This is a genomic window from Mycobacterium tuberculosis complex sp. N0072, assembly GCF_030323725.1.
In the GTDB taxonomy this organism is placed as follows: domain Bacteria; phylum Actinomycetota; class Actinomycetes; order Mycobacteriales; family Mycobacteriaceae; genus Mycobacterium; species Mycobacterium tuberculosis.
The window spans coordinates 1898250-1955673 of record NZ_CP040689.1 but is presented as its reverse complement, the minus strand read 5'-3'; the positions used below and the strand labels follow the sequence as shown (position 1 = coordinate 1955673).

The window sequence follows — 57424 nt, the reverse complement described above, 5'->3', positions numbered from 1 at the left end:
GCGGGTCCGGGGTCCCAGGCCGTCGAGGTACTGCTCGGCCACCAGCGCACCGCGATGCGCGACCGCCCACCCGTCGGTAGCGGTGGCGGCCATCACCGCGCCCACGGTGGTGGCGATCCCGTCCGTGCTGGTCAAGCCGATGTCGGCGATCGGCGCATTGTCCGCGGGCAACGTCACGACCGGCTCGGTGCCGCGCGCGATGACCGTGGTCGGCATGAAGTCTTCGACGTGCTGGAATGCCCAATGCGAATACGGCGACGACAGCCAGTTGTCCAGTGCGAGACCGGCCGGGACGCCGCCGCTCACGCCCGTGCGACGAGCCGCGAGACGATCGGGGCGGCGGGCGTCAGCGGCGTCGAGGCGAACTGCGCCTTGAGGCCGTCGATCCAGCGCCGGCCGCGCTCGGTGAGCTGGTAGTCGTCGGTCTGCAGGTGCCCGCGGGTGACCAACACACCGAGTTGGGCGCCCTCGCAGCGTAGGTCGCCCGGTGCGGCGACCCGCATGTAGAAGGCCTCGGACTCGTCGAGCATCGTGGCCCAGTCGTTGCCCTGGCGGGCAAAGGAGACGCGCCCGTCGTGGTTCAGGCGCCACATCCCGGTGCGTGGGGTCGCGGTGAAGAGCTCGAGGTCCGGCGAGGTCTCCGACATGATCAGCTGACCCCAGACCTCGTCCTCGCCGTAGCCCCGCTCCCAGCGCGAGTTGATCGCCTCGATGTCCAGCTCGTAGTCCACGTCCATGTACTCGAGCAGGTGGAAGAGGAACAGTGGCATGTCGGCGTAGGCCTCGGTGGTCAGGTTCGTCATCGGGCTTGCACCGGAGAGGCGCGGGTTCACCTCGCCGAGGTAGAGCTCGTCGGCGTCCAGGTCGTGCAACAGGTCCACCTCGAAGTAGCCGCGGTAGCCCTCGCGGCTCAAGACGTCGCCCAGCTTTGCCACCATCTCTCGCGCGGCGCGGGTCTGTGCGGGTGGTAGCGCCCCACGCCAAACATCGTTGCCGCACCAGGTGCCCCGGTACGGAGTCAGCTCCGGGTAACCGACCAGGCTCGTCATCGCCGGGCCGATCACGGTGCCGTGGCGGGTCACGGTGGCCTCGATGCACACCTCGACATTGCGGATGCGCTTCATGACCTTGATTTCCGGCTGCCCCACTATGCCACCGGCGCACTGGTCCCAGTCGCGCAATCCGCGCACAAAGAACGTTGCGCTGCCGGCGTTGCCATAGGCGGCCTCGACGACGAGGTCGTCTCCCAGCCCTGCGCCGTGCGCGAGCGCCGACAATTCGTCGTAGGAGCTCACCCGCCCGATCACGTGCGGCACGCTGGGTACGCCCGCCTCGTCGGCCAGGCGCGTCATGACGATCTTGGATTCCAGGCGATGACGCAGCTCCGCCGGGGGGTGCATGACCTCGAGCCCCGCCTGGCGCGCAAGCGCCTGGGTCTCTTCGTCCAGCATCACAAAACAGGCCTTGCCACCGGGACCCCTGTTCTTGATGAACTCGAGTGTCTCGGGATCACGCAGCAGGTGGTTGCACACATCCCCCATGCCGTCGAAATCCCTGCGGTCGCGCCGCCGGGGCACGAACACGCGCGAATGTTCGCCCTCGAAAGAGTCGTAGTAGGTCAGGTAGAAGAAGTTTCGGATCCAGCGATAGATGCCCAGCAGGTTGAACGGCGTCGGCGAGATGAAGTACAGCGGCACGGTGTTGTTGTGAAAGAACGCGCGTACGTCCGAAAGGCCGTTCAGCACGCGGCGCGGCTGGGGCTCAGGCTCGCGGGCGGGCACGATCACGCCAGCCGCGGTGACGTCGACGCCGGTGCCCGGCGCAGGGACGGAGGCGCGGGCGGGGGCGTTGCGGTCAGCGCGACGGCGGTGAGCTCACATGGTTGCATGGCAAAAGTCTGCACCCGCCCATGGCCGCGTGCACGGCGTGGGTTGACGCCTACACGCCCCAGCCGGTCACACCGGCAACCGGACATGTGTTTCACATGTCCGATATGCTTACAACATGTCCGCCATGGTTCAGATCCGCAACGTTCCCGACGAGCTTCTCCACGAGCTGAAGGCCCGCGCAGCGGCGCAACGGATGAGCCTGAGCGATTTCCTCCTAGCACGGCTTGCCGAGATCGCGGAAGAACCGGCCCTCGACGACGTTCTCGACCGTCTAGCGGCACTGCCGCGCCGGGATCTCGGCGCGAGCGCAGCCGAGCTTGTTGACGAGGCTCGATCTGAGTGATCGTGTTGGACGCCTCGGCGGCCGTCGAGCTCATGCTCACGACGCCGGCGGGTGCGGCGGTCGCCCGGCGCTTGCGGGGCGAAACCGTGCACGCCCCTGCACATTTCGATGTCGAGGTGATCGGGGCGATACGTCAAGCGGTCGTGCGTCAGCTGATCAGCGATCATGAAGGACTCGTCGTGGTTGTCAACTTCCTTAGCCTGCCCGTTCGGCGTTGGCCGTTAAAGCCATTCACCCAGCGTGCCTACCAACTTCGGTCCACTCATACCGTGGCCGATGGAGCCTACGTCGCCCTCGCCGAGGGCCTCGGCGTACCGCTTATCACTTGCGACGGGCGACTTGCCCAATCCCATGGCCATAATGCGGAGATCGAGCTTGTCGCCTGATCTACCGCGGAACCTGTCAACATTTCTGAGACACGATTTTCGGGGATTCATTGAGTCGGCTGGTCCTCCTTTGGTGGTGGGTTGATCGCGCTGAAGGCCGGTAGCGCGGGTGGCTCGGGTGGTTTGCGAACGAACCGCTCGAGGTGGTCTCGGTAGGCGGTGTCCAGCACGGTGGCGCGGTCATACCAGCGACGAAGCGGCGCGAGCCGCAGTGGAAGGTCTCAGCGGTGCTCTGGGGATTTGACCGGGTTGCTGTACCGGTTGCTGTACATACCCCTTGGCGGTACTGCCTCAGCGGCAGCCGAGGACCGCCAGCAGGGCGGTCTACCTGCGGAAACGTAAGTCGGGCTGACAGGATTTGAACCTGCGACCACTTGACCCCCAGTCAAGTGCGCTACCAAACTGCGCCACAGCCCGGTGCCACCGGCGACACCACCGGCGGCAGGTCGAAAGCCTACCGCAGCCGGCCTGCAAACCCGGCCACGCCCTACGCCTTGTCGACGAACTACCGTCCGCCGTAGGCCAGGTATCCCAACGCCAAAGCCGCGGCCCGCTCCACGTAGGACACCAGGTCCCAGGCCCCAACGAGCTTGTCGCACAACGCTTCTGTCATTTGCGATCCTCAGTGCCGTTGAACCACGCGTCTACCTTCGAAACCCAGGCCAGCAGAGCACCGGCCAACTCGGCTTCACGGCCGTAGAACCGCTGCGCGGGCACCGGCACACTCACCGCCACCAACTCAACCGACACCCCCCGTAGCACCGCGCCCACCGCGCAGATGCCTTCGGTCTGCTCCTCACGGTCGTAGGCGACACCGTCCACCCGGATGCGATTGAGCTCGTCCCGCAACGCCGCGCGGTCGGTGATGGTGTTCGCCGTCAGCGGCGCCAGTCGACTCGGCAGCGCGCGGGCTTGCCGCTCAGGCGGCAACGCGGCCAGCAGCGCCTTGCCGTTGGCGCAGCAGTACAGCGGAAACGACTCCCCCACCGCGCTCACGGCCCGCAGCCGCTGCGGCGGCACGACCTGGTCCACGACGTCCGCCCGATCCCCGTCCAGGATCGACAAGTCCACCGTCTCGTCCAGCTCGCGCGACAACTCCGTCAAGAACGGGTGCATCTCCGTGACGACACCCAGCCGTACCGTGGTGGCCATCCGCGTGATCTCCGGGCCCAGCCGATAGGGTCCCCGGGCCCCGCGCGAGGCCACCAGCCCCTCGTCCTCCAGCGCGTTGAGGATCCGGCTCACGGTCGAGCGGGCCATGCCCACCCGCTCGCCGATCTCGGCCTGGCTGAGACCGCCGGGGTGCGCCTGCAGCACCCGCAGCAGTTCGGCCGCCCGCGCGATCACCTGGATGCCACCACTGCGGGTGTCCTGCTCTTCGGCGGACACAAGCGAGCTCCTCTCAGGACGTGCCGGGCAGCTGCAGCGCCGCCTCGGCTTCTTCGACCGAGGCGATCGGCAGGTCCAAGGCTTCGGCGAGACGTATCGTGCGCGATACCAGCGCCAGATTGCTCGGCGCCAGCTCGCCCTTGCGCAGGTACAAGGTGTCCTCCAAGCCGACTCGGGCGTTGCCGCCCAGCGCCAGGCCCATGGCGGTCAGTTCCATGTTGGCCTTACCGATCGCGATGACTTGCCAGATCGCCCCGGGGGGCAGCCGGCGCACCATCGTGAGCAGATTATCGGCGGTGGCGGCCATTCCGCCCCGAACCCCGAGCACGATGCTGAACTGCAAGGGTTCGGCCAGCAGGTCTTCCGCCCACAGTCGCAGGCACGCCTCCAAATGCCCGGTGTCATAGATTTCCAGTTCCGGTTTGATGTCCAGTTCCCGCATGCGTGCCGCCAACCGACGAACCGCTTGCGGCGGGTTGCGGAATTCGCCCGCGCCGAAGCTCATCGAGCACGGATTCAGCGTGGCCATCCGCGGGCGCAACTCGACCAGTTGCTCGCGCTGCTCGAAGGGCACCGTCAAGCCGACCCCGGTGGACAGCTGGATCAGGATCGGACACCGCTCGCCGATGAGGTCCATGGCCCGGCGCGCGATGTTCGGATCCGCTGTGGGCCTTTCGTTTTCGTCGCGCAGGTGGATGTGGGCCACCGCGGCACCGGCATGGTAGGCCTGCTCGACGGCTGTCGCGATTTCCTCGGGGCTCGTCGGCAACGCCGGGTTGTCGGCCTTGGTGGCGATGGGGCCGGTGGGTGCGACGGTGATGACGATGCTCATTCGCACCGCTCCTCAGCATCGCTTCGCTCTGCATCGTCGCCGGTGCAGCTCATCACGCCACCTCGGCAACCGGGTGCGCGACGGTCACCAGCAGCAGCGCCTGACGATCCGTGCGGTTGTGTATCGATCGCAGTTCGCCTTTGGCGAGGTGCACGCTGTCGAGCCAGCCCAACACGGTTTCGGCGCCGTCGACGGTGACCACCAGCTCGCCGTCGAGCACGACGTAGACGGTCTCCTCCCGGGTCGGCGCCGGCTCGGCCGTCCCGCCGGGCCGATAGACCGACAGCCCCACCCAGAATCGCTCGGTGCGCCCCGCCTCGCGGCCCTGCAACCGCATGGTGGACACCTCGTGATGCGCCGGCGCCACATACCTGGGGGCCTGCGACGCTCGTGTCAGTTTCATCAGGCCGCCTTTCCGGTCTCGATGCGATAGCTCCCGGTGGGGTCGACGATCGCCACCAGCCGCACGATGCAGCCGTCGCCACCCACCCAGCGCCACGGGAACGCCGCGAAAGTGACGCGCTTGCCGGTGACCTTGTCCAGGTCACCGCCGACGTTTTCAAAGCCGTAGATGCCCTGCGACAGGATCGCCCGATGGCACGGTTCCCAGTCCGGGAAGTCGTCGAGCACCTTGCGGCCGGTCTGCGCCTCGTATTCGCGTACCGCCCACGGCAATAGGCCGCCCTGTGCCTCCGCGGGACCGTGCGGGGCGATGGCCGTGGCCAGCGGATGGTCCAGGGCCTGGGTGTCGGTGCCGACCGCCTTGACGCCTTTGGCCGCAAACCACTCGCCCGCTTTCTTGTCGAAGCCCGGGGAATAGGCGTAGTACTCGGCGCTGTCGGCGTATTTGTGGTGCCAGCCGGTGTTGACGACGACGATGTCACCGGGCCGGATGTCGGGGGTAGCGTTTTGCAGATCCTCGGCGGTGACCATCCCCCATTTGCCCTTCGGGATCGAGACGACGACGCCGGTGCCGAAGAAGGCGCTCAGCGGGATCTCGTCCAGAAACGGTGTTCCTTCCACCACGTGCGCCGGCGCGTCGATGTGGGTGCCGGAATGCATGACGGTGGTGATCTTTTGGGTCAACACACGACTCTTGGCCATGCCGTGGAGTCGTTCGATCTGCACGTCCTCGAAGTACGGCCAGGCCGGCGCGCCGTGTCCCCAGGGGTGGGACAGGTCGTAGAACTCCAACGTCGATTCGGCGGCACCGAGGGGCCAGGCGAACGTCATGGCTATGTCCCCCTTCCTTTTTCGTTGGCTTGGAGTTGCGCGGCGATGTGCTGGGCAAGTCGGGCGGTGGTGGCCTCGCGGGCTCCTGCGGGCCAGTCCAGAAAGCCGTGACCGGTACGCGCCCCGAGTTGCCCGGCGGCGACCAGTTCCCGCAGCAGCGGGCTGGGGTGCGGGTCGTGGTTGAGGCTCGGGATCACCGCGTCGTGGATGGCCAGGGTGAGGTCCAACCCGATGTAGTCGGCGTTTTCCAGCGGCCCCAAGGTGGCCAGTCGCAGCCCAATGGTGTTGCGTACCACGAGATCTACCGTCTTCGGGTCGCAGACACCCTCGGCGACCAGCGCGATCGCCTCGCGCCACAGCGCGTGCTGCAGCCGGTTGCCGATGAAACCCGGCACGTCGCGCCCGACCCGCACCGGCAGCTTGCCGACTTGGGTCAGCAGCGCCACGACGCGATCCGCCGTATCTGGGGCGGTGCGCGCGCTGGGCACCACCTCGACCACCGGGATAAGATCCGGCGGGTTCCAAAAGTGTGTCCCGATCACTCGGCTGCCGTCCTCGACCCGTTCGGTGACAGCGCCGATCGGCAGCACCGAGGTGTTGGTGGCCAGCACCGCGTCGGGCGCGAGTGTCGCCAGCCGTTCGAAGAGTTCCTGCTTGACGGCCAGGTTTTCGACGACGGCCTCAATCACCAGGTCGGCGTCTGGTATCGCCGCGGCTAGGTCGGCTGCCGCGGCCACCGAGCCACGGCCAGCACCGGCTACCCGGGCGGCCTCCACCGCTGCGGCGTGGAGAATCTCAGCGTTGGTGTCGGTGATGGCGACATCCAGGCCCGCCGAGGCCAGCACGCCGGCGATGCGCCGGCCCATCAGCCCGGCACCCACGACGGCGGCACGGGAGAACCCGTGCGAGGTCAGCATGCGGTGTACCCGCCGTCCAGATACATCACCTGGCCGGTGTAGAAGCTCGAGGCGTCGCTGAGCAGATAGATCAGGGCGCCGACGAAGTCTTCCGGTTCGGCGAAGCGGCGCAACGGGATCCGGGCGAGCATCGCCTCCCGGGTGGCCCGGCCCTTCGGATCGTCGGTGAACATCCACTCGGTCACCGCGGACCGAAACACCGTCGGCGCCAGCGCGTTCACCCGAATGCCGTGACCGCCCCATTCGGCCGCCAATGTCTTGGCCAACAGATCGGTGCCCGCCTTCGACGGGCAGTACGCGCTGTAACCGGCGGCATTGCCCAACCCGCCGCGAACGGACGACACCAGCACCACGCTGCCGCCCTGACCCTGCTCGAGCAGCACCCGTCCGGCCGCCCGACACACCAGCCAGGCACCCCGCACGTTCGCGTCCATCACAGCGTCGAAGTCCTCGACGGCCATCTCGGTAATGGGCGCCACATGGTTGCTGCCCGAGGCCACCAACACTCCGTCCAAACGGCCATATCGGCCCAGTGCCGCCTCGACCATCTGCTGGGCATCGGCCAGGCTGTCCGGCCGGCAGGTCACGACGGCGGCGTCGTCGATGCCGGCGCCGTTGACCAGCTCGGCCAGACCGGCCGAGTTGCCGCCGGCCAGTGTCAGCCGCGCTCCCGCGTCGGCCAGCGCCCGGGCGGCAACTCGGCCCAACGAACCGGTCGCGCCGGTGATCAGGATCGACTTGTCCTGCACGCTGAAGCGCGCCAGACCCAGGTTCGGCACCTGCTGAGCCAGCGCCATTTCCTCCACCTACTCCCGCAATACGGTACTTATCACCCGTTATACGAGAAAGCGTAAGCGCCGAGCGCTCGGGTGTCAACACCTAAATCCCGTAATGCAGCTGAACATAGCCGCATTATGGGACAGCAGAACCGGCCTCGCTGTCCATCCCCGGTTACCCGGGTCACACGTTCGAGGTGCGCTCAGCGGCGCTTGCCGGCCCGCTTCTCTCGCACCCGCACGTTGACCCGGATCGGGCTGCCGTCAAACCCGAACGTCTCACGCAGCCGCCGCTCCAAGAACCGCCGATAGCCGGCCTCCAAAAAACCCGTGGTGAACAACACGAACGTCGGTGGCCGCGCGGTGGCCTGGGTCGCGAACAAGATGCGTGGCTGCTTGCCGCCGCGCACCGGCGGCGGTGTGGCCGCCGTCACCTCTGTGAGCCAGGTGTTCAGCGGGCCGGTCGCGATCCTGGTGTCCCATGACGCCAGCGCATCCTCCATGGCCGGCACCAGCTTGTGCACCGCCCGGCCCGTCTTGGCGGAGATGTTGACCCGTTGCGCCCAGCGCACCTGCACCAGCTCTCGGTCGATCTCGCGCTGAAGCAGCTCGCGCCGGTCCTCGTCGACCAGGTCCCACTTGTTGTAGGCCAGGACTAGCGCCCGTCCGGCCTCGATGACCATCGATATCACTCGCAAGTCCTGTTCGGTGAGCGGCTGCGACGCGTCGATCAGGACGATGGCCACTTCGGCGGAGTCGATGGCGGCGTGCGTGCGCACCGAGGCGTAGAACTCATGCCCACTGGCCTGGCCGACCTTGCGCCGCAATCCCGCGGTGTCGACGAACCGCCAGACGTCACCGCCCAACTCGATCAGCGAATCCACCGGGTCGACGGTGGTGCCCGCCGCCTCATGGACCACCGATCGCTGATCACCCGCGAGTTTGTTCAGCAGGGAGCTCTTGCCGACGTTCGGCTTACCGACCAGCGCCACCCGGCGAGGACCGCCGCTCGCCGACGCGGACTCCCCCACCTCGGGCAGCGCGGCGAGCACCCCGTCGAGCAGGTCGGCCACCCCCCGACCGTGCATCGCGCTGATCGCATGCGGCTCACCCAGGCCCAGCGACCACAACGCCGCGGCGTCGGATTCGCCTTTTTCGCTGTCGACCTTGTTGGCGGCCAAGAACACCGGCTTGCCGGATCGCAACAGGATACGGGCCGCGGCCTCGTCGGCGGCGGTGGCACCGACACCGGCGTCGACCACCAGGATCACCGCATCCGCGGTGCGCATGGCCACCGAGGCCTGCTCGGCCACCAACCGCTGCAGGCCCTTGGCATTGGGCTCCCATCCGCCGGTGTCCTGTACGACGAACCGGCGTCCGGTCCACAGCGCGTCGTAGCAGACCCGGTCACGCGTCACGCCGGGAATATCCTGCACCACCGCCTCGCGGCGGCCCAGGATCCGGTTGACCAGGGTGGACTTGCCGACATTGGGCCGGCCGACTACCGCCACCACAGGCGCCGCTCCGGACTCCGCGATCTCCGAATCGTCTAGTTGCCAATCGCTTTCGTCCACCAACGTGCCGTCCTGGGTCACCGCACTGCCTCACTTCGCCGCGTGACCAGCTCCAACAGATGGGCGACCACCTCGGCCTCGGTCATATCGCTGGTGTCCACGATGACGGCATCACCGGCGGCTTGCAGCGGTGACACCGCCCGGGTGGAATCGAGGTGGTCGCGCCGGCGCACATCGGCCAATACCCCGTCATAGTCGTCGGCCAAACCCGCCGCGACGTTTTGGGCGTTGCGCCGCCGGGCCCGCGTTTCGGCCGAGGCGGTCAAGAAGATTTTCACCGGCGCATCCGGAAACACCACGGTTCCGATGTCGCGGCCCTCCACGACGATGCTGCCCGGGCCCTCAGCCATTGTTCGCTGCAGCTCGACCAGCCGGGTGCGTACGGCCGGCACCGACGACACCGCGGAGACCGCACGGGTGACCGCGTCACCGCGTATCTCAACCGAAACGTCTTCTCCGGCAAGGTAACAGCTGTCTCCGTCGGGATCGTAGCCTAACGACATCTGCACCGTCGACGCAATCGTCTCGACGGCAGCGATATCGGACGGATCAGCACCGGCACGCAGCACCGCCAACGTCACGATCCGATACATTGCCCCGGTGTCCAGAAAGCGTGCGCCCAGCTCGCGCGCTAATCGCCTTGACACCGAGGATTTTCCGGTGCCGGCCGGCCCGTCGATCGCGACTACCGCTGCGCTTAGGCGACTCACAGGCCCACCGCTTGGTACAGTTGCCCGATCTCGTTCGACCGCAAGGCCCGAACGCTGCCCGGGCGTTGCTTTCCCAGTGACACCGCGCCGATATCGGTACGCACCAATGCCTCCACCGGGAAGCCGGCGGCCGCCAGCAGTCGGCGCACAATGCGATTGCGTCCCTCATGCAGCGTTACCCGCACCAACGTCTTGCCGGGGATCGCATCCACTACCGCGAAATCGTCGACGAACGCCGGTCCGTCGTCCAATTCGATTCCCGCTCGCAGCGTTCGGCCCAGCCCACGCGGCACCGACCCCGTCACCGTCGCCAGATACGTCTTGGGCACCTCATGGGAGGGATGCATCAACCGGTGCGCCAACTCGCCGTCATTGGTCAGCAGCATCAGTCCCTCGGTGTCCGCGTCTAGGCGTCCGACATGAAAAAGCTTCTTGGTGCCCCGGACCTTTCGTTCGATCAAGTCGCCGATGCACGGGCGGCCGCGATCGTCGGACATGGTCGAGTGCATGCCGCGCGGCTTATTCAGCGCCAAGTACACCAGCGAGTCGTCGAGCACCACCCTGGCCCCGTCGACACGGACCACCGCGACCTGAGGGTCGACCCGAGTACCCAACTCGGTCACCACGTGCCCGTCCACTTCGACGCGGCCGTCGACGATCATCTTCTCGGCGGCTCGCCTCGACGCGATTCCAGCCTGAGACAACACTTTCTGCAGGCGGATGCCCCGGGGCTCCCGGGACTCTTCCGGCTCGGCCATCAATCACGGTCCACGTCGAACGACAGCGTCTGCTCGGACGCCAGCTCACCGGTGAGTTTGATGAAACGTGGCTCACTGTCCAGGGATTCGCTCAGGTCGTCAATTGTGTCGACGTCGGGAAGCAGCGGTGCGATATCGGGCAGCTCCGACAGCGACGTCAATCCCAAGCGCTCCAGGAAGAGCTCGGTGGTGGCGAACGTCACCGCGCCGGTATCGGCGTCGGTACCAACCTCGGTGATCAGGCCGCGGGCCAACAGCGTACGCATCACGGCGTCCACGTTGACCCCGCGCACCGCACTAACCCGCGCTCGTGTGACCGGCTGGCGGTAGGCCACCACGGCCAGGGTCTCCAGCGCGGCCCGGGTGAGCTTGGTTCGCGCGCCGTCCAGCAACAGCTTCTCGACATAGGGCGCGAATCGGGCGCGGGTGTACATCCGCCAACCCTCGCTCGTGTGGCGCAGGTCGATGCCGCTGTCACGCCCGGTGAGCTCGTCGGCCATCAACTGTAGCTTTGCCGCAACCCGGTAGACCGGCTGTTCGGTGGCCGCGGCCAACGCGTCGGCTGTCACTGGGGTGTCGATCACCAACAGCAGCGCCTCTAGCACACGCTTAAGCTCGTCGGCATCCAGCTCCGCGGGCTCAGCGATATCCGGGATGCCATAGCTCGGATCGTGTTCGGGCATATGTTCGGTCACAAGCGCCGCTCCTTCTCATCGCTGCGCTCTGCATCGTCACCGGTCCACGAAACCTGGAGCGCGCCAAGCGGCTCTGACTGCTCGAATGCTACCGCCCGGGTCCGATACAGTTCGAGCAGCGCCAGGAAGCGCCCCACGATCTCGATGGGCGCCGTGCAGTCGGCGACCAGCTCCGAAAATGACGCCCACTGGCCGCTGCCCCGCGCTTTCAGCATCGCCAGCAAGTGTTCGGCCTGCTCGGGAACCGAGACCATCAACTCGTGCAGGTGCTCGGTGGCCACCGTCGGGGCTGGCCGCGGGGTTAATGCGATCGCAGCGATTTCGGCGAACCGGTGAGCGTCAACGCCGAGCATTACCTCGGGAAGCAGACCGACGAACCCGTCCTCCAACGACACCGCCCGTGGATAGCTGCGCAGCGCGGTGGCCTCCAGTTCGGCGAACATCTCTGCGACGTGCTTAAACGCCCGGTATTGCAGCAGCCGGGCAAACAGCAGGTCGCGTACCTCCAGAAGCGCGAGGTCTTCCTCGTCGTCGACCTGTCCGGCTGGCAGGAGCCGGGCTGCTTTGAGATCGAGCAAGGTTGCGGCGATCACCAGGAACGCTGTGGTCTCCTCTAGTTCCAGCCGAGCGCCGATCGCTTTGGTGTAGGCGATGAAGTCGTCGGTGACCTGGTGCAACGCCACTTCGGTGACGTCGAGTTGGTGCGCAAAGATCAGCTGCAGCAGCAGGTCGAACGGGCCCTCGAAGTTGGTCAGCCGGACCCGAAAACCAGCCGAGTAGCCGTTCTCGGGTGCCGTCCCACCGTTCGCCAGGCTGTTCTGAAGGCCGTTCACATGCCAAATCGGTCGATCAACTCGCGAGCCAGCGCACGGTAGGCCAGGGCACCCGCCGACTTCGGCGCCCAGGTGGTAATGGGTTCGCCTGCGACGCTGGTCTCCGGGAAACGAACCGTGCGGGTGATCACGGTGTCAAACACTAAGTCACCGAACCGTTCCACGACACGGGCCATGACCTCTCGCGAGTTGACGGTCCGCGGATCGTAGCGGGTGATCAGGATTCCGCTGATATCCAGCTTCGGATTAAGCCGGTCGCGCACCTTATCGACGGTGTCGGTGAGCAATGCCAGGCCGCGCAGCGAGAAGAACTCGCACTCGGTCGGAATTATCACGCCGTCCGTGCAGGCCAGCCCGTTGACGGTGAGCAGGCCCAGCGACGGCTGGCAGTCGATCAGCACATAGTCGTAGCGGTCCAGCACCGGGTACAGCGCCCGGGCCAACGTCTGCTCGCGACCCACCTCGTTGACCAGTTGGATCTCCGCCGCGGACAGATCGATATTGCTGGGGACCAGATCCATGTTTTTCACCCGGGAGTGGATCAGCACGTCGTCGATCGACACCCGGGGCTCCACCAGCACGTTGTGGATGGTCTTGTCCAGCTCGTAGTGCGGCACGCCCAGGCCCGCGGACAGCGCTCCTTGCGGATCCATATCCACCAGCAGCACCCGCCGGCCATACTCACCGAGCGCGGCACCCAGGTTAATCGTCGACGTCGTCTTCCCGACGCCACCCTTCTGGTTGCACATCGCGATGACCTTGGCCGGGCCGTGCGAGCTGCGCGGCGTGGGGTCAGGGATTGCCCGTGGTGGCCGTCCGGTGAGGCCGATCCCGTTGCCGGTGTCGGGGTGGTCGGTCATACCCGGTCGTGGCTCGTGGTGACGGGCGTCAGGGGGGACATCGCAGGAAAGTCTAACGGCTACCGACGCCTGGCCCGGGAGACCCGCAGGCAAATCAACCAGCCAATGCGTCAGGCGGATTCGAGGACGGTTCTCAGCTTGTCACGTTGCTCGTTGTCGGCGAGTGCGGTGAGTTGGCTTTCGAGGCGTGGGGGGATCCGCTTGATGCTTACCGCGACGCCGTCCTTCTCGGAGTGGTCGATGAAATACAGCAGGGCCCGGGCACCAGAGGTGTCGAGGTAGGTGACGTGCTGGAGGTCCAGCGACACGTCCTCACGACCGTCGCGCAGGGAGCCAAATACACCGTCGACGGACAGGAACGACAACGGACCGTCGATGCGATAGGTGCCGGTGTCGTCCTGGGTGACCTTGGCTTTGCGTTGCCGGGATCGGAGCCTATGGACCAGCAGCGAGAGGGCGATTCCGACCATCACCGCGATGGTGAGGTCGACGACGACGGTGATGATCATCGTCGTGAACATGACGATGACGTCGCCCCTGGGTGACACATGCGCTTTGCGCATGGCGTGCCAGTCGAACATGCCGACGGCAACCAATATCAGTATCCCCGACAGCACGGCGAGCGGGATGTACTGCACCACGGCACCAAGCCCGGCAACGAAAACGAACAAAACGACACTGTGAGTGGCCGCCGACAGGGCGGTCTGACCACCATTTCTGACGTTCACCACCGATCGGACGGTCGCGCCGGCACCGGCCAGCCCGCCGAAGAGCCCGGCGGCGATATTTCCAATCCCCTGGCCGATCAGTTCTTTGTTGCTCCGGTGCCGGGTGCCCCTGATGTTGTCCATGACCAGCGACGTCAGCAGTGAATCGAGGGATCCCAACAGCGCGATGGCCACCGCCGACAGCAGCACCTGCAGCATCGTCGAATTGGCGACTTGCGGGAAGTCGAAAGACGGCATGGCCTGTGGGATCTCGCCGATGTAGTCGACCGTCCTGTTGATCGAGACCGGCCCAGCGCGCAGGTCGCGCAGCCATGGCGCCGCGAGCGGCAGCACCGAGCTGACCAGAACCAGGACGAGCAGGCTCGGTGGAATCGCTTTGATAAACCGGCCGCTAGCCAGCAGCAGGACGACCGTTACCAACACGAGCAGGGAGCTGCTGCGCACCTGATCCAGCTGGGTCATGATGATGAGGATCGCGATTCCCCCCATGAATCCAGAGATCACGGGGTGGGGCACGTAGCGGATGAGTGAACCGAGCCGGCACGCCCCGAACAGGATCTGAAAGACGCCGGCGAGGATAAACGCGAAGAAGGCACCCTCGAGTCCGTGTTCGGCGATGGTTGCGGTAGCGACGACGGTGATGGGGCCGGTGGGGCCCGTCACCTGTCCGGGTGTCCCACCGAACACGGCCGCGAAGAATCCGGCGAAGATGGCGCCGTAGAGCCCGATGAGCGCACCTTGGGACGTTCCGGTGGCGGTAATGCCGAACGCGATCGCCAGCGGCAGCGCAACGATCGCGACGGCCACTCCCGATAAGAGCTCTCTAGCGATTCGTTGTAACACCAGGCGAGCACCTTACTAGCCGAGCGAATCCGAACCCAACCCGCAGCGGGCCAGGTTGCCGACCAGACTTACCGGCACTCCCTGCGGCAACCATGCCGCAAGAGGATGAATAAGGCAACCCCTGCCGCTCAGGCCACCGTCGCCTGGACGATGATCGGCTACACGCTCGCGATAGCCGCTGTGAGCCCATGGCAAGTTGGCCCACCGATCGGTTTGGTACCAAACGCTCTACATGGGCTCGCTCGCAGCGTTCAAGCTTGGCTGGCTGCTATCCGCGATGGCACCAAACGTCGTTCTGCTCACCGCATTTCGGGTGCCGCAGGGCCTCACCATGTTGACCGTGTTCGCCACCGGCCAGGCTGGGCAGCACCGCTGCCGAACCTTTCACGTAACGCCCTGAGCGCCACAGCGATCCGGCAATCGAGAAAAACGCCGCGCACTAGCTTGTAGCTCAGAATCTCCGGACCGAGTAGAGCCATGGCGATCGGTCCGTGCGGTGGGCTTGCCGGATATGCCGGTGTGCTCCTTCCGGGCTTTCAGCGTCCACATGCGCGAGCTGCGGCAGGTCGGCGTTATCGGTAGTGCCCAGGCATTGAGAATTGCGTCACATCCGGGTGGCGGGCAGCCGTCGTCTGCAACGAGGCCGACGGTAGGCGATGGGTGAGGCCATGGAGGGCAAATGTCCCCATGGTGTATCGATTACGTACCCTCTTACTTCGTCGGGGTCGCATCGGCATTCGCCTTGCCCGCCTGTGCATTCACCACGATCGACCCGGTTGCTGACATGTATCGGGACGGTGTGTCGCCCGAGCCAGGACGCCAGACGTTGCCAACAGTAACGATTATACCCCTATGGGGTATTAACACGCGCGTCACACGGCCGAAACCTTTTTTGCAGAAGATCTCTTATGGAGATTAACGTGCTAGGTCACTGTTGCCCTAGTCATAGCTATCGTATCGACGACGGTGTCGAGCCAGCCCACCCATAACGAGGCGGTTTTCGATGACCCTCGATGTCCCGGTCAACCAGGGGCATGTCCCCCCGGGCAGCGTCGCCTGCTGCCTTGTTGGGGTCACCGCCGTTGCTGACGGCATCGCCGGGCATTCCCTGTCCAACTTTGGGGCGTTACCTCCCGAGATCAATTCGGGTCGTATGTATAGCGGTCCGGGATCCGGGCCACTGATGGCTGCCGCGGCGGCCTGGGACGGGCTGGCCGCAGAGTTGTCGTCGGCAGCGACTGGCTACGGTGCGGCGATCTCGGAGCTGACAAACATGCGGTGGTGGTCGGGGCCGGCATCGGATTCGATGGTGGCCGCCGTCCTGCCCTTTGTCGGCTGGCTGAGTACCACCGCGACGCTAGCCGAACAGGCCGCGATGCAGGCTAGGGCGGCCGCAGCGGCCTTTGAAGCCGCCTTCGCCATGACGGTGCCCCCGCCGGCGATCGCGGCCAACCGGACCTTGTTGATGACGCTCGTCGATACCAACTGGTTCGGGCAAAACACGCCGGCGATCGCCACCACCGAGTCCCAATACGCCGAGATGTGGGCCCAAGACGCCGCCGCGATGTACGGCTATGCCAGCGCCGCGGCACCCGCCACGGTTTTGACTCCGTTCGCACCACCGCCGCAAACCACCAACGCGACCGGCCTCGTCGGCCACGCAACAGCGGTGGCCGCGCTGCGGGGGCAGCACAGCTGGGCCGCGGCGATTCCATGGAGCGACATACAGAAATACTGGATGATGTTCCTGGGCGCCCTCGCCACTGCCGAAGGGTTCATTTACGACAGCGGTGGGTTAACGCTGAATGCTCTGCAGTTCGTCGGCGGGATGTTGTGGAGCACCGCATTGGCAGAAGCCGGTGCGGCCGAGGCAGCGGCCGGCGCGGGTGGAGCCGCTGGATGGTCGGCGTGGTCGCAGCTGGGAGCTGGACCGGTGGCGGCGAGCGCGACTCTGGCCGCCAAGATCGGACCGATGTCGGTGCCGCCGGGCTGGTCCGCACCGCCCGCCACGCCCCAGGCGCAAACCGTCGCGCGATCGATTCCCGGTATTCGCAGCGCCGCCGAGGCGGCTGAAACATCGGTCCTACTCCGGGGGGCACCGACTCCGGGCAGGAGTCGCGCCGCCCATATGGGACGCCGATATGGAAGACGACTCACCGTGATGGCTGACCGGCCGAACGTCGGATAGCCCACCGAAAACCCGTGACGAGGTAAGGAGTTCATAGCGATGGATTTTGGGGCGTTGCCACCGGAGGTGAACTCCGGGCGCATGTATTGCGGCCCGGGCTCGGCACCGATGGTTGCCGCAGCGTCCGCGTGGAACGGGCTGGCCGCCGAGCTCAGTGTGGCCGCCGTCGGCTACGAGCGGGTGATCACGACGCTGCAAACCGAAGAATGGCTGGGTCCGGCGTCGACGTTGATGGTCGAAGCGGTCGCCCCGTATGTGGCGTGGATGCGAGCCACCGCCATCCAAGCTGAGCAGGCAGCCAGTCAGGCGCGTGCGGCGGCGGCCGCTTACGAAACCGCGTTTGCCGCCATTGTGCCCCCGCCGCTGATCGCGGCCAATCGCGCGCGGCTCACGTCGCTGGTCACGCATAACGTGTTCGGTCAAAACACCGCATCAATCGCGGCCACCGAAGCTCAATACGCTGAAATGTGGGCCCAAGACGCCATGGCCATGTACGGTTACGCGGGCTCCTCGGCGACCGCGACCAAAGTGACGCCGTTTGCCCCGCCGCCGAACACCACCAGCCCATCCGCCGCGGCGACGCAGTTGTCCGCAGTCGCCAAAGCCGCCGGCACCTCAGCCGGCGCGGCGCAGAGCGCAATAGCGGAGCTGATCGCCCACTTGCCCAACACGCTGCTGGGCCTCACCTCGCCCCTGTCGTCCGCGTTGACCGCCGCCGCGACCCCGGGGTGGCTGGAATGGTTCATCAACTGGTATCTGCCGATATCACAGCTGTTTTACAACACCGTGGGTTTGCCATATTTCGCCATTGGTATTGGCAACAGCCTTATTACATCGTGGCGGGCGCTGGGATGGATCGGTCCCGAGGCCGCCGAAGCTGCCGCCGCGGCGCCGGCGGCCGTCGGCGCCGCGGTTGGCGGTACCGGACCCGTATCCGCGGGTCTAGGCAACGCGGCCACCATCGGCAAGTTATCGGTGCCGCCCAACTGGGCAGGGGCCAGTCCGAGCCTAGCCCCGACCGTGGGTTCGGCCTCCGCACCCCTGGTCAGCGATATCGTCGAGCAACCGGAGGCCGGTGCGGCGGGAAACCTGTTGGGCGGCATGCCGCTAGCCGGTTCGGGCACCGGTACGGGGGGTGCGGGTCCCCGCTACGGGTTCCGGGTTACGGTGATGTCCCGGCCGCCGTTTGCCGGATAACGCGAGGCCTTCCCTACCCCAGAACTTGAGGACGCCATATATGCCGGACGATATCGCGGCTGCCGACCCGACAGACACCCAGCCGCACCTGCGTCGGGACCTTGCCAACCGCCATATTCAGTTGATCGCGATTGGAGGCGCGATCGGCACCGGCCTATTCATGGGATCTGGGCGAACGATCTCGCTCGCCGGTCCGGCGGTCATGGTGGTCTACGGGATCATTGGGTTTTTTGTGTTTTTTGTGTTGCGCGCGATGGGCGAGCTGCTGCTGTCGAACCTGAACTACAAGTCGTTCGTTGACTTCGCCGCCGACCTCCTGGGCCCGGCGGCGGGCTTTTTCGTGGGGTGGTCGTACTGGTTCGCATGGGTGGTCACCGGGATCGCAGACCTCGTCGCGATCACCGGCTATGCCAGGTTTTGGTGGCCCGGCTTGCCAATCTGGGTCCCGGCCCTGGTCACGGTCGCCCTGATTCTCGCTGTCAATTTGTTCAGCGTCCGCCACTTCGGGGAGCTGGAGTTTTGGTTCGCATTGATCAAGGTCGCTGCCATCGTGTGCCTCATCGCCGTCGGCGCGATCCTGGTGGCAACCAACTTCGTCTCCCCTCATGGTGTGCACGCGACCATCGAGAACCTGTGGAACGACAACGGGTTCTTCCCAACGGGTTTCCTGGGCGTGGTCAGTGGCTTTCAGATCGCGTTTTTCGCATACATCGGTGTGGAGCTCGTTGGCACCGCCGCGGCTGAGACAGCGGACCCGCGCCGCACCCTTCCCCGCGCGATCAATGCCGTGCCGTTGCGGGTCGCGGTGTTCTACATCGGTGCCCTGCTGGCGATCCTGGCCGTCGTGCCGTGGCGGCAGTTCGCCAGTGGCGAGTCCCCGTTTGTGACGATGTTCTCCCTAGCCGGACTTGCCGCTGCGGCGTCGGTCGTCAACTTCGTCGTGGTCACCGCAGCGGCCTCGTCAGCGAACTCCGGCTTCTTCTCCACCGGGCGAATGCTTTTCGGCCTCGCCGACGAAGGCCACGCTCCGGCCGCTTTCCACCAACTCAATCGCGGCGGCGTGCCCGCACCCGCCCTGCTGCTGACGGCTCCGCTACTGCTGACCTCCATCCCGCTGCTCTATGCCGGTCGGTCGGTGATTGGGGCGTTCACACTCGTCACGACGGTCTCATCCCTGCTGTTCATGTTTGTGTGGGCAATGATCATCATCAGCTACCTCGTCTACCGTCGCCGACACCCACAGCGTCACACCGACTCGGTGTACAAGATGCCCGGTGGCGTGGTGATGTGCTGGGCCGTGCTGGTGTTTTTCGCGTTCGTGATCTGGACACTTACCACCGAAACCGAAACCGCAACCGCGTTGGCGTGGTTCCCGCTATGGTTCGTGCTGCTCGCCGTGGGTTGGCTCGTCACCCAGCGCCGGCAGAGCCGCCGCAGCTTTGGTTTTCACTGCCAGGTCGTCGGGGTTCGTCAGCAGCTCGGCCGCGGTATGGCCAGGCTTGCAATGAAAATCCACGCGCGGCCCAAACTCCGAAGTGCGGTCGTCGTCGAGCCAGTGTCAGCAGGTGAACCAGGTGCCCGCAGGTCCGCGAAATCTGTGCGTAAGCTAGCGAGCGATGATTCGCAAAGCGCGCATTGCCCCGTTGCGGTGGTCGGTCTGGCGGATGGCGGCCGGGATCCGCAATATCACCACGACGGGCCAGATCGGTGATGGACGCGAAGCGGCGGCCGTCGACTATGTCCTCGCCCACGCCGGGGCCGGCAACATCGACGACGTGCTGGCCACCATCGACAAGTTCGCCTATGAGAAGTCGATGCTCATCAACGTCGGTGACGAGAAAGGGACGCTGCTCGACGCGGCGGTTCGGCGCGCCGACCCGGCATTGGCGCTGGAGTTGGGCACCTACCTCGGCTACGGCGCGCTGCGGATCGCCCGGGCCGCTCCGGAGGCCAGGGTGTACTCCGTCGAACTCGCCGAAGCCAACGCCAGCAACGCCCGGCGAATATGGGCGCATGCCGGCGTCGATGACAGGGTGGTGTGCGTGGTCGGCACCATCGGCGACGGTGGGCGCACCCTGGACGCGCTAACCGAGCACGGATTCGCAACTGGCACACTCGATTTTGTGTTCCTCGACCATGACAAGAAGGCTTACCTGCCCGATCTGCAGAGCATCCTAGACCGGGGCTGGTTGCACCCGGGCTCGATCGTGGTTGCCGACAATGTCAGGGTGCCCGGCGCGCCGAAGTACCGTGCATATATGCGCCGGCAACAAGGCATGTCATGGAACACCATTGAGCACAAGACGCACCTCGAATACCAGACCCTGGTGCCCGACTTGGTATTGGAGTCCGAATACCTGGGTTAGTCGACGGTTAGTCGTCGATTGGTCATCGCGTGCGGTTGCGGTGTGGCTGCGGATGGCTGTCAGACCGAGTCGATACGGTGCGGCCATGCATTCCCTGATGTATCCGTCGATCGACCTCGATGACGCCCCAATGTGATCCAGCAGTTCAACGAGCGCAACGCGCCGGTTTTCCTCATCAGCCTCAAGCCCGCGGCTTCGGGCTGGACCTCAAACCTATTCGCCAGCGTCGTCGACGACGGCAACGCCTTCGGCTCCGTACCCACCGTCGACGACATCCGCGGACTACTCGCTTGAGCGGGCCGGAACGTGTCAAGGCCGGGGCTACCTGCACGCCGTCGACTACGCGAAACAGCGCGTCAGAGCTGCCCACCGTGACCACCCATCGCACGTGATGTCTTCATCGCCTCATGTTGCTGGATGTCTCCGAGCCGACCATTATGCTCGCCGAATAGGCGTGGCCTCGCGGCTGGCGATGCTCCTGAATTCAACTGCACCACATTGGATTAACCCACAATCAGCATGGCATCGGCCGGCTAACCGTGATAGTATTCGAACATGTATTCGAGTAGCCGGGAGGAGGCCGTCGCCGCGTTCGACAACCTCGACACCGCCCTTAACCGGGTCCTGAAGGTCTCCCCTGACGACCTGACCATCCCGGAATGCCTGGCAATGCTGCAGCGCTGCGAAAAGATCCGTCGGCGCCTACCCGCCGCCGAACACCCCTTCATCAACAAACTCGCCGACCAAACCGACCAAACCGAACTGGGCGGCAAACTACCCTTCGCCCTGGCCGAACGGCTACACATCAGCCGCGGCGAAGCATCCCGACGCATCCATGAAGCCGCCGACCTGGGCCCACGCCGCACGCTAACCGGCCAACCCCTGCCCCCGTTGCTGACCGCCACCGCCGCCGCCCAACGCGCCGGCCACCTCGGCCCCGCCCACGTGCAGGTCATCCGCTGCTTCCTGCACCAGCTACCCCACCATGTGGACCTACCCACCCGGGAGAAAGCCGAAGCCGAGCTGGCCACCCTAGGCGGCCGGTTTCGCCCCGACCAACTACACAAACTAGCCACCAAACTCGCCGACTGTTTGAACCCCGACGGCAACTACAACGACACCGACCGCGCCCGCCGCCGCAGCATCATCCTGGGCAACCAAGGCCCCGACGGCATGTCGGCGATCAGCGGCTACCTGACCCCCGAAGCCCGCGCCACCGTCGACGCCGTGTTGGCCAAGCTGGCCGCCCCCGGCATGGCCAACCCCGCCGATGACACCCCCTGCCTGGCCGGCACCCCGTCACAGGCCGCGATCGAGGCCGACACCCGCAGCGCCGGCCAACGCCACCACGACGGCCTGCTGGCCGCGCTGCGGGCCCTGCTGTGCTCGGGGGAGCTGGGCCAACACAACGGGCTACCCGCGGCCATCATCGTGTCCACCAGCCTGACCGAACTGCAATCACGCGCCGGCCACGCGCTGACCGGCGGCGGCACCCTGCTGCCCATGAGCGACGTGATCCGGCTGGCCAGCCACGCCAACCACTACCTACGTATCTTCGACCACGGCCGCGAGCTGGCCCTCTATCACACCAAGCGGCTAGCCTCACCCGGACAGCGAATCGTCCTCTACGCCAAGGACCGCGGCTGCTCGTTCCCCAACTGCGACGTACCGGGCTATCTCACCGAGGTGCATCATGTGACGGACTTCGCCCAATGCCAAGAAACCGACATCAACGAACTCACCCAGGGCTGCGGCCCCCACCACCAACTGGCCACCACCGGGGGCTGGATCACCCGCAAACGCAAAGACGGCACCACCGAATGGCTTCCCCCAGCCCACCTCGACCATGGACAACCCCGCACCAACAGTTACTTTCACCCCGAAAAACTCCTGCACGACAGCGACGAAGACGATCCATGAGCGAGAGGCGCAACCTCTGTGTCGCGGGCGAGCCAAGTGACCAGCAACCGCTACCGCTAGTGACGGTCATCGCTTAGCGTGCCCGCGGGTGAGCTCCCGCCCACACCTCGCGCAGTGCATGGACGGTGACCAGGGTATAGATCTGCGTCGTGGTCACCGAGGCGTGCCCCAGCAATTCCTGCACCACCCGGACATCGGCGCCACCCTCCAGCAGATGCGTGGCGAACGAATGCCTCAACATATGCGGCGAAACACCGGCGGTGATGCCGGCACGCTCGGCCGCGTCCTGCAGAACCTGCCACGCGCTTTGCCGTGACAACCGGCCGCCGCGCGCGTTGAGAAAGATCGCCGCCGTTCCGCGGCCCCGCCGCGCTAAGTCGGGCCGTCCCCGCACCAGATAGGCGTCCAGCGCGTGCACTGCCGGGCGTCCCACCGGAACCAGCCGCTGCTTACCACCCTTGCCGCGCAACAACACCGATCTGGCGTGGGTGTCGATGTCGTCGAGGTCAAGGCCGACGGCCTCGGAGATCCGCGCCCCGGTCGAGTACAGCAGTTCCAGCACCGCACGGTTTCGCAGCGTCAGCGGGCCGTCGGACGGTTTATCGCCGCCCGCACCTTCGAGCAGCGATAGCACCTCGTCGATTGTCAGGCTCTTAGGCAATCGCCGGCTCGGCGTCGGTGGCCGGACGGCGCGCGCCACGTCCAGTTCGGCCAGCCCTTCTGCGGCAGCGAAGCGATGCAGCCCGCGCACCGCGATCAGCGCCCGTGCCGCCGACACCGCGGACAACGCCGCCGTGCCGGAATCAGGATCCCCGCGCCGCAATGCCACCAGGAACTCGCTGACGTCGTGCTCGCCGACCTTGGCCAGATCGGTAATCCCTCGTTCTTCCAGGTGCTTGGAGTAGCGGCGCAGATCACGTCGGTAGGAGCTCAATGTGTTTGCCGCGACACCTCGTTCGATCGTCAGATGGTCGAGGTAGCCCTGCAATTGCAGTGCCAGCGTCTTCATCGCTCGGCTCTCCGCGCGGCGAACGCCGTTGGCCTGTCGATCCATTCGGTATCGAGTGGGCGTGGCTGGGCGAACCCGGTCGTCACCGCGTGCACGGCCAAAACACCGGCAATGGCAATGGAATTGACGATTTCGCCACGCAGCACCCGGCGAGCCGCTTCGGCAATGGGATACCACCCCATCGTCATGTCGGCTTCTTCGTGATGGGCTTCGGGCCGGCCCACCTCGCGCAGTCCGGTGGCCAGATAGACCCGCACCGATTCGTCGCTGAAGCCCGGCGCGGTGTCCAGATCGACCAGCACCTGCCAGGTGCTGGCTTGCAGCCCGACCTCCTCCCGCAGCTCCCGGGCGGCCGTGAGATGAGGTGGCTCCCCAGCGACGTCGAGCAACCCCGCGGGCAGTTCCCAAAGCCGCCGACCATAGGTGTGGCGGTACTGATAAACCATCGGGATGTTGCCGTTGTCGTCCATCGCCACAATGGCTACGGCACCGAAGTGCTCGACGACCTCACGCGTCACAATACCCCCACCAGGCATCCGCACCTGGTCCCGACGTAATGCGAAAATGGCTCCCGTATGCAAGGTTTCCGACGATATCGTCTCGAAATCATGCTCAGCCACGAGACGCAGGTTCCGGTAGCGGCTGGCCCACGCCGTCCCGATGGGAGCTACCGTTGGGTGTGTGCTCGGGGATCTCGGGGATCTCGACAGGCAGCAACTCACCCGCCTTGTAATCGATGGCTGCCCCGACGAATGCGACAAACAGTGGGTGCGGCCGGGTGGGTCGGCTCTTCAACTCGGGGTGGGCCTGGGTGCCGACAACGAACGGATGCCGATCCGGCGGATACTCGACGAACTCTACCAAGTGTCCGTCAGGTGACGTCCCGGAAAACCTCAGGCCGCTTTCGGCGATCTTGTCTCGGTACGCGTTGTTGACCTCGTACCGGTGGCGATGCCGCTCGGACACCTGGGTAGTTTGGTATGCCTGGGCAACAACCGAATCCGGCTCCAACACGGCGGGGTAGGACCCGAGACGCATGGTACCGCCCAGATCCGCCTCGCCGGCCACGATTTCTTCTTGATCGGGCATCGTGGCGATAACGGGATCTGGTGTGTCGGGATCAAATTCGGCCGAATTGGCGTTGGTGAGACCGACCGATCGCGCGGCCTCGATCACAATGCACTGCAAACCGAGGCACAGCCCCAACACCGGCAACCCGCGCGCCCGCGCGTATGCAATGGCGCCGATCTTGCCCTCGATGCCCCTGATGCCGAATCCGCCCGGAATGAGCACCCCATGCACATCGCCGAGCGCCGCCGCGGCACCACTGGTCGTTTCACAACCGTCGGATGCCACCCAACAGATCTCGACCTTGGCCCGGTGCTTGAATCCGCCGGCACGCAATGCCTCGGCAACCGAGAGGTAAGCGTCGGATAATTCGACGTACTTGCCCACCAAAGCAATTCGCACTGTCTCATGTGGTTCGTGAACCCGGCGCAGCAGGTCGTCCCATTCGGTCCAATCGACGTCGCGGAACGGCAGATTGAGTCGGCGCACCACGAACGCATCGAGCTCCTCGCGGTGCAATACCTTGGGTATGTCGTAGATGGAGGGCGCGTCCGGGGTGGAGATAACGCCGTCGATATCGACGTCACACATCAACGCAATCTTGTTTTTCAGCGCTTCGGGAACGTCGCGGTCGCAGCGCAGGATCAACGCGTCCGGGGTAATCCCAATGCTGCGCAGTGCGGCCACCGAGTGCTGTGTTGGCTTGGTTTTGAGCTCACCCGACGGCGCCAGGTAGGGCACCAGCGACACGTGCAGAAAAAACACGTCCTCCCGGCCGAGATAGTGCCGGACTTGCCGCGCTGCCTCCAGGAAGGGCTGTGACTCGATATCGCCGACAGTGCCCCCGATTTCGGTGATGACCACGTCCGGGCGGTTACCGTCGGCGTCCGGTTGGGCCATCGCCAGGATGCGCCGTTTTATCTCGTCGGTGATATGGGGGATCACCTGCACGGTGTCGCCCAGGTATTCGCCGCGGCGCTCCTTCGCGATCACCGTTGAATACACCTGCCCGGTAGTCACATTCGCTGAGCCGGGCAAATTGCGATCGAGGAACCGTTCGTAGTGGCCGACGTCGAGATCGGTTTCGGCACCGTCCTCGGTCACGAAGACCTCGCCGTGCTGGAACGGGTTCATGGTACCCGGGTCGATGTTGAGGTACGGGTCGAGCTTTTGCATCGTGACGTGTAACCCACGAGCCGTCAACAATTGTCCTAGGCTGCTGGCGGTCAGTCCCTTGCCGAGCGAGGAAGCAACGCCGCCGCTGACGAAGAGGTGCTTGGTAGCGGTTTGCGGGTGCTTTCGCACTGAGCGACCTCCGTGAAGACGGGCAGGGCTGTTCTTGACGCTGCCAAGATTTCTCTGGCCTTGCTGGGCCTGCCGACCCACGGAAACCCACCCTAACATCCACGGCGCCTCACCGCGGGGAACACGCCCTAACGCGGGCCTACTGGGAAACCGTGACTGACATCGCCCCGTGACCGGTGCCGTAGTGCCCCACGTGGCCTCCGTTGATCAGGTCATGCAGGGCAAGGATCACGGTGATTCGTCCGGGCTCGGCGTCGATGTCGTCAACGGTGCTGATTTCGGCCGCCATGTCGGCATCGGCGCGGGTCACGGCGACGGCGGCGGGTCGGTTCGCCGAACCGTCCCGGCCGGCAAGCAGCGTGCCAGACCCGCGCGGCGCCAGCGCCGCGGCGAACCGAGCCACGCTGACCCCCTGGTTGCCGGCGTCTGTAGAGAGCGCTCCGCCGGTGACCACCACCGTGGCGTTTGCCGTCCCAATGCGGTCGCGGGGCTGATAGGTGATGAAGCCGGTTTCGCGCAGTGCCGCCAGCACAGTGTCCCGCTGCGCCTGCTCGACAGTCGGCGCCGCCGGGTCGGCGTTGCTCAGCAAGGCGATGCCGAGCAGGTCGCCGGCTTGGGAACCTTGGTCAACGAGTTTGGTGCTCAACTGGCTACCGGCCGGCAGAATGGACGAGTTCACCACTGAGCGCAGTTTCTCGGCGGAGTTGGCTTCGACGAACTCCTGGGTCAATGAGACCGTTGCGGTGACCGCACCGCCGGCCTGTCCCACGATCTTCGACACCGCAGCGATATCGTCGTCGTGGGCATCCGGGGTGCGGAAGATGACCACCGACTTGCCGACTAGCGCGTCGTGCACTATTCGGCTGCCTACTTGGATATCGAAATTGTCTGCCGCGCTGAGCTTTTCGCGAAGTGCATCCCGCTGATCGGTGAGTCGGTCGATCTGCGTGTAGAGGTCCCGCTTCTCGCTACGCAAGCTGGACAGCAAAGTATCGGAGAAAAAGCCGGAACCCAACACTACGCCCATGGCCAGCGCCAGGAAGACCGCAGCCAGTGAGACCGCATGTTGACGCAACGAGATCATGAACCCACCGTCCAAGAAAACCTAGGAGACCAAGTGCTGCACCCAAAGTGAGAATCGGTTCCAGTAGTCGATGATCCAATGCAGGACCACGCCGTCGGTGCGGGATACCCACAGTGCCACGATGATGGCGATCAGCATGGTCAGTGCCAGCAATGCGATGGCGCCGCCCGAGATGTGGTTGCGGTAGAGCGTGGCCACCGCCTTGGCGTCCACCAACTTCTCCCCTACCCGGAGTCTGGTGAGGAAGGTCGAAGGGTTGCTTTGCACACGCGTGCGGTCGAAGAACGTCTCGATGTTGGCAGCGTGGCCGGCGGTGACGAGTAGCGCCGCGCCATGATGGTCGGCCAGCAACAAGGCCAGATCCGTCGCCGAGCCCGCGGCCGGGAATGTCATGGCGCCGACACCGAGATCCTGGATTCGCTCCAGGCCCGGCGCGTGTCCATCGGCGTCGGCGGGCAACACCACCTGGGCACCGCACTTGAGCACCTCGGTGCTGATTTGGTCAGGGTCGCCGACGATGAGCTGCGGGCGATACCCCGCCTTGCGCAACACGTCCGCGCCGGTGCCCACACCAACCAGCACCGGTTGGTACTCCTTGATGAACGGCTTGAGGGACTTCAGGTCATCGGGTCCGCTGGGTTCGTCGGCGACGATCACCACGTGCCGACGCCGCAGATCGACGTCGACATCGGGAATCCCGATGCCGTCGATCAATAGCGGGCTTTCACTGCGGATGAACTCAATTGTGTTGCCGGCGAACGCCTCCAAGTGGGCGACCAACCCGCTCTTGGCCTCCCGCATCAGGTCGGCGATGTCATGATCCGTACGCTCGGTACCGCGGATCAGCCGGCGGTCGCCGGCGTACACCCCGCCTTCATACAAGCGAACCTTGGCACCGTCTTTGACCTTTTTGAAAATCTCCGGTCCGGTCTCGTCGATCAGCGTGACACCGTTGGTGACCAACACCTCTGGACCGAGGTTCGGATAGCGGCCCGAGACAGACGACGATGCGTTTACCACGGCGGCGATCTCCGCTTCCACCAGTGCATCGGCGGTGATGCGGTCCAGATCCAGGACGTCGAGAACCACAATGTCGCCGGGACAGACCCTACGCAGCAATCGGTCGATATTCCGGTCGACCCGGGCGATGCCGATCAGGCCCGGCCGGGAGGTGTTACGGGACAGAAGCGCTGACATCCTCATGGGGGGATTCTGGCGGTGAAGCTGGGCAGGTGCGTGGAGGCGCGCCGTAACATTAGCCTCACAAGTTATATGACATCACTTCAGTCACAGCCTTGCTAGGTGAGCTCGTCGTTCTGCGCGGTCTCGAGTAACTCCCGCGCGTGCGCGCGACCACTGTCGGAATCACCAAGCCCGGCCAGCATCCGTGCCAGCTCGGCCACCCGATCCTCGCTGGTCAGGCGCCGCACACCGCTGGCACCGTCGCGCCCGGTGCGCTGCACCATCAAGTGCACATCGGCATAGGCGGCGACCTGCGGCAGATGGGTGACCACGATGACCTGGTGGGTGCGAGCCAACCGCGCCAGCCGCCGCCCGATCTGTACCGCAGCCCAGCCGCCGACGCCGGCGTCGATCTCGTCGAACACCATCGTGGTGCCAGCCGCTTGTTTTCGCGAAGTAGCCAGCACCACCTCCAGGGACAACATCACCCGGGACAGTTCGCCGCCGGATGCGCTCTTGGCCAGCGGCAGCACTGTCATCCCCCGGTGTGCGACGAAACCGAACTCGACCGCATCGACGCCATCGGCACCGGCCCGGGCCAATTCGCCCGACGCCAGGGCCAAGGCGACGGGATCGCCGTGGTCGGCCAGCTCTGTGGTCACACCGATGGTGAATTCGGCATCGGCCATCGCCAGGGCGGACAGCTCCGCGCTGACCTCCTTGGCCAGCCGCTTGGCCGCCTTCCGCCGGATCGTGCTGAGATCAACTGCGGCTTGGCCTAATTCGTGGGCGAGCTCACCGGTACGGCGTTCCAGCGCTGCCAGCCCTTCTTCGGAGACGTCGAGTTGAGCCAGCCTTGCCCTCGCCTCATCCGCCCACCGGAGCACGCCATCGATGTCGGCGGCGTACTTGCGGGTTAACGTTCGCAGCTGGGCTTGGCGCGCCAGCTTGGCGTCCAGCGCGCTGGCGTCGGCGGGCAGCTCGTCCAGGTAGGCGCCGAGCTCGGCGACCGCATCGACGACCACCGTCAACGCCTCACCGACCTGTTCGGCCAACCCCCGCAACGCGGCATCATCGCTCGATTGCAGTGCCGCACGTGCCCGCCCGAGGCTGTCGACGGCGCCGCGGTCGAATGCGTCCGCGTCTGGTGTCCCGCACAACGTCGCGCGTGCAGTAGTCGCGGCCTCCCGCAGGGTGTCCAGTTCGGAAAGCCGGGCGATGTCGGCGACCAACGCCACGTCCTCCCCCGGCTGCGGGTCGACGGTGTCGATCTCGTTGAGCGCGAATTTCAGCCGATCGGCCTCTTGCGCTAGTTCCCGGGCCCGGTTGCGACGGTCGACGAGGTCGCGTCGGGCCGTTAGCCAGGCATCCCGCAGCTTGCGGTAACGCTGGACGGCTTCGCCAGCGGCCGCAAAGCGGTCCAGTGCACCACGTTGTTCGTCAGGGCGCATCAACCGCAGCTGGTCGTTCTGCCCGTGCAGAGTAAGCAGCTCGTTCGTGAAACCGCTCAACGATTTGGCGGGTACACCGCGGCCGCCGAGGTAGGCGCGCGACGGTCCATCGCGACTGATCGAGCGCAACGCGATCACGCTGCCGTCCTCGTCGCGCTCGGCCCCCGACGAGTCGAGAACCGCCTGCAGCCCCGCGACGGTCGCGTCGTCGAGATCGGTTGTAGTAAAACGCCCTTCGACAACGGCACGGTCAGCACCGGACCGAACGCGAGTTGCATCGGCCCGGGCACCACCAAGTAGGTGCAGCCCGGTCACCACCATGGTCTTGCCGGTGCCGGTCTCCCCGGTCAGCACGGTAAAGCCGCGATCGAACTCAGCGGTGGCAACGCTGATGGCGCCCAGCGACTCGATCCGTAATTCAGTCAACACCTTCGGCGCGCCGCTACTTTCCGCGCCAACCGGTCACCGGCAACCGGAACTTGCGCACCAGCCGGTCGGTGAATGGCGCACTGTCCAGCCGTGCCCATTTGACGGACGTGACACAGCGGGTGACCTCGAGTCTGCTGCCGGCCGGTATCAGCATTTCGCGGCGACCGTCGCAGAACACCAAGGCGTCATGCCCGTCGGCCTCTATTTCGATGGCGATGGTGGCTTCGGGGCTGGTGACCATCGGCCGGCCAAACAGCGCGTGAGCGTTGTTGGGGACCACCAGGATCGCTTCGAGGTCGGGCCACAGCACCGGGCCTCCCGCCGAGAATGCATAGGCGGTTGATCCGGTCGGCGTGGACACCAACACCCCGTCGCAGCCAAACGCCGACACCGGCCGACCGTCAATTTCCACGACCACCCCAAGCACGCCGAGCCTCGGGCCCTTTTCCAGACTGACTTCGTTGAGCGCCCAACCCCGGTTGACGATGCGCCCGCCCTGGCGCACCACGACATCCAGAGTCAAGCGGTCTTCCACCCGGTAATCCTGTGCGACAACATGCTCGAGCACCGCGTCGATTGCCTCCGCCTCGGCCTCGGCCAAAAAGCCGATGCGGCCCAGATTGACGCCCAACACCGGAATGCTGGCGTTGCGGGCCAGCTCGGCTGCCCGCAAAAAGGTGCCATCGCCGCCCAAAACCAGCACCAGTTCGCAGCCGTCGGCTGCGTGCTGGTCCGCGTCAACCACCTCGATCTCGACGCCCATGGCCCGCATGTCGTCGGGAGCCAGATGCAACGACCCTCGGTCGACTGCTTCGGCCGAGAGCACGCGAAGCGCAATTTTATTGTCGCCCAATACTTTTTCTACGCGCCGTGCGGTCTCGGTGGCTTCGTCGCGCCCGGTGTGGACGACCAGCAGAACACTGCGATGAGCGGTCACTACGGGCCCTCGCTAATCGCACGGTGCACCGCATCCTCCAATCCCTTGGCCGACAATGCCCGGTCGGTCTGCGTGCGCAACCACAGGAAGTACTCGACATTGCCCGATGGGCCCGGCAGCGGGCTGGCCTTGACGCCGACGCTGTGCCAGCCCAGCTCCTGTGCCCGCCGCGCGACCGCGAGCACCGACCGCGCACGCAACTGCGGGTCATGGACCACCCCACCGGGGCCGACCTGACCTTTCCCCACCTCAAACTGCGGCTTCACCAGTGGAACGATATCGGCGTCGCGCGAAGCGCATCCAACCAGCGCGGGCAACACGGTAGCCAACGAGATGAACGACAGGTCGGCCACTACCAGGTCGACGCGACCGCCGATCGCCTCCGGTGTGAGGCCACGTGCGTTGGTCCGCTCGAGGACCACCACCCGAGGATCGTTGCGCAGCGACCACGCCAGCTGGCCGTATCCGACATCGGCGGCCACCACGTGGGCGGCACCACGGTCCAGCAGTACTTCGGTGAACCCACCGGTCGATGCGCCCGCGTCCAGACAGCGCCGGCCCGCCACCGCGATCGCGAACGCCTCCAGCGCACCGACTAGTTTGTGCGCTCCGCGCGATACCCAGGCGCGTTCACTGTCGGTCACCACGGTCAGCGCGGTGGTGTCGGACACGGCGGTGGCCGGCTTGACCGCCGGCAGCCCGTCGATGCGCACCTTGCCGGCGCCGATCAACTCCGCGGCCTGTTGACGTGATCGCGCCAGGCCCCGCCGGACCAGCTCGGCGTCAACGCGGGCACGTCGTGCCACGCCGCACTCAACCCTTCTCCGCCGACTCCAGGGCGGCCAACAACACCTCGTGCGCCTCGGAAAGACGACGTGCGATGCCTTCGAGTTCGGCCAGAGACGGTCCGTTCTCGGCGTCGGCGGGGTCGGGCAGCGAAGCAAGTAGGGCGTCGATTTCGGCACGGATCTGGTCAGGATCGATGGTCATTGCGTTCCTACGCTAGTCACCGGATGATCGCTGCGCATCAACGACCAGCGTTGCAAGGCCGCACGGGCCCGCTCGTCGCCGGCCTCGATGCGCAGTGGCCGCTGGTGAAGATCGGCGGCCCGCGCCTCCCATACCGCGCTGGCCACAGCCCGAACGATGGATAGCCCGTCGTCGATAAATTCCAGATCGTCGACGTCGCCGTTCGCGCAGACCGTTACCGCACCACCACCGACGTCGATCTGCCAGCCCGGCTGCGGTGCCACCGCCAGCAGCTTGCTGTCCTGGTGTAACGAGCGCAGGTCGTGGCCAATGTAGGTGGGCCGGCGCACGGGTTCGGCGTACACCGCATCCCAGGCGCTGTTGACCCCGGTGAGCACCATCAGGCTGGGCAACCCCGCGGCGTTGGCACCCTCGATGTCGGTGTCCAGCCGGTCACCGACCACCAGTGCCGCCCGGAAGTCGCCCCGGGCCACCGCCTCGGTCATCAAGGCGGGCGCGGGCTTGCCCGCCACTCGGGGGTCCATGCCGGTGGCCGTGCGCAGCGCAGCCACCATGGACCCGTTGCCGGGCAGCAGGCCCCGTTCGGTGGGCAAGGTGGGGTCGACGTTGGCCGCCACCCACAGGGCGCCCGCCCGGATGGCCAGCGCGGCTTCGGCAAGGTCGGACCATCCGGTGGTCATTGAAAGGCCCTGTACGACGGCGTCGGGTCGATCCTCAAAGCGTCGTACCGGACGCAATCCGACCGCGGCGACTTCGTAGGCCAACGCCTCGGTGCCGACGATGAGCACCCGCGCACCCGGCGCCAGCTGGCCGGCCAGCAGGTGGGCAGCGCTCTGAGCGCTGGTGACGACGTCCTCACCGGTTGCGGTGAAGCCGAGCTCGCACAAGTGCGCCGCCACCTCGTCGGCGCTACGCGACGCGTTGTTGGTGACAAACAGCTTGCGGCTGCGCACCTGACTCAACGACTGCACCGCGCCGCCGGTGGGCTGACGGCCACAAAACACCGTCCCGTCCAGGTCAATCAGCAGACAGTCATGTTCCTGCGCAATGCTTTTCATTTCTGTTCTCGTGCGCCTAGCTCGTCTACCCGATCTTCGGCGTCGGTGACGCCGTCGATGTCCGCCGCCGCGGACCGTAGGAACCATTGCAGGGCCTCGTCGCCACGGCCCAACGCCAGCAGTATTTCAGCGTAGGCGTAGAACAGGCGCGCCGCGGTCGAACCCGTACGGCCCGGGTCGAGCTGCGGCGTGGACAACACCGTCAACGCCTGCTCCAGTTGCCCGAGATCGGCGCGCGCGCCGGCGGCGACGATGCGCAACTCGTCGGCGGCGTCACCGCTGAGCTCGACCGCCTCGGACCCGCGCGCCAATTCGATGGCCCGCTGCGGCCGGCCCAGACCGCGTTCGCAATCCGCGATCAGCGCAAGCAGGGGGGACTTGCTCCCCATTCTTCGGGCTGCCCGCAATTCGGCCAACGCCTGCGCCCAATCGCCGCAGCGGTAGGCGGCGATTCCGACAGCTTCGCGCACAGCGGCGATCCTGCTGGCCCGAACCCGCGCCGCCCGCGCGTGGCGCAGAGCGGCTTCTGGGTCGTCGTCGATCAACTCGCCGGCAGCTACCAGGTGACATGCCACCGCGTCGGCCGTGGCACGGTCCAAGGTGCTCAGTTCGCGCCGGATCTCGGGCGCCAGTTGCCTGGCGTGGATACCCGGCGGAATCGCGGGCCCATCCCGGAACGCAGGTCGGTTGTCGGCGGCAGCCGAGCGCGGTCGTCGCCCGCCCCTGCGCCCTTGCCTGTCGTCGACCACTCGGTAGAGGTTACGGGGGTTGCTGCGCCCCGTAACTATCAGGCCTGTAACCGGTTAGGCATCAGCGGCGCAATCACCGCCGGGCAATACGTCCCAATCGCGACAATGGTGAACGTACTCGCCATATCACGCGACATGCCATTGATCTCAGCCATTCTGGACGTGATCGATTCGAACGTCCCGCCCGGCGCAACCACCATCGGACAAACCGATCTGCCTAGCGCCACCGTGGTCGCCGGTTGGTCATAGGCAATGCCGGCGTTGGTCAACGCTGTCAGGAATGCGTTACCCATCATGTCGGCCTGGATCGGCGCCGCGCAGCTCGCGGCACCACCAAACACCCCGGCCAGCAACGCGAGCAACGTCGTCGCCTGCCGGCCCGTTCGCCAGGTCCGTGTCCCGTCGTGTGTGTGTGCCGTCATCTCCCGCTTCTCGTTGTTGTCGCACTTGCGTCATTTAAGGCACCTCGACAACAGTGGCCAACAAGAGTCACGTTCACAGCACAGTGGGATAAAGGTTTGCACACTAACGCGTTTCGTGTGGAATGTGTGCGCGTTAACCGGGTAGGGGGGCACCGCGGGCCGATCGTCCCCCGATTGGTGGACTTCACGATCCACCGGATGCGGGATTCGGCATTTCCCCCGGCCACCGACTAGTCGTGGGATACCAGCGGAGTCCAAACCCGCCAAAGATAAGTCAGGAAGTGGAAATCGACTACAACGCAACGCCGCTCGCCTGTCACATGAAAGGATGATGACCCGTTGTCACACGCACAGCTGTTTAGTGAGAGCGAGACCACGTACTCGATCCCGTTGTTCCACGCCGGCGACACCGCCGAGTGAGGTCAACGCACTAGACTTCGACGGGGGTCTCATCACCTCCCAATCCCCCCAAGTCTGAGATCCCCGTCGAACCCCAGGCTTCAGCGGGGGGCTTATCGATGCATCCCCACCCCATCCCTCGAGATAAGATCCCCCGCTGGCCCTCCCCTACCGCCCAGCGATATTCCATGGGCCGCTCACGTCGCATATCACCTTGGGACCCGAGGACGTCGAGGACGTGGTGGCTCGGCTCAGCCAATCCGTTCCACCCCGGCGATACTCCGCTTTCCACGACGTAGCACTAACCAGCGGCCGTGCAAGAAGTCCGAACTTTGCGGCACCCATTCCTCGTTATCAACCCGAATGTTGTTGACCGACACCCCACCCTCGTGGATCGTGCGCCGCGCCGCGCCCTTGCTGGCCGACAGGCCGCTGGCCACCAATAAGTCGACGATTCCGTCGGGACTGCCCGGTTTGAGTTCGGCGACCGTGGTTTCCCGCAACGCAGCAGCCAGTGTCGCCTCGTCCAGACGGGCCAACTCGCCCCGACCGAAGAGTGCCCGGCTGGCATGCTCGACGGCTGCGGTCGCCGCCTCGCCATGCACCAAGACGGTGAGCTCGCTGGCGAGCCGGCGCTGGGCGGCCCGTTGTTGCGGGCGTTGCGCTGTCGCCTGTTCCAGCTCGGCCAACTCGTCGGCCGACAAGAAGGTGAACCACCGTAGGTAGCGGATCACATCCGCGTCCGCGGTGTTCACGAAGTACTGGTACCAGGCATAGGGGCTGGTCATTTGGGGATCCAACCACAGGCTCCCGCCGCCGGTTGATTTGCCGAACTTGGTGCCGTCGGCAGCGGTCACCAAGGGGACGGTAAGCGCATGCACGGTGGCACCGAGCTTCTGGCGCACCAACCGGACGCCGGCAATGATGTTGCCCCACTGATCTGCACCACCGATCTGCAGCGTGCAGCCGTGGCGCCGGTGCAATTCGACGTAGTCGTTGGCCTGCAGCAACAGGTAGCTGAATTCGGTGTAAGAGATCCCCTCCCCCGCCAGACGCCGCCGGATGGTGTCGCGGGCCAGCATCACGTTGACCGAGAAGTGCTTGCCGATATCACGTAGAAACTCGATAGCCGATAGTGAGCCGGTCCATTCCAGGTTGTTCTCGACGATCGCGCCCATTGGTGAGTCGTCGAAGTCGACGAAGCGCTCCAGCTGCCCACGGATCCGTTCGGTCCATTCGGCGACGGTGTCGGCCTCGTTGAGACTGCGCTCGCCGACGTCACGTGGATCACCGATCATGCCGGTGGCCCCGCCGGCCAGCACGATGGGGCGATGACCGGCGCGCTGAAAGCGCCGCAACGTCAGCAGCGGCACCAAATGTCCGGCATGCAGGCTAGGCGCGGTGGGATCGAAGCCGGCGTACACCGTCATCGGCCCGCGCTGTGCTTCGGCGGCCAACGTGTCGAGGTCGGTCGACTGCGCGATCAACCCGCGCCAGCTGAGCTCATCGAGGATCATGCCAGACATCCCGCAAGACTCTAGTCGCTGGCTCCCCGGGCCGGTGCCCGCGAGCTTCGCCGGTAGGCCGACACCTCCGGTCGACCCGTGAGCCACAATCGCCACGGCCGGTCAGCGGCTTGACTGACCCCAACGCGCGGCCCCGACCTGGCACGGTGCGTGTCGTTGAGCCTCAGCCGCACCGGACTGGACGGATCAAACAAGTCAATCCCGTTGTCGGCCATGGTGATTCCGAGGGCAGCGCAGAGGTTTCCCGGGCCGCGCGCCAGTGCGACAGCGCGCACCGTCTGCCCGCGCCGAGACGTGGCGAGCTCGGCGCCGTCCTCGATGGCGGCGGCCCTAAGTAGCACAGCGGCAGCCGTGCCATCGGGCCCGCACGCGACGTTGGCACAGACATGGATCCCATGGCTGCGGTAGGTGTAAAGCCGCCCCGGGGGCCCGAACATGACGTCGTTGCGGCCATTGCGGCCGCGGTAAGAGTGCGCCGCGGCGTCCGGCCAGGGACCGTCGGGCACCCCGCCATACGCCTCGACCTCGACCACCATCGCACGCACACCCCGTCCGGCAATAGTTGCGCCGAGCAGCCGATGCGCGGCCGCGACCGGGTCGATCGCCAGTTCCTCAGCGTTCATCAGAGACGATTGTGCACCGGCCCTTGACAAACCCGCACGACTGGCGGATATTCATCACATGATGATTTCATCAAGTGATGAATTACTTCGCGACGGTGCCGACCCCGCGGTCATCATCGACCAGCTGCGCGTCATCCGTGGTAAACGCCTTGCCCTGCAGGATGTTTCGGTCCGGGTCGCCTGCGGCACGATCACCGGCCTGCTCGGTCCGTCCGGGTCGGGCAAGACAACACTGATTCGCTGCATCGTTGGCTCCCAAATCATTGCCTCGGGTTCGGTGAGCGTGCTGGGCCAACCGGCTGGGTCAGCCGAACTACGCCATCGGGTTGGATACATGCCTCAGGACCCGACCATTTACAACGACCTGCGGGTGATCGACAACATCCGCTACTTCGCCGAACTCTGCGGCGTCGACAGGCAAGCCGCCGATGAGGTGATCGAAGCGGTGGACCTGCGCGATCACCGCACCGCCCGTTGTGCCAACCTGTCCGGCGGCCAGCGGGCCCGGGTCTCGCTGGCGTGTGCGCTGGTCGGCCGGCCTGATCTGCTAGTGCTCGACGAGCCGACCATCGGCCTGGATCCGGTATTGCGCGTCGAATTATGGGATCGGTTCACGGCGCTGGCGCGGCGTGGCACCACGCTGTTGGTGTCCAGCCACGTAATGGACGAGGCCGACCGCTGCGGCGATCTGTTGCTTCTGCGCCAGGGGCAGCTGCTGGCCCACACAACGCCGCACCGTCTACGAAAGGAAACCGGATGCACATCACTGGAGGAAGCGTTTCTGTCCATCGTCCGACGCACCACCACCGTGCCCGCGGCCGGCTAACGCTGCAGAACTACACGGCCACTACGGCGCGGATTCTCCGGCAGCTTGCCGCTGATCACCGCAGTGTCGCGATGATCTTGCTGGTACCCATCCTGATCATCACGCTGATGTATTTCATGTTCGAGAACGTCCCGCATCGCCCCGGTACCCCATCCGGGTTCAACACCGCTTGCCTGGTGCTACTGGGCCTGTTCCCACTCTTTGTGATGTTTGTGATCACGGCGATCACCATGCAACGCGAAAGGGCTTCGGGAACGCTGGAGCGCATCCTGACCACCCCGCTACGCCGGCTTGATCTGCTCGCCGGCTACGGGACCGCGTTCTCGATCGCCGCGGCGGCGCAGGCCACGCTGGCCTGCATTGTGGCGTTCTGGTTCCTTGGCTTTGACACGGCGGGCAGCCCGGTGTGGGTGTTCGCGATCGCGATCGTCAACGCCGTCTTGGGTGTCGGGCTCGGTCTATTGTGTAGTGCCTTCGCCCGCACCGAATTTCAGGCCGTACAGTTCATCCCGCTGGTGATGGTGCCGCAGCTGCTGCTCGCCGGCATCATCGTCCCGCGGGCACTGATGCCGACGTGGCTGGAGTGGATCAGTAACGTGATGCCGGCCAGCTACGCGCTCGAGGCGCTACAACAGGTGGGTGCGCATCCGGAGCTGACCGGTATCGCGGTGCGCGACGTCGTCGTCGTGCTGAGTTTCGCGGTCGCGTCGCTGTGTCTGGCGGCGGTGACACTGCGGCGACGGACGTCATAGCGTGGCGGCGCCGGACAACAGCCGCAGACGGCCCGGGCGACCCGCCGGCAGCTCTGACACTAGGGAGCGAATCCTGTCCAGTGCCCGAGAACTCTTTGCGCACAACGGCATTGACAGAACATCGATCCGAGCCGTGGCCGCCAAGGCCGGTGTTGATGCCGCACTAGTGCATCACTACTTCGGCACCAAACAGCAGCTTTTCGCCGCCGCGATCCACATTCCGATCGACCCGATGGTCATCATCGGTCCGATTCGCGAGGCGCCTGTCGAGGAACTCGGTTACAAGCTGCCGTCCTTGTTGCTGCCGATTTGGGATTCCGAACTGGGTGCCGGGTTGATCGCGACGCTGAGATCCTTGATCTCAGGCTCCGACGTGGGCCTGGCGCGCTCCTTCCTTGAGGAAGTGGTCACCGTGGAGCTTGGGTCCCGCGTCGACAACCCGCCGGGAACCGGCAAGATCCGTACCCAGTTCGTCGCGTCGCAACTGATGGGTGTGGTCATGGCGCGCTACATCGTCAGAATCGAACCGTTTGCTTCGTTGCCGGCCGAACAGATCGTGCAAACCATCGCGCCCAACCTGCAGCGCTACCTCACTGGGGAGCTGCCGGACGACCTCGCGCCATGAGGCGGGCGTGCTCGTCCTCGTCGACCTCGCGGGCCTCGTCGACCAGCAGAACCGGGATACCGTCCTCGATGCGGTAGGCGCGCCGCAGCCGCGGGTTATAGAGCACCTGGATGTCGCCGTCCTCGACCAAGACGAGCGGACCTCGATCCGCCGGGCACACCAGGATGGCGAGCAGCGCCTCGTCAAGCATTGCCGCGCCGATGCTGGCCGGTCAACTCGGTGCGGACCGCCGGCGTCAACCGCCGGTACTCGTTGCCGCCGGAGTTGAAATACCATGCCTGACGGCCCGCCTTGGGAATCCCGTTGGCCCGCAACGCGCTGACCGTTGGCCGGTAAGTACCGCTGAGCGTTAGCTGCGGCACCACGTGCACGATGTCAGGTCCCAGCCCCACCGGCATGCTCGCCACGGCTTCGGTCAAGTCGGCGGCTGTGATGGTCGCTCCAGGCAGCAACGTCACCGCCGACACCGCGACGTGGCGACCGCGCACCAATACACCGTAGGTCACCGCGAGGTCGACACCGGTGATGAGGCCCAACGCGTTGGTGACCGGCTCGGTGTAAACCATCCCGCGCGCAGTGCGCACCACCGAGCCGCGTCCACCCGCCAGCCAGTAGTCCCCATCGTCGTCACGCCAGAATAGGCAGTCGGTAGATATCCAGGTGTCGGCGGGAGCGAAGACACCGCGTTTGACCGACGCGGTCGGATCGATCGGCCCTCTGGATTGTGCGAGCAGCACCCCGACCTGGTTGACACCGGCGACCTGCACGAAGCCGCGGTCGTTCTCCAGGATCAGGTCATGTTCGGCGTCGTAGGCCCCAAGTTCGACACGTCCGGCGCCAGGCAACGGACGGCCCTTGCTGCCGATCTTGGCGCCAGCCACGTTGGCCAGCACCGCCTGTCCGTCGGTGGTGGCGAAAAACTCGACGACGTGCGCCGGTGCGAACGCTTCGACGACCCGCTCCCACAATCCGGTCGGCATGCCCGAGCCGATGAACAACCGCACCGGATGGTTGCCGTGCAACACGAACGCCGGATCGTCGACCACGTCACGCAGCATGGCCCATGTGTAGGAGACGACGGTGACGCCGTACTGGCGTACCTCGGCCACGAACCGGTCCGGGCGCAAGCCGCGGGACAATGCGATACGGGTTCCGCCCACGACCGCGCCGCCCAGGCTGACCAACAGTGCGGACTCATGGTGCAGCGGCGTCAAACAGTACACCGTGTCTCTGCGGCCGAGGGCCGCCGTCGAGGCGGTCCCGAAGGCCGACACCGCCCAGCGGTAGTTGGTGATCTGCTTGGCCACCAGGTCGCCGTCGGCCGAACTGAACGCGATGAACGCCAGATCCCGCGCCAATCCGGGATTCGGTCGATACCACGCCGGCAACTCGACGGCGTCCGGGTCGATTTTTTCCATGTCGATGACTTGGCCCTGTTCAAGTGCGTCGGCCGGCAGATCCAGATCACGCGATTCACCACCACCCAACACCAGCACCTGTCCGGGCAACTGGCGCGCAGCATCCAGATTGGTAGGGTCGGTCAGGATCTCGGTCACTCTCCCGAGCCGGACCGACGCGGACAGGTCGGTGTCTGGCCGCATCACCACGGCAACCGCTCCCAGCCGAGACAGCGCGGCGATGGCGACCAGCGCGCTGGGCCGAGTCTCCATCAGCACGCCGACACGGTCACCCTGCCGCACCCCGACCGCGATGAGGCCACGAACGACATTGTTGATCCGCCGGTTTACCGCCTCATAGGTGTGCACGCGCCCGTCGAACAACAGGAATTCACCCTTCGGGGCATCGTGTGCCTGTTCGTCGATGATGCGGCCCAGCGAGATCCGGGTGTGGTCGTTGAGCTGACCCAACCGGGCTAGTCGCGGCAGCGTCCGCACCGTCTCCACCGCCAGCGTGCGCACCGATCTGTTGGCCGCAACGACCGCGTCGGCCGCGCCGCGAGCCAGCGCCAACGCAGCCTCCGAGACCTCCCCGATGCCGTGCGCGACCCGGGAGCTGAAAGCCACACCGCTATCGGTGTGTTCGGCCGGCTGATCGGCCATCAGGTGGATGTTTTCCGGTTTGGTGCCGTCGCCGGAGATCCAGCGCACCCAGTCGGCCACGGTCGGCCAGCTCTGTTGTGCCGCTCGGGATCCCACGACGAGACCGAAATGCCCTGCCCGGATGAGACATTCGTAGACCTCGGAGTTGGGCGCGGCCCGCCGGATGCCGCGTACCGACGCCGGCTGGCCGATGTCGTCGACCTCACCGACGAACGCCAGTATCGGGCAAGTGATATCGGTAAGCGTCACCATCTGGCCGCTGATGGCGAAACCACCCGTCATCATTCGGTTGTGCGCGATGAACTGCTTGAGCAGTTCCGAGATCGCCGGGCCCGACCAGGCGATCCATCCTTCGGATTCCAGGAACCGGCGCTGTTGTTCCCGCGGCAGCAGTGCCTCGCGGTCGTGCAACTGACGCACGAAGTCCACCCGGGCCTTCGCGGTTTTGAGTGGGTCCATCATCTGAAAACCCATGCGCGCCATCCAGCTTGGGATATCCAAGCGATTGAAGACGTGATCGGCCATGAAATCGGCGACCGCAGCGCCCATGTTCGCCGGGATGCCCATGGGCAACGCGGCCAGGGTGTCCACCGGCGAGCCGAACGCGACCACGCTGGCGATGTCCTTCGAACGCCGGTATGCCGCGGCCTGATAGCAGAACATGCCACCCTGCGAATACCCGACGAAGTGCACATCGTGGCCAGTGGCGTCCTTGACGGTATCGACCGCCTCGCTGAGGGCGACGATGTGGTCGGCCAGGTTACGGCGCATTCCGCCCTCGACCTCGTCGGGTGAGCCGAAGTCGATGACCCAGGGATCTAGCCCGCTGGCGTGCAGGATCCCCACCGCGCCGTCTTCACGGGTGACGTCCCACATGTCCGCCGACATCATCATCGGGTGCACCATCAGCACCGGCGGACCCACCGGTGGCTGTCCCGGGCGGTTGTCCGGCGGAAAATACCGCCGCAGCTTGTACATCGGTACGCTCTCAACGATTTGGGACGGCGACGGAACACTGCCGGTTTCCAGGCCCCCGAGTCGCAGGACTTCCAGACCGTTCTGCGCCGTGGCCACCAGGCGCTCGATTGGTCGCGTGACCATCGAAAAATTGAGATCCACCACCGCTCCTGAGGGCTCCCTGACTAGCTTAAATTGTCGGGCTCCTCCTCGGACCACACCGGCCCGCATCGTCACCCGACTAGCTTAAATTGTCGGGCTCCTCCTCGGACCACACCGGCCCGCATCGTCACCCGACTGGCCTTGACAGCGTGCACATCATGGCACATCCACACCGTGCTGTTTCGGTCTGTGCGCAGTCGGCGTCGCCAGGACACCGGCACCTGACCCAGCCGTGACGGAACTGTCACAGATGAGTCGCGCTCAGGCACGCGATCGCTAAATGGCCCGTAGCTCAGCGACGGCGCCGTTTATGGACTGCAGTGGCTCCGTCTCGCTATGTCGAGCCGATTCCAGGAGCGCTGGAATATTCTCGAGCTGTGCGTGAATACGCGCTAGTTGTTCGAGGATGCCGACTCGCCACTGGCTGATCTCTTCCAACGTTCGCCGAGCCTCGCTGAGGCCGTGCTCAATCTGCTCGTCGGCAACATGCAGCCGTCGATCGGCCTCGATTTTGGCTTCGCCAAGCCGCTTCTCACACTCCTGCTGTGTGGCCTGCAGCTGATCGTCGATCTGAAATTGGGCATCGGTGCGAAGCCTGATGATTTCGGCATCAAGTTCCTGCTCGGCTTTCTCACGGCGTCTGGCATCGATGACACGCATCCGCTCCACCTCGGCGGTTGCCTGCGCCACAAGCTGTTCAGCCTCTTCACGAGCGCGGCGCATCACGTCGGCATGCTCGGACTCCAGCGCTCTTTGCCGGGCGTTCATATCCGCCAGCATTTCTCGCTTCTGCGTTCGGACCGCTTCCGCCTCATCCCTAGCCGCAGAAACTAATGTTGCGGCCTCGGCCCGTGCCTCCGACTGCATCTGGAAGACCTCGTCGACAGCGAGTCGAAGCATTTTCGCCATCCGATCGGTCACCGCCTGTGCTGACGGCGAGGTGTCCTTCAGGGCAGCGTTTTCGTCCTTCAGACTGGCTATTTCTGCCTTGAGCGTTTCAATCTCACAGTGCTGCGCCTGCTGACGCAGCACGAGTTCGGCGATGTAATGATTGACTGCGACCGGGTCGTAGCCAGAGCGGGTACGTTGAAAACGCGGAGCGGATCCGTTATGGGCGGTGGTCACGCGATACCTCTCAGACACGCCCCGCCGTGGGCGAAACAGTTTGGTGCAGTTTGGGCGTTGAGGCAACACTGCCGCCGACGCGTGCAAGAACTTGACTGTGTTCCTTACCGGAATCCCTTACGACCCGCATCACGGCTCGTTGTTTTCAAGTGCAAGCAGAACTATAGTGCAGTAGGGCAATACTTGTCATCAGCAATTAATCCTGGGTTCGCGGCCGGCAGACTGGGCACTACGCACACGGGAACAACGCGGCCTCTTCGGCGGCTCGTGTCCACTGTTCGGCGAATAGCCGGCTTACCATGTCCAGCGCCGGGGTCAAGGGTTCGACGGTACGGGTGACCAGGGCGCGCTCGTCGGTGGCGGCCACTGGGTGCCAGTACACGCCGTCGGCGGTGACGGTCACCTCGGGAACCAGCGATTCGCGGGTGAGCGCCACCCCTTGCGACGCGGCGCCCTCCAGCGCGATCGGCCGGACCAGCTGATCCCCGGGTGCGATGCCAAGCCCGTCGAGGAAGTCGTGAAACGCCGTCAGCTCGCCAGGTGCGGGGCTGGCAACCGTCGCGGCCACCCGCACCCGGAAGCCAAGTGAGAGCGCCAACCGGATACCAGCTACTGCCTTGACCCACGTCCCCGCGCCGCGGTGCGCATCGTGCAGCTCCGGGGTGGCCGAGTCCAGGCTGATCTGCAAGGCGAGCCCTCTAGGTAGGGATTCCAGCGCGCGCCGACCCCGCCCTTTGAACACCATGCCGTTGGTGAGGACGGTGGTGGGCAACTGCTTCACACAGGTCGCGATGATCGTGTCGATGTCGGGCAGCAGGAACGGCTCACCGCCGGTGAGGAACAGTTCGCGCACTCCCCAGCGCGCCGCTTCACCGACGATTCGGCCGATCCGCTCCGCCCCCAGTTCGCGATGCGGGGTGCTTGGTGACGACGAGACGCAGCAGTAGTCGCAGCACAGGTTGCAGTGGAAGTTGGTGTACAGCCACAACCGGACCCCGGGTAGCCGGTCGGGGCCCAACACGCTTGCCGGGTCAGGCGGATGGCCGCGGCGCACCACCAGGGTGCCGACGCCGGTCTGGTCCACGTCGGCGCGCACCAGGGTGTTTCCGGTGTTCGCGCACCATCGCTCCGCGAGATCACGATCTCGGTCGCCATAGACGGCGACCTCGGCGGTAGCTCCCTGTGCGAGACCTACCACCCGGCGCATCAGCTCTATGATCACCATCGCGGGTCGATGCCCTGCTCCTGCACGGCCTCGAACAGCGGCTTGTAGCCGTCCAGGTGCGGAGGCACCCAACGTCGTAAACCCTCGAGTTCGAGGATCTTTCGATGCTCGGAGTCATCCCAGCTCATCGCCAGCAACCGGTCGAGCCACGGCTGGTATCTTTCGGCGGGCAGCGTATCCAGCGCGGTGAACATGCAGTGGCAGTAGCCGTCGGTGCGCCACACCTCGGTCAACGACTCCCCCATCAGCTCCGCGGCGCCCATCGCGGCCCACGTGGAGCTGCCGATCGCCGCCACGTCGGCCTCACCGGCGAGCACCGCATCCACCGCGTCGAGTTCGCTGCGACCGGTGTCGCCGTGCTTGCCGATGTCGGTGTCGAAGCGGATCACCTGCAGGTCAGACTCGGCGATGCCCGCCCGGCGCAGATAATAGAGCGGCAAGATGGCCGCGTGCGCAGAGTCGGCGGACCCGAGCGCAAGGCGCTTTCCGGCAATGTCTTTAGCGCCGTGCAGATCGCTGCCGGCATGTGCAACGAACACGGTGGTGTAGTCGACGTCGGTATCGCGCTGGGCCAATGGCGTGCACCGCCCGCCGGTTTGCAGCACGGTCCGCACGTAGGCCAGGTTGGTGTTCCAGGCGATGTCGATGTGGCCGGCGATCAGCGAATCGACCAGCCGCGCGTAGTTGGAGTAGAGCACGAAATCCATTTGGGTGTCCGGGCTTTCGGAGTCTTGGAAGTAGCCGCGGATGCCTTCCCAAATCGGGACCACGTTGGGTGTGTATGCGACTGCTCCCACGACGAGCGGTTCGGTTGACATATCGCCTCCTAGAACAGCGGCAGCCCGGTGACGGCCCTGCCGTAGAAGTCGTAGAGCGCGTCGGCGGTTGGCGCCATCACCGACCCCGCCCGGGCGTCGCGGAAGGCGCGTTCGATGGGCAGATGCTTGGAGAACGCGGCCCCGCCGCACACCCGCATGGCCGATTCGGTGATGGTCAGCGCGGCGTCGTTGACCGAGGCCTTCACACCCAGCACGTGGGTCAAGGTGGTGTCGTCGGGCGAGCTGACACTGTTGGCGGCGACCTCAAGGTACGCCTTTTGCGCGGCCAGCGTGGTGCCCATCCGAGCGATCTGGGCGCGGATCGTGGGCAGCTCGGCCAGGCTGCCACCGAGGTGTTCCAACCGGGCGGTCCCGACGTGCTTGACCGCGGCACCGGTGGCTGCGGTCGCCAAACCCAGTGAGACAGCCGCATTTCCGAGATTGAACCAGGGCAGTACCGTTTGCATCATGATGCCGAATCCGCCGCCGGCCTCCCCGAGACGATACGAATCCGGGATGCGAATGTCGACGGCCATTGGCGCGGAGGCATTCCCCCGCAGACCCATCCCGGTGAAGGTGCCCGCTACCCGCAGGCCCGGTGTGTCCGCCGGAACCGCGTAGAGGTCGACGTCGCCCGCGGCACCGTCGGCCGAACCGACGGACACCACATAGACGTCGGCGAACCCCGCCGAGGTCACCCAGCTCTTGTCGGCCCGCACCGCGATGCCGTCACCGTCGGCGCTCGCCGTGGACACGGGCGCCCAGAAGTGCGAACGAGAACCCGGTTCACTGAATGCCAAGGTGCCAAGTTGTTTTCCGGAAGCCATGTCCGCCAACAGATCCGGCAGACCCGGCGGAGGCGACGCGGCTACCGTGACAGCGGCCGCCATGTGCATCAAATAGATCATCGCCGTTGATCCACATGCAGCCGACAGCTGGGCGACCACCTCGGTGAATTCCACTGGTCCGGAACCCATTCCGCCGATCTCGCGGGGCAGCACCAGACCCAGCAGGCCGGTCTTGCGGAGGGCGTCGACCGCCTCGGCCGGGAAAGCACAGTCGGTGTCGACCCGCTCGGCGTGTTCTGCAGCGACGGAAACGACTTCCTGCACAACGCCCGGTGTGGCCATCACGCCCCTTCCACCCGTCCGATCCGGAATTCGGTTGCCAGACTCACCACCGCCGCGCACACGAAAACCGCTGCGGTGGTGTTCGTCCCGCCGAGCCACACCGCGGTCCGGCCGACTTGCAGGTAGATGGCGGCCGCGGCGGCCACCGCGACCACCGCCGCGACCAACGCGACGGTGCGCCAGCCGCGTTTGGCGGCCGCCAACATTGCCAGCGCGATCGCGATCAGCGCCAGTGCGCCGCGCAGGTTGTATTCCCCGAGGGAGAACTCCAACGCCCGTATCCCGACATAGGCGGGTCGATCATCGCCCAGGCCACGCCATACCGCGACAAGTCCGATCAGCCCAAGCACGATTCCCCAACCGGCCAGCAGCCGCTGCGCCGCCGTCCGAGCGGCCGACCCCGTGGCGGCGGCGCGCACCGCGTCGACGGCGGCGTACCGGGTCGAGCAGGTGAACAGCAAGACGACGTGGATGCCCAGCAGCATCGCGTACGCCCACGGCCACTCCCCGGGTGACTCGGCCACCGACAGCCCGATCGCGACCGACTGCCCGATCCCGATCAACGCGGCCAGCCGCACGGCCGTCCCGGTCAGCAGCAGCACCGCCAGCGCGGACTCCGCGAACAACACCCCCCAACCGAATGCCGTGAAGTACGGCAGCACGGCATGCTCGATCACCCAGCTGAACGGTGTGAACACCGGGTGTTCAACCGCCAGATGCGTGAAGTGATACAGGTCCCGCCGGCCGCGCTCACCGAAGTCCGGCGGCACCTTCCAGACCACGTTGTAGAGCCAGATCAACCCAGCCAACAGCCGCAGACCGGTCAACACGATCAGCCCGCCGGTGGCCGGCGGCGACTGAGGTGACAACAACAGTTCCGTGCCGCGACGCACCCGAGCCATCGTCATGAGGGCAGTATCACACGCGGCGCAAGCCCCAACTCGTCGCGAAGGCCAGGCATTTCTGCGTGGGCCAACGCCAAGCCGACCGGCGTGGCGTCGATCAACGGCTGGTTAACGCCGTGACGCGCCGCGTCAGTTCGTCCTGCGACATCCGACCCCTGACGACGTCGACGTTGTCGTGCGGGTCAACGAACGCGTACGCAGGCTGCTGGGTGACACCGAAATTCGCCCAGACCGACCTGTCGGTATCAGCCAGCTGGGTAAACGTTTTCACCGGGTATTTGTTGACGAACTCCTGCATTGCGGGTACTTGATCCAGGCCGGCCACCCCGACGAACGTCACTTCCGGGTGTGACGCGGCGACCTGGCCGACTACCGGCGCTTCGCCTTGGCACGTCGGACACCAGGGCGCCCAGAACCACAGCACCGCGGGCTTACCCAGCAGGCTTTCCCCGTGAAAGTCGTGCCCATCAAGGGTTTTGGCGCTGAACTGCAGCTGGGCCGGAACGGTTTGGCCCGCCGGCACCTGGGTGGCAGCGGCCGCGTCCCCGGTAGGTGCCACTGCGGGCTGGGATTTCGGCTGCGAACCACATGCAGTGACGATAATTGCGACTACGGTAAGTGCGCCAATCAGACGGGAATGAGTCACTGAGTGCCCTTACCTCCAAGCGAGCGGTTGATGTCGATGAGCTGATCCACCGACCATTGGTCGTCGGCATGACGCCCATAGTGCACAGCGGCGACAGTTCCATCGGCATCCAGGAGAAAGTCGGAGGGCAATCCCAGATGCGTTGTGCCGTCACCGAATCCGACGCCCGCCCGTTCCGGATCGTTGCGATGCAACATCGCCGCCGACCCCCGAACGGCAGCCCACAATGCCCGCGGATGAGTGATGGCGCCCAGGCTTTTCTCTACGCCGAACTCGCGGTACTGCACTCGGTCGGGGTCGGCGATCACGGCGAACGGTAGCAAGGACTGGTATCCGCGCAGCGCGTCGGCCGCCGAATGAAAAAACACCACCTCGGTGATTCCACTGTCCGCAACCTCTTGGTGCCGGTTGGCGAAGCTGCGCAGGTGCAGGTGGCAGATCGGACAGGCCGCGAACCGCCGAAACTGCAGGTGTGTCCTTCCGGTCGCAGCCGGGACGTCCACCGGTTGATCGTTGATGTCCTGCAGACGGCGAGTCGGCACGGTCGCACCGCGGGCCAATCGAGTAGGCACCCCAATACCATACCGATGGCAAAACTCCGCCAAGAATCGGTTTGTCAGCGTGCTGACAGAGTGCCTGGGGCGCAGAACGGGCTTGCGTGTTCTCTTCGATCGACTAATTTCCCATTCAGGGCAAGCCAACCCGCACGCAATCCACGCGCGCTGACAATTGGCAGCACGATGACGGCATCGCCTGCTCTCAAGGAGGGGCCATGGCAGATCGGTCGGTGCGCCCGCTGCGGCATCTCGTTCATGCGGTGACTGGGGGCCAACCGCCTTCCGAGGCCCAGGTCCGACAGGCAGCCTGGATTGCGCGGTGCGTCGGTCGCGGAGGCTCGGCGCCACTGCACCGTGACGATGTGTCGGCATTGGCCGAAACGTTACAAGCCAAGGAGTTTGCCCCCGGGGCAGTGGTATTCCACGCCGATCAAACCGCGGACGGGGTGTGGATTGTGCGACACGGATTAATTGAGCTCGCGGTCGGCTCCAGGCGGCGCCGCGCCGTGGTGAACATCCTTCATCCCGGCGATGTCGATGGCGACATCCCGCTGCTACTGGAGATGCCGATGGTCTACACGGGGCGCGCCTTGACCCAAGCGACCTGCCTGTTCCTGGACCGGCAGGCGTTCGAGCGGCTGCTAGCTACCCACCCGGCCATCGCACGGCGGTGGCTGTCGAGTGTGGCGCAACGGGTGTCGACTGCGCAGATTCGGTTAATGGGCATGCTTGGCCGCCCGCTGCCCGCGCAGGTTGCGCAGCTCCTGCTCGACGAGGCAATCGATGCCCGTATCGAACTTGCCCAACGCACCCTCGCCGCAATGCTTGGAGCGCAGCGCCCATCGATCAACAAGATTCTCAAGGAGTTCGAGCGCGACCGATTGATCACCGTCGGGTATGCGGTCATCGAGATCACCGACCAACACGGATTACGCGCCCGGGCTCAATGACACAGCGCCGGTCCCACGGGCCACAACGACAGCATGTCGGCGCCGAATTCGTGCACTAGTACACCCATAAGCGCGCCGAGCACCAGGTGCGCGAGGCACACGGTGGTCAGGAATGCACCGGTGCTGACCGCGGAGGACATTCCGCCCACCCCGAGGGCGCGGCGCAGGGCCCGGTCGCGAACCCGCGGCCGCGGGTGAGGCCGTAGCCGGCACCGAGTAGCGGTGCGACGCCCCGGCGGCGAAACCGCAGCAGCGTGTCGGAATGACATGATCAAACAATCAATTGAATATACGAACATCTGAATCGAGGAATGGAGCGGCGGCATGTCCGGTGCAAAGAAGCTGATCTTCGAGCAGTTCGCCCTGGTCGGGCAAGCGCTGTCCAGCGGCCATCGATTGGAGCTGTTGGATCTGCTGGTGCAGGGTGAACGCAGTGTGGACGCGCTGGCTCGTGCGTCGGGGTTGACGTTTGCCAATGCCTCCCAGCACTTGTTGCAACTTCGGCGCGCCGGCCTGGTGACCAGCCGCCGGGACGGCAAACGGGTGATTTACGCACTGTCGGATCCGCAGGTGTGGGACGTAGTGCGCGCGGTGCGCGCTGTGGCCGAACGCAATCTGGCCTCGGTCGGCTCCCTGGTGCGGCAGTACTACACCGACAGAGACAGCCTGGAACCGATCAGCCGAGACGAGTTGCAAGCTCGGGTGGCCGCCGGGTCGGTGCTGGTCCTCGACGTGCGGCCGGCCATGGAATACGCCGCCGGGCATCTGCCCGGGGCAGTGAGCATTCCCCTCGACGAACTGGCCGAGCGGCTTGATGAACTCCCGTCCGGCATCGACATCGTCGCCTGCTGCCGAGGACCTTACTGCGTGTATGCCTATGACGCGCTAGAACTGTTGCGCCCCAACGGATTTTCTGCCCGCCGACTCGACGGCGGGTTCTCCGAATGGCTGGCAGCCGATCTGCCGGTTGTTCGAACATAAACCAGTCTCAGCGGAAGGAGCTAACCGATGACGATCACCGACCCCGCGGTATCCGCACACGCGGATGCGACGATCGGGCTGTTCGAAATCACCGATCACATCACGATCGATTCCACCCAAGGTGCCCACACCGTCGAGATGTGGTGCCCGGTCATCGGTGACGGCGCGTTTCAACGCGTTCTGGACGTCGAGGTGACCAGCGAGGATCCCTATGACCTCACGCGTGAGCCGGAGTTCGGGAACCTGATGTTGTACAGCCGGCTGCGCTTGGCGACGGCGGCGAGTTGGTCTATCCGCTATGTTGTGGAACGCCGGGCGATCGGGCATGCTCCGGATCCGGCACGGGCCCGCCCGTTGGCCACGGCGCAATTGTTCAGCCGCGCCTTGATCCCCGAAGCACATGTCGATGTCGATGAGCGCACCCGTACGTTGGCCCAAGACGTCGTCGGCCCCGAGACCAACCCGCTCGAACAGGCCCGTCGCATCTACGACTACGTCACCGGCGCCATGGACTACGACGCGACGAAGCAGTCTTTCCTGGGCAGCACCGAGCATGCCCTGACCTGCTCGGTGGGCAACTGCAACGACATCCACGCATTGTTCGTCTCGCTGTGCCGATCGGTCGACATCCCCGCACGATTTGTGCTCGGTCAGGCCTTGGAGCTACCGCAGCCCGGTGCGCAGGATTGCGAGGTGTGCGGCTACCACTGCTGGGCGGAATTCTTCGTCGCTGGGCTGGGTTGGCTACCGGCGGACGCCTCCTGTGCGACGAAGTACGGCACCCACGGCCTGTTCGCGAACCTGCAGGCCAACCACATCGCGTGGTCGATCGGCCGCGACATCCTGCTCGCCCCACCACAGCGGGCGGGCCGGAGCCTGTTCTTCGCCGGCCCCTACGCCGAGATTGACGGCGAAACACATCCGGCGCAACGCCAAATCCGTTTTACTGCAATGACATAACCGATCGTGTTAGTGACACGCCGGACTACAAAGACCGGGTTGGGGTCATTTCATGATGCAATTGTTCGACAGGCCCACGGAAGGAGCCGCAGGTGGCGACAATCGCGGCAAGCCCCACGCACAATGCCCTGGGCAAGGCCGCGCGCCGGCTGTTGCCCCTGCTGTTCGTGTTGTATGTGATCAACTTCGTTGATCGGGCCAACATCTCGGTCGCAGCCCTGGCGATGAACGCCGACCTGCGCCTGAGCGCCACCGCATACGGCACCGCCGCCGGCGTCTTCTTCCTCGGCTACGTCCTGTTCCAGGTTCCCGCCAACGCGGCGTTGGCGCGCTTCGGTGCCGGTCGAACGCTCACGGCGGTCGTCCTGGCTTGGGGTGTGTGCTCGGCGGCCACGGCCTTGGTCACCAGCGCGCACACCTTGTATCTGGCGCGCTTCGCCCTCGGCGTCGCCGAGGGCGGCTTCTTCCCCGGCGTCATCGCGTATCTGACGGTGTGGTTTCCGTGCGCGCAGCGAGCCCGCGCCGTAGCCACCTTTCTGCTGGCCATTCCGGTCGCCAACACGGTCGGCCTGCCGCTGTCTGGGCTGATCGTCGGCCACGTTCACATGGCCGGGCTACCCGGCTGGCGGGCAATGTTTGTGATCGAGGCATTGGCTGCACTGCTGCTGGCGCCGCTTCTTCGGCGCCTGTTGCCGGATAACCCGCAACGGGCAAGCTGGCTCACCCCCGAGGAACGTGCAGAGCTGTCGGCCCGGCTGACCGAGGACACCCCTGCCCCGACCGGTCGGTCGAGTGGAGCCGGTTGGGATCTTGTCCTTTTCGCTGTCGTCTACGGGGGCCTGTATTTCGCGCTGTATGCGTTGCAGTTCTTTCTGCCCCAACTAGTTGCGTCGCTGGCACACGGCACCGCCACGCTGACCGCTGCCACGTTGGCGGCCCTGCCGTACGGTGTCGCCGCGCTGGCCATGTTGGCCTGGAGCCACCGCAGCATCGACCGCTCGGGCGCCCAAGCGGGCCATATCACACTGCCAACAACGGCCGCGGGCAGCGCCGCGCTCGGTGCGGCATTGAGTCCGATGTCACCGATAGTGACGCTGAGTTGGCTGACCATCGCCGTCGCCGGAATCCTTGCCGCGATGCCCGCTTTCTGGAGCCGTTGCACCGCCGCGCTGGCCGGTCCCCGGGTCGCCGTGGCCATCGCGACGGTCAATGCCGTGGCCAGTCTGGCGAGCTTCGCCGGTCCCTACGCCACCGGCCACCTCAAAGACGCCACCGGCACTTACCATCTCGCGTTGCTGACCGTCGCCGCCGTACTTGCTGCCGCGGCGGCTTGTAGCTTGCTACTGCGGCACGCTGGCCGGACAGTATGCGCCAACGACTCCGAAATCATGCTGCACCCGTCGCCGGCGACCCCGTTCGTCTAATACTGCAACTATACGAACGTACCGAACCACGTCGTCACAGCGGACAAGACACCGTAAGTACCAACCGCTATTGCCAGCACTGCCATCAGCCGCCACCGTAACCGGCGGATTGCGTTGACGCTACATCGGTTTCGATGTCGTAGCGCCCACCACACCAGAATGGCAAGCACCGCGAGCCCGCTCACGCGGAACCACCACGCGTAGTTGTCATAGAGGTCGTTCGCCCACGCGAAAGCCGTTGCCGCACTAATAATCCCAACCAACGCCAGGATGGTCGGCCCGACACAGCACAGCATGCCGACCAGCCCACTGATGATGCCGATACGCCATATCGGCAGCTGGTCAGGCGTCGCGCGCCGATCTAGGCCCGCCGCGTGGTCCGCGGGTCCGACCGTTGGCATCACGCCGCTATTTGCCGAGCCACGCCACAACCCGGCGCGCCAAGCCATGCCGACTCTCGGATTCACCTTCGACCGTCACACCGTGCCAGAACGCAACATGGTTTTTGATCCGGCGAGCCAGTGGACTGGGCCGGCGGTAGTACCAGGCAGCGTCCGGGTTAACCGGACCATAGGGGCCGTCCACGACGACGTTGTAGTAATGGGCCAGACCCTTCCATGGGCATATCGACGTGGTCGGGCTTTCGATTAGATGCTCGCGGTGCAGCGACTCGGGCGGAAAGTAGTGGTTGCCTTCCACCCGTACGGTTCGCGGCGCCTCAGCGAGCACTGTTCCATTCCACACAGCACGAATCATGGACTCGGCCTCCTTGGGTCCTGCCAAACGTGTCACTGTCGATAATGCACTCGCGGAGCCGGCGTGCGCCGGCAAACTGTCATCGTGGCGACACGATCAGTCAGATCACCGGCGTATTGCTTCACGCTGCCATTCGCCCACCAGGCACTGATGCCGATTAATGTGGTAGCAACGGCCGGCTCCAATCGGTACGCCGACGACCATGGCCACTGCATGGCATCAAGATGTATTGTGCCCAAGCATATTCCAGTGACTTGGTGGCCCAAGACTGATTCAGTCAGTCCGCAGTTGGGCTGGCTGGAGAAAGCTACCGACGACGCCCCTGCCGAGCCGCCACGAGCAGCTTGCCGGCTGGCCCCGGCACGTCCATTCGAGTATCCCGGTCGCCGTGACATTGACCCCGTTCAACCGGGTGCAAACCCACGAAATGTTCAAACACCTCAATCACACCCAGCCCAATCGACGCCTACAACGACCTCCACCCCACCCGGCAAGCCCCGCCGCCAATCAACTGCACTGCGGCTGGGCCGCCACGCTAGAGCTCGACCGCGCGGCTCCTCAGCGGCCCATCCCAGCCCGCATCGTCGCCACGCTAGAGCTCGACCGCGCGGCTCCTCAGCGGCCCATCCCAGCCCGCATCGTCGCCACGCTAGAGCTCGACCGCGCGGCTCCTCAGCGGCCCATCCCAGCCCGCATCGTCGCCACGCTAGAGCTCGACCGCGCGGCTCCTCAGCGGCCCATCCCAGCCCGCATCGTCGCCACGCTAGGGTCGGCCCCATGGCGCACCTACTCGGAGCCGAGGCCGTGCACCTGGCCTATCCGACTCAGGTGGTGTTCGAGGCAGTCACGCTCGGGGTCAACGACGGGGCGCGCATCGGCATCGTCGGGCGAAACGGCGACGGCAAATCCAGTCTGCTGGGCCTGCTCACCGGTCAACTGCGGCCGGACTCCGGTCGGGTCACCCGGCGTAGCGGATTGCGGGTGAACGCGCTCAGCCAAACAGACACCCTCGACCCCAACCGCACCGTCGGCTGGACGCTCATCGGTGACCAACCCGAACACCAATGGGCGGGCAACCCGCGTATCCGGGACGTGGTCGCCGGCCTGGTATCCGACATCGCCTGGGACACCCCGGTCAGCACCCTCAGCGGTGGCCAGCGCCGACGGGTGCAACTGGCCAGCCTGCTGGTCGGCGAATGGGACGTGATCGCTCTCGACGAGCCCACCAACCACCTCGACATCCAAGGCATCACCTGGCTCGCCGACCACCTACGGCGGCGCTGGGCCCGCAATACCGGCGGCCTACTCGTGGTCACCCACGACCGCTGGTTCCTCGACGAGGTCGCCACCACAACATGGGAAGTGCACGACGGAATCGTCGAACCTTTCGAAGGCGGCTACGCGGCGTACGTGCTGCAGCGCGTCGAGCGGGACCGGCTGACCGCCGCGGCCGAAGCCAAGCGGCAGAACCTGCTGCGCAAGGAGCTGGCTTGGTTGCGCCGCGGCGCACCGGCGCGGACCTGCAAGCCCAAGTTCCGGATCGAGGCCGCCAACCAACTGATCGCAGACGTGCCGCCACCGCGCAACACCGTGGAGCTGGCCAAGCTGGCGGCCGCTCGGCTCGGAAAGGACGTCGTCGACCTGCTCGGCGTGTCGGTCTCGTACCAGCCTTCTGGGGGCCGCCCGGTGTTGCGCGACATCGAATGGCGGATCGGCCCGGGTGAACGTATCGGCATCGTCGGGGCTAACGGCGCCGGCAAGTCGACCCTGCTGGGCTTGATCGCCGGCACCGTCCAGCCCGGTGTCGGACGTGTCAAGCGCGGCAAGACCGTCCGGCTGGCAGTGCTCGATCAGCACGGGGACGATCTGGCACCGTTTGCCGACGACCGGATCGCCGATGTGCTAGGCAGGCTGCGTGGCGGCTATCAGGTCGAAGGCCGCGAGGTTACCCCGACCCAGCTGCTAGAGCGTCTCGGGTTCCGCCGGGACCAGCTGTCCGCGCGAGTCGACGACCTCTCCGGTGGTCAGCGTCGGCGGTTGCAGCTCATGCTGACGCTGTTGTCCGAGCCGAACGTGCTGCTCCTCGACGAGCCCACCAACGACGTGGACACCGAGATGCTGACGGCGACCGAAGACCTGCTTGACTCGTGGGCGGGTACGTTGATCGTCGTCTCACACGACCGGTATCTGCTCGAGCGGGTCACTGACCAGCAGTACGCGATTCTCGATGACCGGTTGCGGCACCTGCCCGGCGGCATCGACGAATACCTGCAGCTGGCTGCCCGCGTTAGCGCCCCAGCACCGGCCGAGCGGCCAGCGCCGCCGGCGATGTCGGGCGCACAGCGACGTGCCACCGAAAAAGAGTTGGCCGCAGTCGACCGTCAACTCGCCCGCCTGGCCGACCGGGTGGCCGCCAAACATACCGAACTGGCCGAGCATGACCAGTCCGACCACGTCGGCATCACCCGGCTGACCCAGCAACTACGTGTCCTGCAAGACCACGTCGCGGCGATGGAGAATCGCTGGCTGGAGCTTTCGGAGATGCTCGAATGAGGACGTATCGGACGGTGCGCTACCCGCTTGGCGAAGCGCTGCTGGCGCTGTATCGATGGCGCGGTCCGCTGATCAACGCCGGAGTCGGTGGGCATGGCTACACCTATCTCCTGGGAGCAGAGGCCAACAGATTCGTGTTCGCCAATGCCGACGCGTTCAGCTGGAGCCAAACGTTTGAGAGCCTGGTTCCCGTCGACGGGCCGACCGCGCTGATCGTCAGCGACGGCGCGGACCACCGGCGCCGCCGCAGTGTGGTGGCACCGGGGCTGCGGCACCATCACGTCCAGCGCTATGTGGCAACGATGGTGTCCAATATCGACACGGTGATCGACGGTTGGCAGCCCGGACAGCGGCTGGACATCTACCAAGAGTTGCGCTCGGCGGTCCGGCGCAGTACCGCCGAGAGTCTGTTCGGCCAGCGCCTCGCCGTACATTCCGATTTTCTCGGTGAGCAACTGCAGCCCCTGCTGGACCTAACCCGACGGCCGCCTCAGGTGATGCGGCTGCAGCAGCGGGTCAACTCGCCCGGGTGGCGACGGGCCATGGCAGCCCGCAAACGCATCGACGACCTCATCGACGCTCAGATCGCCGACGCGCGCACGGCACCCAGACCCGACGACCACATGTTGACGACGTTGATTAGTGGCTGCTCTGAAGAGGGTACTACGTTAAGCGACAACGAGATTCGCGATTCGATCGTTTCGCTGATCACCGCGGGGTACGAGACCACCAGCGGCGCGCTGGCCTGGGCGATCTACGCACTGCTGACCGTGCCCGGCACCTGGGAGAGTGCGGCCAGCGAGGTCGCGCGCGTGCTGGGTGGCAGAGTCCCCGCCGCCGATGACCTGAGCGCGCTCACCTACCTCAACGGAGTTGTTCACGAGACGCTGCGCCTGTACTCGCCCGGCGTGATCTCGGCCCGCAGGGTGCTGCGTGACCTCTGGTTCGACGGGCATCGCATCCGGGCGGGACGCCTGTTGATCTTCAGCGCCTACGTCACCCACCGGCTCCCAGAAATCTGGCCCGAGCCAACCGAATTCCGTCCGCTGCGCTGGGATCCCAACGCAGCGGACTACCGCAAACCCGCGCCACATGAATTCATCCCGTTCAGCGGCGGGCTGCACCGATGCATCGGAGCCGTCATGGCCACCACCGAGATGACCGTGATTCTCGCTCGGCTGGTCGCCAGGGCCATGCTGCAGTTGCCCGCTCAGCGGACTCACCGCATTCGGGCGGCCAACTTTGCCGCGCTGCGCCCCTGGCCGGGATTGACCGTTGAAATCAGGAAGTCAGCGCCAGCGCAGTAAGACGAGTTCCGTGCAGAAACCAGGACCCATCGCCAG

Annotated in this window: 61 protein-coding genes and 1 tRNA gene (2 of these 62 only partly in view); 18 read left to right on the top strand and 44 right to left on the bottom strand. The window is 65.6% G+C overall.

Annotated elements, in window-relative coordinates; all coding sequences use genetic code 11:
- A protein-coding gene (locus tag FF952_RS09135) for a serine hydrolase domain-containing protein (RefSeq protein WP_003408476.1) crosses the window boundary here: on the bottom strand, positions 1-306 show its start. Its footprint begins 942 nt before the window's first position; the window shows 306 of its 1248 coding nt (coding positions 1-306); it begins with the start codon at positions 304-306; its stop codon lies off the left edge, out of view.
- The gene (locus FF952_RS09130) at positions 303-1787 is read right to left on the bottom strand and encodes a biotin carboxylase (protein ID WP_003904684.1); all 1485 of its coding nucleotides are present in this window, start codon (positions 1785-1787) and stop codon (positions 303-305) included. Before FF952_RS09130 ends, FF952_RS09135 begins: the two co-directional genes overlap by 4 nt.
- Positions 1788-2004: 217 nt before the next feature.
- On the opposite strand from FF952_RS09130, the gene FF952_RS09125 reads away from it, so the two are divergent.
- Entirely contained in the window at positions 2005-2232 is a 228-nt protein-coding gene (locus FF952_RS09125; RefSeq protein WP_003408469.1) for a FitA-like ribbon-helix-helix domain-containing protein, read from the top strand.
- A complete protein-coding gene (locus tag FF952_RS09120) occupies positions 2229-2618 on the top strand; it encodes a type II toxin-antitoxin system VapC family toxin (protein ID WP_003408465.1) in 390 nt (129 codons plus the stop codon). Before FF952_RS09125 ends, FF952_RS09120 begins: the two co-directional genes overlap by 4 nt.
- Before the next feature lie 343 nt (positions 2619-2961).
- On the opposite strand, the gene FF952_RS09110 is transcribed toward FF952_RS09120, so the two are convergent.
- The 14 genes from FF952_RS09110 to FF952_RS09045 form a co-directional block, all read right to left on the bottom strand.
- Positions 2962-3035, bottom strand: a tRNA-Pro gene (locus FF952_RS09110).
- A gap of 192 nt (positions 3036-3227) precedes the next feature.
- Complete coding sequence (locus FF952_RS09105) at positions 3228-4007, bottom strand: IclR family transcriptional regulator (RefSeq protein WP_003408460.1); 780 nt, start codon at positions 4005-4007, stop codon at positions 3228-3230.
- 13 nt (positions 4008-4020) lie between these two features.
- Positions 4021-4839: a beta-keto acid cleavage family enzyme gene (locus FF952_RS09100; RefSeq protein ID WP_003408456.1), complete on the bottom strand. Its 819-nt coding sequence runs from the start codon at positions 4837-4839 to the stop codon at positions 4021-4023.
- A 52-nt stretch (positions 4840-4891) separates the two neighbouring features.
- The gene (locus FF952_RS09095) at positions 4892-5242 is read right to left on the bottom strand and encodes a beta-D-galactosidase (protein ID WP_003898986.1); all 351 of its coding nucleotides are present in this window, start codon (positions 5240-5242) and stop codon (positions 4892-4894) included.
- Complete coding sequence (locus FF952_RS09090) at positions 5242-6072, bottom strand: cyclase family protein (protein ID WP_003408448.1); 831 nt, start codon at positions 6070-6072, stop codon at positions 5242-5244. The genes FF952_RS09095 and FF952_RS09090 overlap by 1 nt, the downstream gene beginning before the upstream one ends.
- 2 nt (positions 6073-6074) lie before the next feature.
- Positions 6075-6989 carry a 3-hydroxyacyl-CoA dehydrogenase family protein gene (locus FF952_RS09085; protein WP_003898985.1) on the bottom strand — a complete coding sequence of 305 codons (915 nt, stop codon included), beginning with the start codon at positions 6987-6989 and terminating at the stop codon, positions 6075-6077.
- The gene (locus FF952_RS09080; RefSeq protein ID WP_003408444.1) at positions 6983-7795 is read right to left on the bottom strand and encodes an SDR family NAD(P)-dependent oxidoreductase; all 813 of its coding nucleotides are present in this window, start codon (positions 7793-7795) and stop codon (positions 6983-6985) included. Before FF952_RS09080 ends, FF952_RS09085 begins: the two co-directional genes overlap by 7 nt.
- A gap of 173 nt (positions 7796-7968) precedes the next feature.
- Entirely contained in the window at positions 7969-9360 is a 1392-nt protein-coding gene (gene der / locus FF952_RS09075) for a ribosome biogenesis GTPase Der (protein ID WP_003904683.1), read from the bottom strand.
- A complete protein-coding gene (gene cmk / locus FF952_RS09070) occupies positions 9357-10049 on the bottom strand; it encodes a (d)CMP kinase (RefSeq protein WP_003408441.1) in 693 nt (230 codons plus the stop codon). Before cmk ends, der begins: the two co-directional genes overlap by 4 nt.
- Positions 10046-10810: a pseudouridine synthase gene (locus FF952_RS09065; RefSeq protein ID WP_003408439.1), complete on the bottom strand. Its 765-nt coding sequence runs from the start codon at positions 10808-10810 to the stop codon at positions 10046-10048. Before FF952_RS09065 ends, cmk begins: the two co-directional genes overlap by 4 nt.
- Entirely contained in the window at positions 10807-11502 is a 696-nt protein-coding gene (gene scpB / locus FF952_RS09060) for an SMC-Scp complex subunit ScpB (protein WP_003408436.1), read from the bottom strand. The genes FF952_RS09065 and scpB overlap by 4 nt, the downstream gene beginning before the upstream one ends.
- Complete coding sequence (locus FF952_RS09055; protein WP_003408432.1) at positions 11499-12335, bottom strand: segregation/condensation protein A; 837 nt, start codon at positions 12333-12335, stop codon at positions 11499-11501. Before FF952_RS09055 ends, scpB begins: the two co-directional genes overlap by 4 nt.
- Complete coding sequence (locus FF952_RS09050) at positions 12332-13195, bottom strand: ParA family protein (RefSeq protein WP_031652244.1); 864 nt, start codon at positions 13193-13195, stop codon at positions 12332-12334. Before FF952_RS09050 ends, FF952_RS09055 begins: the two co-directional genes overlap by 4 nt.
- A 110-nt stretch (positions 13196-13305) precedes the next feature.
- Complete coding sequence (locus FF952_RS09045; RefSeq protein WP_003408423.1) at positions 13306-14766, bottom strand: SulP family inorganic anion transporter; 1461 nt, start codon at positions 14764-14766, stop codon at positions 13306-13308.
- A 232-nt stretch (positions 14767-14998) separates the two neighbouring features.
- Here FF952_RS09045 and FF952_RS09040 point away from each other — a divergent pair, with 232 nt between their 5' ends.
- The 7 genes from FF952_RS09040 (at position 14999) to FF952_RS09010 (ending at position 22437) form a co-directional block, all read left to right on the top strand.
- Positions 14999-15166: a hypothetical protein gene (locus tag FF952_RS09040; RefSeq protein ID WP_003408420.1), complete on the top strand. Its 168-nt coding sequence runs from the start codon at positions 14999-15001 to the stop codon at positions 15164-15166.
- Positions 15167-15919: 753 nt separating this feature from the next.
- The gene (locus FF952_RS09035) at positions 15920-16954 is read left to right on the top strand and encodes a PPE family protein (RefSeq protein WP_003918302.1); all 1035 of its coding nucleotides are present in this window, start codon (positions 15920-15922) and stop codon (positions 16952-16954) included.
- 39 nt (positions 16955-16993) lie between these two features.
- Positions 16994-18151, top strand: a complete 1158-nt coding sequence (locus tag FF952_RS09030; protein WP_003408416.1) for a PPE family protein — start codon at positions 16994-16996, stop codon at positions 18149-18151.
- A 40-nt stretch (positions 18152-18191) separates the two neighbouring features.
- Positions 18192-19862 carry an amino acid permease gene (locus FF952_RS09025; RefSeq protein WP_003408413.1) on the top strand — a complete coding sequence of 557 codons (1671 nt, stop codon included), beginning with the start codon at positions 18192-18194 and terminating at the stop codon, positions 19860-19862.
- On the top strand, positions 19768-20517 hold the full coding sequence (locus FF952_RS09020) for an O-methyltransferase (protein ID WP_014848103.1): 750 nt from the start codon (positions 19768-19770) through the stop codon (positions 20515-20517). The genes FF952_RS09025 and FF952_RS09020 overlap by 95 nt, the downstream gene beginning before the upstream one ends.
- Before the next feature lie 132 nt (positions 20518-20649).
- Positions 20650-20811, top strand: a complete 162-nt coding sequence (locus FF952_RS09015; RefSeq protein WP_009939761.1) for a hypothetical protein — start codon at positions 20650-20652, stop codon at positions 20809-20811.
- A gap of 261 nt (positions 20812-21072) precedes the next feature.
- Entirely contained in the window at positions 21073-22437 is a 1365-nt protein-coding gene (locus FF952_RS09010; RefSeq protein ID WP_003898977.1) for an HNH endonuclease signature motif containing protein, read from the top strand.
- A gap of 73 nt (positions 22438-22510) precedes the next feature.
- Here FF952_RS09010 and xerD read toward each other — a convergent pair whose 3' ends face one another.
- The 14 genes from xerD to FF952_RS08940 form a co-directional block, all read right to left on the bottom strand.
- On the bottom strand, positions 22511-23446 hold the full coding sequence (xerD, locus tag FF952_RS09005; protein WP_003408401.1) for a site-specific tyrosine recombinase XerD: 936 nt from the start codon (positions 23444-23446) through the stop codon (positions 22511-22513).
- A complete protein-coding gene (locus FF952_RS09000; RefSeq protein WP_003408399.1) occupies positions 23443-24066 on the bottom strand; it encodes an ADP-ribose diphosphatase in 624 nt (207 codons plus the stop codon). The genes xerD and FF952_RS09000 overlap by 4 nt, the downstream gene beginning before the upstream one ends.
- Positions 24059-25819 carry a CTP synthase gene (gene pyrG / locus FF952_RS08995; RefSeq protein WP_003903572.1) on the bottom strand — a complete coding sequence of 587 codons (1761 nt, stop codon included), beginning with the start codon at positions 25817-25819 and terminating at the stop codon, positions 24059-24061. Before pyrG ends, FF952_RS09000 begins: the two co-directional genes overlap by 8 nt.
- A 139-nt stretch (positions 25820-25958) precedes the next feature.
- A complete protein-coding gene (gene mctB / locus FF952_RS08990) occupies positions 25959-26903 on the bottom strand; it encodes a copper transporter MctB (RefSeq protein WP_003408390.1) in 945 nt (314 codons plus the stop codon).
- Positions 26904-26924: 21 nt separating this feature from the next.
- On the bottom strand, positions 26925-28106 hold the full coding sequence (gene steA / locus FF952_RS08985; protein WP_003408387.1) for a putative cytokinetic ring protein SteA: 1182 nt from the start codon (positions 28104-28106) through the stop codon (positions 26925-26927).
- Positions 28107-28201: 95 nt separating this feature from the next.
- On the bottom strand, positions 28202-29965 hold the full coding sequence (recN, locus tag FF952_RS08980; RefSeq protein ID WP_003408385.1) for a DNA repair protein RecN: 1764 nt from the start codon (positions 29963-29965) through the stop codon (positions 28202-28204).
- A 13-nt stretch (positions 29966-29978) separates the two neighbouring features.
- Positions 29979-30902 (bottom strand): NAD kinase, encoded by a 924-nt coding sequence (locus tag FF952_RS08975; protein WP_003408383.1) that lies wholly within the window; start codon positions 30900-30902, stop codon positions 29979-29981.
- Positions 30902-31708: a 16S/23S rRNA (cytidine-2'-O)-methyltransferase TlyA gene (gene tlyA / locus FF952_RS08970; RefSeq protein WP_003408382.1), complete on the bottom strand. Its 807-nt coding sequence runs from the start codon at positions 31706-31708 to the stop codon at positions 30902-30904. Before tlyA ends, FF952_RS08975 begins: the two co-directional genes overlap by 1 nt.
- Positions 31709-31715: 7 nt before the next feature.
- The gene (locus FF952_RS08965) at positions 31716-31892 is read right to left on the bottom strand and encodes a hypothetical protein (RefSeq protein WP_003408381.1); all 177 of its coding nucleotides are present in this window, start codon (positions 31890-31892) and stop codon (positions 31716-31718) included.
- Positions 31889-32950 (bottom strand): HAD-IIA family hydrolase, encoded by a 1062-nt coding sequence (locus tag FF952_RS08960; RefSeq protein ID WP_003904678.1) that lies wholly within the window; start codon positions 32948-32950, stop codon positions 31889-31891. Before FF952_RS08960 ends, FF952_RS08965 begins: the two co-directional genes overlap by 4 nt.
- Entirely contained in the window at positions 32947-33699 is a 753-nt protein-coding gene (locus FF952_RS08955; protein ID WP_003408379.1) for a tetratricopeptide repeat protein, read from the bottom strand. Before FF952_RS08955 ends, FF952_RS08960 begins: the two co-directional genes overlap by 4 nt.
- Positions 33700-33737: 38 nt before the next feature.
- Positions 33738-34121, bottom strand: a complete 384-nt coding sequence (gene lprJ / locus FF952_RS08950) for a lipoprotein LprJ (RefSeq protein WP_003408378.1) — start codon at positions 34119-34121, stop codon at positions 33738-33740.
- Between the two features lie 650 nt (positions 34122-34771).
- The gene (tyrS, locus tag FF952_RS08945) at positions 34772-36046 is read right to left on the bottom strand and encodes a tyrosine--tRNA ligase (RefSeq protein ID WP_003408375.1); all 1275 of its coding nucleotides are present in this window, start codon (positions 36044-36046) and stop codon (positions 34772-34774) included.
- A gap of 11 nt (positions 36047-36057) precedes the next feature.
- On the bottom strand, positions 36058-36669 hold the full coding sequence (locus FF952_RS08940) for a DNA-3-methyladenine glycosylase (protein ID WP_003408373.1): 612 nt from the start codon (positions 36667-36669) through the stop codon (positions 36058-36060).
- A gap of 58 nt (positions 36670-36727) precedes the next feature.
- On the opposite strand from FF952_RS08940, the gene FF952_RS08935 reads away from it, so the two are divergent.
- From FF952_RS08935 to FF952_RS08925, 3 genes are read left to right on the top strand one after another with little or no spacing between them, the layout of a single operon-like run.
- A complete protein-coding gene (locus FF952_RS08935) occupies positions 36728-37495 on the top strand; it encodes an ABC transporter ATP-binding protein (protein WP_003898975.1) in 768 nt (255 codons plus the stop codon).
- 2 nt (positions 37496-37497) lie between these two features.
- On the top strand, positions 37498-38247 hold the full coding sequence (locus tag FF952_RS08930; RefSeq protein WP_003912666.1) for an ABC transporter permease: 750 nt from the start codon (positions 37498-37500) through the stop codon (positions 38245-38247).
- Position 38248: 1 nt separating this feature from the next.
- Entirely contained in the window at positions 38249-38872 is a 624-nt protein-coding gene (locus FF952_RS08925; RefSeq protein WP_003408366.1) for a TetR/AcrR family transcriptional regulator, read from the top strand.
- Here FF952_RS08925 and FF952_RS08920 read toward each other — a convergent pair.
- The 9 genes from FF952_RS08920 to FF952_RS08880 form a co-directional block, all read right to left on the bottom strand.
- Positions 38838-39062: a Trm112 family protein gene (locus FF952_RS08920; RefSeq protein WP_003408362.1), complete on the bottom strand. Its 225-nt coding sequence runs from the start codon at positions 39060-39062 to the stop codon at positions 38838-38840. The genes FF952_RS08925 and FF952_RS08920 overlap by 35 nt on opposite strands.
- Positions 39055-42054 (bottom strand): acyl-CoA synthetase, encoded by a 3000-nt coding sequence (locus FF952_RS08915; protein WP_244736166.1) that lies wholly within the window; start codon positions 42052-42054, stop codon positions 39055-39057. Before FF952_RS08915 ends, FF952_RS08920 begins: the two co-directional genes overlap by 8 nt.
- 273 nt (positions 42055-42327) lie before the next feature.
- Complete coding sequence (locus tag FF952_RS08910) at positions 42328-43176, bottom strand: coiled-coil domain-containing protein (protein WP_177246188.1); 849 nt, start codon at positions 43174-43176, stop codon at positions 42328-42330.
- Positions 43177-43405: 229 nt separating this feature from the next.
- Entirely contained in the window at positions 43406-44398 is a 993-nt protein-coding gene (locus FF952_RS08905; RefSeq protein ID WP_003408279.1) for an Rv1681 family radical SAM protein, read from the bottom strand.
- The gene (locus FF952_RS08900) at positions 44395-45219 is read right to left on the bottom strand and encodes an Rv1680 family SBP-like protein (RefSeq protein ID WP_003898971.1); all 825 of its coding nucleotides are present in this window, start codon (positions 45217-45219) and stop codon (positions 44395-44397) included. Before FF952_RS08900 ends, FF952_RS08905 begins: the two co-directional genes overlap by 4 nt.
- 8 nt (positions 45220-45227) lie before the next feature.
- Positions 45228-46349 carry an Rv1679 family acyl-CoA dehydrogenase gene (gene fadE16 / locus FF952_RS08895; protein ID WP_003408274.1) on the bottom strand — a complete coding sequence of 374 codons (1122 nt, stop codon included), beginning with the start codon at positions 46347-46349 and terminating at the stop codon, positions 45228-45230.
- Positions 46349-47251, bottom strand: a complete 903-nt coding sequence (locus FF952_RS08890; protein WP_003408272.1) for an Rv1678 family membrane protein — start codon at positions 47249-47251, stop codon at positions 46349-46351. Before FF952_RS08890 ends, fadE16 begins: the two co-directional genes overlap by 1 nt.
- Before the next feature lie 100 nt (positions 47252-47351).
- Positions 47352-47900: a disulfide bond-forming protein DsbF gene (dsbF, locus tag FF952_RS08885; protein WP_031680789.1), complete on the bottom strand. Its 549-nt coding sequence runs from the start codon at positions 47898-47900 to the stop codon at positions 47352-47354.
- The gene (locus FF952_RS08880; protein WP_003904676.1) at positions 47897-48601 is read right to left on the bottom strand and encodes a peroxiredoxin-like family protein; all 705 of its coding nucleotides are present in this window, start codon (positions 48599-48601) and stop codon (positions 47897-47899) included. The genes dsbF and FF952_RS08880 overlap by 4 nt, the downstream gene beginning before the upstream one ends.
- Before the next feature lie 71 nt (positions 48602-48672).
- Between FF952_RS08880 and cmr the strand changes: the two genes are divergently transcribed.
- A complete protein-coding gene (gene cmr / locus FF952_RS08875; RefSeq protein ID WP_003408268.1) occupies positions 48673-49407 on the top strand; it encodes an HTH-type transcriptional regulator Cmr in 735 nt (244 codons plus the stop codon).
- Here cmr and FF952_RS08870 read toward each other — a convergent pair.
- Positions 49401-49547: a hypothetical protein gene (locus tag FF952_RS08870; protein WP_003408267.1), complete on the bottom strand. Its 147-nt coding sequence runs from the start codon at positions 49545-49547 to the stop codon at positions 49401-49403. The two genes, cmr and FF952_RS08870, sit on opposite strands and share 7 nt — an antisense overlap.
- A 184-nt stretch (positions 49548-49731) precedes the next feature.
- Between FF952_RS08870 and FF952_RS08865 the strand changes: the two genes are divergently transcribed.
- The 3 genes from FF952_RS08865 to FF952_RS08855 all read left to right on the top strand — a co-directional run bounded on the left by FF952_RS08865 (position 49732) and on the right by FF952_RS08855 (position 52772).
- Positions 49732-50388, top strand: a complete 657-nt coding sequence (locus FF952_RS08865; RefSeq protein ID WP_003408266.1) for an ArsR/SmtB family transcription factor — start codon at positions 49732-49734, stop codon at positions 50386-50388.
- Positions 50389-50415: 27 nt separating this feature from the next.
- Positions 50416-51348, top strand: a complete 933-nt coding sequence (locus tag FF952_RS08860) for a transglutaminase-like domain-containing protein (protein ID WP_003408265.1) — start codon at positions 50416-50418, stop codon at positions 51346-51348.
- 92 nt (positions 51349-51440) lie between these two features.
- Positions 51441-52772: an MFS transporter gene (locus FF952_RS08855; RefSeq protein WP_003903559.1), complete on the top strand. Its 1332-nt coding sequence runs from the start codon at positions 51441-51443 to the stop codon at positions 52770-52772.
- A gap of 8 nt (positions 52773-52780) precedes the next feature.
- On the opposite strand, the gene FF952_RS08850 is transcribed toward FF952_RS08855, so the two are convergent.
- From FF952_RS08850 to FF952_RS08840, 3 genes are read right to left on the bottom strand one after another with little or no spacing between them, the layout of a single operon-like run.
- Complete coding sequence (locus tag FF952_RS08850) at positions 52781-53173, bottom strand: hypothetical protein (protein ID WP_003408263.1); 393 nt, start codon at positions 53171-53173, stop codon at positions 52781-52783.
- A 7-nt stretch (positions 53174-53180) separates the two neighbouring features.
- Positions 53181-53528 (bottom strand): DUF427 domain-containing protein, encoded by a 348-nt coding sequence (locus FF952_RS08845; RefSeq protein ID WP_003408261.1) that lies wholly within the window; start codon positions 53526-53528, stop codon positions 53181-53183.
- A 32-nt stretch (positions 53529-53560) separates the two neighbouring features.
- Positions 53561-53923 carry a hypothetical protein gene (locus tag FF952_RS08840; RefSeq protein WP_003901232.1) on the bottom strand — a complete coding sequence of 121 codons (363 nt, stop codon included), beginning with the start codon at positions 53921-53923 and terminating at the stop codon, positions 53561-53563.
- A gap of 382 nt (positions 53924-54305) precedes the next feature.
- Here FF952_RS08840 and FF952_RS08835 point away from each other — a divergent pair, with 382 nt between their 5' ends.
- Positions 54306-56081 (top strand): ABC-F family ATP-binding cassette domain-containing protein, encoded by a 1776-nt coding sequence (locus FF952_RS08835; protein WP_003408257.1) that lies wholly within the window; start codon positions 54306-54308, stop codon positions 56079-56081.
- A gap of 14 nt (positions 56082-56095) precedes the next feature.
- Positions 56096-57388: a cytochrome P450 gene (locus FF952_RS08830; protein ID WP_003901231.1), complete on the top strand. Its 1293-nt coding sequence runs from the start codon at positions 56096-56098 to the stop codon at positions 57386-57388.
- Here the strand turns inward: FF952_RS08830 and FF952_RS08825 are convergent.
- On the bottom strand, positions 57371-57424 hold the 3' end of the coding sequence (locus FF952_RS08825) for a type III polyketide synthase (RefSeq protein ID WP_003408248.1). It continues 1008 nt past the right edge of the window; 54 of the gene's 1062 nt are visible here — the last part of the coding sequence; its start codon lies off the right edge, out of view — the gene reads right to left on this strand; its stop codon occupies positions 57371-57373. The two genes, FF952_RS08830 and FF952_RS08825, sit on opposite strands and share 18 nt — an antisense overlap.

Coding starts and splice junctions, on each gene's coding strand:
- FF952_RS09125 (WP_003408469.1), top strand. CDS start 2,005: ATGTCCGCCATGGTTCAGATCCGCAACGTTCCCGACGAGCTTCTCCAC.
- FF952_RS09100 (WP_003408456.1), bottom strand. CDS start 4,839: ATGAGCATCGTCATCACCGTCGCACCCACCGGCCCCATCGCCACCAAG.
- FF952_RS09095 (WP_003898986.1), bottom strand. CDS start 5,242: ATGAAACTGACACGAGCGTCGCAGGCCCCCAGGTATGTGGCGCCGGCG.
- FF952_RS09090 (WP_003408448.1), bottom strand. CDS start 6,072: ATGACGTTCGCCTGGCCCCTCGGTGCCGCCGAATCGACGTTGGAGTTC.
- FF952_RS09085 (WP_003898985.1), bottom strand. CDS start 6,989: ATGCTGACCTCGCACGGGTTCTCCCGTGCCGCCGTCGTGGGTGCCGGG.
- FF952_RS09050 (WP_031652244.1), bottom strand. CDS start 13,195: ATGACCGACCACCCCGACACCGGCAACGGGATCGGCCTCACCGGACGG.
- FF952_RS09040 (WP_003408420.1), top strand. CDS start 14,999: ATGGGCTCGCTCGCAGCGTTCAAGCTTGGCTGGCTGCTATCCGCGATG.
- FF952_RS09035 (WP_003918302.1), top strand. CDS start 15,920: ATGTATAGCGGTCCGGGATCCGGGCCACTGATGGCTGCCGCGGCGGCC.
- FF952_RS09030 (WP_003408416.1), top strand. CDS start 16,994: ATGGATTTTGGGGCGTTGCCACCGGAGGTGAACTCCGGGCGCATGTAT.
- FF952_RS09025 (WP_003408413.1), top strand. CDS start 18,192: ATGCCGGACGATATCGCGGCTGCCGACCCGACAGACACCCAGCCGCAC.
- FF952_RS09020 (WP_014848103.1), top strand. CDS start 19,768: ATGATTCGCAAAGCGCGCATTGCCCCGTTGCGGTGGTCGGTCTGGCGG.
- FF952_RS09010 (WP_003898977.1), top strand. CDS start 21,073: ATGTATTCGAGTAGCCGGGAGGAGGCCGTCGCCGCGTTCGACAACCTC.
- xerD (WP_003408401.1), bottom strand. CDS start 23,446: ATGAAGACGCTGGCACTGCAATTGCAGGGCTACCTCGACCATCTGACG.
- mctB (WP_003408390.1), bottom strand. CDS start 26,903: ATGATCTCGTTGCGTCAACATGCGGTCTCACTGGCTGCGGTCTTCCTG.
- steA (WP_003408387.1), bottom strand. CDS start 28,106: ATGAGGATGTCAGCGCTTCTGTCCCGTAACACCTCCCGGCCGGGCCTG.
- FF952_RS08965 (WP_003408381.1), bottom strand. CDS start 31,892: ATGACCATCGATCCTGACCAGATCCGTGCCGAAATCGACGCCCTACTT.
- FF952_RS08960 (WP_003904678.1), bottom strand. CDS start 32,950: ATGAAAAGCATTGCGCAGGAACATGACTGTCTGCTGATTGACCTGGAC.
- lprJ (WP_003408378.1), bottom strand. CDS start 34,121: ATGACGGCACACACACACGACGGGACACGGACCTGGCGAACGGGCCGG.
- tyrS (WP_003408375.1), bottom strand. CDS start 36,046: ATGTCTGGCATGATCCTCGATGAGCTCAGCTGGCGCGGGTTGATCGCG.
- FF952_RS08940 (WP_003408373.1), bottom strand. CDS start 36,669: ATGAACGCTGAGGAACTGGCGATCGACCCGGTCGCGGCCGCGCATCGG.
- FF952_RS08935 (WP_003898975.1), top strand. CDS start 36,728: ATGATGATTTCATCAAGTGATGAATTACTTCGCGACGGTGCCGACCCC.
- FF952_RS08920 (WP_003408362.1), bottom strand. CDS start 39,062: ATGCTTGACGAGGCGCTGCTCGCCATCCTGGTGTGCCCGGCGGATCGA.
- FF952_RS08900 (WP_003898971.1), bottom strand. CDS start 45,219: ATGTCAACCGAACCGCTCGTCGTGGGAGCAGTCGCATACACACCCAAC.
- fadE16 (WP_003408274.1), bottom strand. CDS start 46,349: ATGGCCACACCGGGCGTTGTGCAGGAAGTCGTTTCCGTCGCTGCAGAA.
- FF952_RS08890 (WP_003408272.1), bottom strand. CDS start 47,251: ATGGCTCGGGTGCGTCGCGGCACGGAACTGTTGTTGTCACCTCAGTCG.
- cmr (WP_003408268.1), top strand. CDS start 48,673: ATGGCAGATCGGTCGGTGCGCCCGCTGCGGCATCTCGTTCATGCGGTG.
- FF952_RS08870 (WP_003408267.1), bottom strand. CDS start 49,547: ATGTCCTCCGCGGTCAGCACCGGTGCATTCCTGACCACCGTGTGCCTC.
- FF952_RS08865 (WP_003408266.1), top strand. CDS start 49,732: ATGTCCGGTGCAAAGAAGCTGATCTTCGAGCAGTTCGCCCTGGTCGGG.
- FF952_RS08860 (WP_003408265.1), top strand. CDS start 50,416: ATGACGATCACCGACCCCGCGGTATCCGCACACGCGGATGCGACGATC.
- FF952_RS08850 (WP_003408263.1), bottom strand. CDS start 53,173: ATGCCAACGGTCGGACCCGCGGACCACGCGGCGGGCCTAGATCGGCGC.
- FF952_RS08845 (WP_003408261.1), bottom strand. CDS start 53,528: ATGATTCGTGCTGTGTGGAATGGAACAGTGCTCGCTGAGGCGCCGCGA.
- FF952_RS08840 (WP_003901232.1), bottom strand. CDS start 53,923: ATGTCACGGCGACCGGGATACTCGAATGGACGTGCCGGGGCCAGCCGG.
- FF952_RS08835 (WP_003408257.1), top strand. CDS start 54,306: ATGGCGCACCTACTCGGAGCCGAGGCCGTGCACCTGGCCTATCCGACT.